Raw genomic sequence first — 57,671 nt, forward strand, 5'->3', positions numbered from 1 at the left:
GCGTAGGTGCCGGTCCGTTCCCGACGGAATTATTCGACAAGACCGGTGACCAGATTTGCACGCTGGGGCATGAGTTCGGGTCTGTGACTGGACGTAAGCGCCGTTGTGGTTGGATTGACTTGGTGGCATTGAAATACGCCATTATGGTAGACGGGGTTACCAAACTGATTATGATGAAGAGCGATGTGCTCGATTCTTTTGAAACCATTAAGGCTTGTGTAGCTTACAAGATGGATGGGGAAGAGATTGATTACTTCCCGTTCGATATCAACGAGACTATTGAACCGGTTTATGTAGAGCTACCCGGTTGGCAGACGGATATGACCAAGATGCAGAGTGAAGATGAGTTCCCGGAAGAATTCAATGCATATTTGTCATTCCTGGAAGAACAGCTTGGTGTGCCCATCAAGATTGTTTCCTTGGGACCGGACCGTGAGCAGACCATCGAACGATATACAGAGGAATAATAAAACAAACAGATAACCTTAGGCACGGATTACACGGATTTCGCGGCTTCATCTGAAGAACCGTGGGTGTCCGGATAATCCGTGCCTTTTTTATTTATTGCCATGAAAACACGTCTTTTGTCTTTTTTACTGCTATTGCTCCTTGTGCCCTCCGCACAGTCGCAGACTTATCAGCCGACGGAGGAAAATCTGAAATCCCGTCAGGAGTTTCGTGACAACCGATTCGGTATCTTCCTGCATTGGGGGATATACAGCATGCTGGCTACTGGAGAATGGACCATGACGAACAAGAACCTTAATTATAAGGAGTATGCCAAACTGGCGGGAGGCTTCTATCCTGCCAAGTTCGATGCCGCCAGATGGGTGTCAGCCATCAAAGCGTCCGGGGCAAAGTATATCTGCTTCACGTCCCGGCATCACGATGGCTTTTCCATGTTCCACACACGCTTTTCCGATTACAATATTGTGGATGCCACCCCTTTTAAGCGGGATATTCTGAAAGAATTGGCAGACGAGTGCCACAAGCAAGGTATCCGTCTGCATCTCTACTATTCGCACATTGACTGGTATCGCGAAGATGCTCCGTGGGGACGCACCGGACGTGGAACGGGACGGCCGAATCCGAAGGGCGACTGGAACAGCTACTATAAATTCATGAACAACCAGCTGACCGAGTTGCTCACTAATTATGGAAAAATAGGTGCCATCTGGTTTGATGGCTGGTGGGACCAGGACCAGAATCCGGATTTCGATTGGCAACTGCCCGGGCAATATGCCATGATACACCGCCTGCAACCGGCTTGCCTGGTTGGGAACAACCATCATCAAGCACCGTTTGTCGGCGAGGACATCCAGATATTCGAGCGCGATCTGCCGGGAGAGAACCGTGCCGGCCTTTCCGGGCAGGATATCAGCGCCTTGCCCCTTGAAACCTGCGAGACGATGAATGGAATGTGGGGATATAAGATTACGGACCAGGATTATAAATCCACCAAAACGCTGATACATTACCTGGTGAAGGCTGCGGGTAAAGATGCCAATCTGCTGATGAATATCGGTCCTCAGCCGGACGGTGAGCTGCCTGCTGTTGCATTGGAGCGTCTGGCAGAAGTAGGGGAATGGATGAAGGTATACGGTGAAACCATCTACGGAACCCGTGGCGGCTGCATTGCTCCGCATCCTTGGGGAGTCACTACACAAAGAGAAAATAAATTATACGTGCATATTCTCGAATTGCAGGATAAGGCTCTCTTCCTGCCGTTGGAAGGCAAGAAAGTGAGGAAGGCAGTGGGGTATGCCGACCGTCTTCCAGTGAAGTTCCGTAAGTGTGAAGGAGGGGTGATGCTTTACTTGCCGGAGGTTCCGACGGATATCGATAAAGTGATAGAGGTGGAGATTGAAAAATAAATTATAAATCAGAAATCTTTAATTCTTCCTAAAAGATAAAGGAAACGCTGGCATTGCTCACCGTTTCCTTTTATTTTTGGCAGACTATTTGTTATACAATAAGAAACGACTGATTTATTCACAATTTAAAGAAAGAAAATTATGGGAACAGGAATGATAGGAATGCAATGGATTATTTTTATCGGTATTGCCGTCGTCAGCTGGCTGGTACAGATGAATCTTCAGAACAAATTCAAGAAGTACTCTAAAATCCCTACCGGCAACGGAATGACGGGAGCAGACGTGGCCTTGAAGATGCTGCACGACAATGGCATCTACGATGTGACTGTGACGCATACTCCTGGACATCTGACCGACCATTATAATCCTGCCAATAAGACAGTAAACCTGAGTGAGAGTGTTTATAGCAGTAACAGCATCATGGCTGCTGCCGTTGCAGCCCACGAATGTGGCCACGCTGTGCAGCATGCGCGTGCATACGCTCCGTTGACAATGCGCAGCAAACTGGTGCCGGTAGTCTCTTTCGCCTCACAGTGGATGACGTGGCTGCTGCTGGCAGGTATTTTGATGCTGAACTCTTTCCCGCAACTGTTACTGGCGGGTATTATACTGTTTGCGTTGACTACTTTGTTCAGCTTCATCACCTTGCCGGTGGAAATCAATGCAAGTAAGCGTGCGCTGGTATGGCTTAGCAATTCCGGCATTACAAATTCATATAATCATGCACAAGCGGAAGATGCACTGCGTTCGGCTGCCTATACGTATGTAGTGGCTGCTCTCGGTTCGCTTGCTACCTTGATTTATTATATCATGATATTCTTGGGACGCAGAGATTAAGTATATGATGCAGACATAAAAACAGACCATCTGTTCCATACGGACAGATGGTCTGTTTGCTTTAGATGGATAGTCTGTTTATATCAAACAGCTCATCTGTTGTGTATTATTCAACCTTTTCTGTAAAGGTGTAAGTTCAAAGCTTGTTTTTGTCACTTTTATACTGCAGTAATGGCATAAAGATAAACATTCTCTTTTCTCAATCAATAAAATACTGTAACTTTGTCGTCCGATTTTTAAAATGATTGAACTGATTATGGCAGCAAAACCAAGTATTCCGAAAGGAACCCGTGACTTCTCGCCCGTAGAAATGGCGAAGCGTAACTATATATTCAATACGATTCGTGAAGTGTATCACCTCTATGGCTTCCAGCAGATAGAAACGCCCTCAATGGAAATGCTTTCTACCTTGATGGGGAAGTATGGTGAGGAAGGTGACAAGCTCTTGTTCAAAATACAGAATTCTGGTGATTATTTCTCCGGACTTACGGACGAAGAACTGTTGAGCCGTAATGCAGTGAAGCTTGCCAGTAAGTTCTGCGAGAAAGGTTTGCGCTATGACCTCACAGTACCTTTTGCCCGTTACGTGGTGATGCACCGCGATGAAATAACTTTCCCTTTCAAACGTTATCAGATACAACCCGTGTGGCGTGCCGACCGTCCGCAGAAAGGGCGTTATCGTGAATTCTATCAATGCGATGCCGACGTGGTAGGCAGCGATTCCTTGCTGAGCGAAGTGGAACTGATGCAGATTGTAGATACGGTATTTACTCGCTTCGGCATCCGTGTTTGTATCAAGATTAACAACCGCAAGATATTGAGTGGCATTGCCGAAATCATCGGTGAGTCTGACAAGATTGTGGATATTACTGTGGCCATCGATAAGTTGGATAAGATAGGTCTGGATAATGTCAATGCCGAGTTGAAAGAGAAAGGCATCAGTGACGAGGCTATCGCTAAACTGCAACCTATCATTTTGTTGAGCGGAAGTAATGAAGAGAAACTCGCAACTCTGAAGGAGGTCCTTGCTGCCAGCGAGACTGGACTGAAAGGTGTGGAGGAAAGTGAATTTATCCTTTCCACTTTGAAGAATCTCGGCTTAAAGAATGAAATCGAGTTGGACTTGACATTGGCTCGTGGCTTGAATTACTATACCGGCGCCATCTTCGAAGTAAAGGCGCTTGATGTGCAAATCGGCAGTATCACCGGTGGAGGACGTTACGACAATTTGACGGGTGTATTCGGCATGTCCGGTGTCAGTGGTGTAGGCATCTCGTTCGGTGCAGACCGCATCTTTGATGTGCTGAATCAGCTCGACCTTTATCCGAAAGAAGCAGTGAATGGTACTCAGCTGTTGTTTATCAACTTTGGTGAGAAAGAAGCTGCATTCTCCATGAATGTACTTGCCGGGGTTCGTGCGGCAGGTATTCGTGCCGAGATTTTTCCCGATGCAAGCAAGATGAAGAAGCAGATGGGGTATGCGAACTCTAAAGCCATTCCGTTTGTGGCTTTGGTAGGGGAGAATGAGATGAATGAGGGTAAGGTGACATTGAAAAACATGGAGACCGGTGAGCAGAAAATGGTCACTCCCCAAGAGTTGGTTAGCGAACTGAAATAATAAAAACTGAAATACATTTAAAAAGGAGCATAAAGTTGCTCCTTTTTTTGTATATTTATGGCACGAATATAAGTATTTGTAATAGTGGCGTAGGAGAAATGAAACATCCTGCATTTATCTTTGTACTGACAAAAAAGGAGGTTCTTATGGTTTCTGTTGAGCTTAAGCAAGAAAAACACAATGCCCTCGTCAGTTTCCTGATGATTGTCATAGCGGTATTGTTCCTGCTCTATATGGGCAGTTCATTAGTGCATTCTACAAAAGCGTTCTGGGAAAATTATTCCATAGAAGAGCTGCTGGAATAGAAGGAATTCAAGTCAAATCACTACCTTTGTCGGCAAAACATACTGCCGATGATACTTTATTTTACCGCAACCGGAAACTCACACTGGATTGCAGAATTGCTTGCAGAGGCTACGCATGATACTGCCGTCAGCATTGTTGATTGCCTTAAGCAAGGCCTGATACCCGCAGAGCTGTCAAAAGCTGACAGAGTGGGTATTGTTTTTCCGGTGCACTCATGGTATGCCCCCCGTGTCTTGATTGATTTTTTGTCGCAGCTCCGGTTGCCGGACTGCCGTTATCGTTATGCCGTGTGTACATGCGGGGACGATGTGGGAAAGGGAATGAACCGTCTGGCGGAGCATTTTCCGTTGGATGCTGCTTGGTCTGTTGCAATGCCTAATACCTACGTACCGATGTTCGACTTGGACGATGAGGCGCTTTGTCGTAAGAAGATAGAGAATGCACGGCTTGCCATTACTTCAATTGTGGAGGATGTCATTGCACGGAAGAAGGCTTGGAACGTGCATGAAGGCGGTGCTGCCTGGCTGAAAACGTATGTAGTGAATCCTTTGTTTGTACGTTTCATCATTGGTAGCAAGGGATTTCATGTAGATGAAGGCTGTATCTCTTGCGGAATATGCAGTAAATCTTGTCCGGTAGGTAATATCCGGTTGGTGGATGGGCGTCCGGTGTGGGGAAAGCACTGCATTCATTGTATGGCTTGTTTGCATTTTTGCCCCCGGAAAGTGATACAGTATGGAAAAGCGACACAGAAGAAGGGAAGATACCGGTTGGGAGATTATCTTTGTCGCTTTACCACTCCCACATAAATCAGCAGAATAACATTCATTACCAGTGCGTAGATAATGGCAGGTATTGCAATAATGTCATTGTTGAATACAAACGGGCTACTGGCAACGGCAATTGCCTGTGCGGCATTTTGCATACCGATTTCTATAATGAGTGTACGTTGTTCTTTTCGGTTGAGGTACATGGACTTCGATAGCAGTACGCCGCCTCCTATAGCCAGCAGGATAAGAACGGAGATGCAGATTCCTAGTTTGCCGAATTGGTCGGTGATGGTGGAATGGTGCTGTATGAAGAAGATAGTCGCCAGCAGGATAAGTGCGGGAAAAGCTATCTTCGACAATGTCTTATGAATCCTTTCTGCCATTTGCGGACGGTAACGCTTTGTGAGTATACCGGCTACAATGGGAAGGAGCATCAGGGCCAGGTTCTGTATGATGAGGCTGCCTATAGGGAGATGGACGTCTATGTTCAGATTGTTGTCTACATAGTGTGTGGCGGATTCCATAATCATGGGGATGGTGAATAATGTGATAATACTGCTGCATGCCGTCAGTGACACGGACAATGCTACGTCTCCTTTAGCTATCATGGAGAAGATGTTGGATGAACTGCCACCTGGCGAGCAGGCTATGAGCATGATGCCGATAAAAAACAAAGGTTCGAGCTGGAAGACATGTCCTAAAGCAAATGCCAGCGTCGGCAGTAGGATAATTTGACCTGCCAGTCCGGCAATGATGGGGCGGGGGCGTTTGCGGAACAGTTTAAAGTCTTCGGTTTGTAATGTCAGTCCCAGTTCAAACATCAATAAGGTAAGAATGGGGAGGACTATCCATATTGCATTCATAAGTCAAATCATTTTGGAGGCTGCAAAGATAGCAAATCTTGTTTATACTTTGTCATTTTGTCAGTCTTTGTCTGCCAAACAAACAGCTTGTCGGTTTGGCACGGTTTTCGTAAGTTGTTTATTGCTTGTTTAAAGCGAAATTACTATTATAATAAATGTATAACATATAAAACAAAAAGACTATGAACATTAAACCATTAGCAGACAGAGTGCTGATACTCCCTGCACCTGCAGAAGAAAAGACAATTGGCGGTATCATTATTCCTGATACAGCGAAAGAGAAACCTTTGAAAGGTGAAGTTATTGCAGTAGGCAACGGAACAAAAGACGAAGAAATGGTGTTGAAGGTTGGTGACACAGTGTTGTATGGCAAGTATGCTGGTACTGAACTGGAAGTTGAAGGAACCAAGTACCTCATCATGCGTCAAAGCGATGTGCTCGCTGTTTTGGGATAATTTTTAATTAGTAAACCGTTAAATAGTAAATAAAATTATGGCAAAAGAAATATTATTCAATATCGATGCCCGCGACCAATTGAAGAAAGGTATCGACACACTGGCAAATGCAGTGAAAGTAACCCTCGGCCCTAAAGGTCGTAACGTTATCATCGAAAAGAAATTCGGTGCTCCCCACATCACGAAAGATGGTGTAACGGTAGCTAAAGAAGTTGAGTTGGCAGACGCATATCAGAATACCGGCGCACAGCTGGTAAAGGAAGTTGCTTCCAAGACCGGTGATGATGCAGGTGATGGTACTACAACCGCTACTGTTTTGGCTCAGGCCATCGTCGCCGAAGGCTTGAAGAACGTGACTGCCGGTGCCAGCCCGATGGATATCAAACGCGGTATCGACAAGGCTGTTGCCAAAGTGGTTGATTCTATCAAAGGACAGGCAGAGAAAGTGGGTGACAATTATGACAAGATTGAACAAGTTGCTTCTGTTTCTGCCAACAATGACCCCGTTATCGGTAAGCTGATTGCAGACGCTATGCGCAAAGTTTCCAAAGACGGTGTCATCACTATCGAAGAGGCCAAGGGTACTGATACTACTATCGGTGTGGTTGAAGGTATGCAGTTCGACCGTGGCTACCTCTCTGCTTACTTCGTTACCAACACGGAGAAGATGGAGTGCGAAATGGAGAAACCGTACATCCTGATTTATGATAAAAAGATTTCCAACTTGAAAGACTTCCTGCCTATTCTTGAACCGGCAGTACAGACCGGTCGTCCTTTGCTGGTTATTGCAGAAGATGTGGATAGCGAAGCGCTGACAACTTTGGTTGTAAACCGTCTGCGTTCTCAGTTGAAGATTTGTGCAGTGAAGGCTCCGGGCTTCGGTGACCGTCGCAAGGAAATGTTGGAAGATATTGCAGTGCTGACCGGTGGTGTTGTCATCAGCGAGGAAAAAGGTCTGAAGCTGGAACAAGCTACTATCGAAATGTTGGGTACTGCCGACAAGGTAACTGTTTCCAAGGATAATACAACTATTGTAAACGGTGCCGGTGATAAAGAAAACATCAAGGAACGTTGCGAGCAAATCAAGGCTCAGATTGTATCTACGAAATCTGATTATGACAAGGAAAAACTGCAGGAACGTCTGGCCAAGTTGTCTGGCGGTGTAGCTGTTCTTTATGTAGGTGCTGCTTCTGAGGTTGAAATGAAGGAAAAGAAAGACCGTGTAGACGATGCGCTTCGTGCTACCCGTGCCGCTATCGAAGAAGGTATTGTTCCTGGTGGTGGTGTAGCCTATATCCGTGCATTGGATGCTCTGGAAGGCTTTAAGGGTGACAATGTAGATGAAACAACCGGTATTGACATCATCAAACGTGCTATTGAAGAACCGTTGCGCCAGATTGTTGCCAACGCTGGTAAAGAAGGTGCTGTTGTTGTACAGAAAGTGCGTGAAGGCAAGGCAGACTTTGGTTACAATGCCCGTACAGATGTTTATGAAAACCTGCATGCAGCTGGTGTGGTAGATCCTGCCAAGGTTACTCGTGTGGCTCTTGAGAATGCCGCTTCTATTGCAGGCATGTTCTTGACTACAGAATGTGTAATCGTAGAGAAGAAAGAGGATAAGCCCGAAATGCCGATGGGTGCTCCCGGAATGGGCGGCATGGGTGGAATGATGTAAGACTTTTCCCCTGATTGCTTAATCAAATAGAAGAGAGGTTGTGTCAAAATGCTGACACAGCCTTTTTTTATGCGCAAAGCCCAGACTTTCTCAAGCCCGGGCTTTGTTATTACCCAAAGTTTTCGTATCTTTAGGCATAAAGTTTTTCGTTATGGCAAAGTTACATTTTCGTCCTTACATTCCCAACCAAACTGTTCTTTTTCCACAAAGAATTGATGAAAACATAGCTGCGAACGACCCGGTCCGCATCGTGAATGCTGTTATTGACAACCTCAATCTTGAGAGTTTCAAGAAGCTTTATAAGGAAACGGGCCGTTGTCCTTATCATCCTAAAATGATGCTTAAGGTGATAATCTACGCCTACATGAATAATATCTATTCTTGCCGTAAAATAGAGAAGCACCTCCTTCGTGACATTCATTATATTTGGCTTGCCGGTAATGAGCATCCGGATTTTATCACGATCAACCGTTTTCGTAACCGTGTAAAGGAGGAAATAAATAATGTATTTACCCAGTTGATTTTTGTCCTTGCCGATAAAGGTTTCATCAGCCTTGATGTGGAGTATATTGACGGCACCAAGATTGAATCCAAAGCCAACAAATATACTTTTGTCTGGCGCAAGACAGTCGAACGGAACCGTACGAGACTAATGGATAAAATCCGTATTCTCTTGGAGCAGGTGGATGAAACCATTGCACAGGAGAACTCTATAAAAGACACATCCGTGGAGTTTACTTCCTGCAGGCTCTCTGACATAGTGGATGAACTTAAAGAAGCCCTGGAACGCCAGCCTGCAACAAAGGATAAGGAAGAAAAGAAAGCCCTGCGCAAAAAGAAGAAGCAGGTCAGGGAACTTGAAGGGTATCGTGACAAGCTGATAGAATATGACAATCACCTTGATACCCTTGGAGAACGTAACTCCTATTCCAAGACCGATCCTGGTGCCACATTCATGCGCATGAAAGAAGATGCCATGAAGAACGGGCAGACCAAACCCGGATATAATCTGCAAATAGGTACTGAAAACCAATTTATCACAGACTTCCGTCTGTTTCCCAACCCTACCGATACACTGACCCTCATACCTTTTTTCCACTCTTTCCAGTACCGCTATAACCGTTTACCGAATATCTGCGTGGCAGACTCCGGTTACGGTTCGGAAGAAAATTACCGGTTCATGCAGGAGAATGGGATAGAAACCTTCATCAAGTACAATTACTTCCATAAAGAACAGCGTCCCCGTTATACTCCCAACCCGTTCCATGCCGAAAGTCTCCATTACAATGCCCAAGAGGATTATTACGTTTGTCCTATGGGACAGCACATGAACCGTATAGGAACCAAACGTGACAAGACAGCGAGCGGATACATCACCGAAAGTGCCCGGTATAAAGCAAAAAGATGCGAAGGTTGCCCTTTGCGTGGCAGTTGTTTTAAAGCTCGGGGGAACCGTATTATAGAAGTCAACCACCGATTAAATCAATACAAACGGCAGGCACGGGAAAGGTTGCTCTCAGAAGAAGGTATCAAGCATAGAGGCAGGAGGTGTATAGAACCAGAAGCTGTGTTTGGACAAATGAAATACAACATGGCATACAGAAGATTCCGGCATGTGGGAGAAGACAAGGTTACAATGGACTTTGCTTTCTTTGCTATAGCCTTTAATATCAAAAAAATGTGTGCTAAACTGATAAAAGAAGGAAAGGGGCTCATTACAGTTGCCAAATATTTGTTTATGGGACTATTTATAACCCGATATAATTGGAATATAGCAACTTGCTGCCAAATGCATGAGGAAAAAGTAGCATAGCCAAAAGAAAATATAGCAGAACTTAAAATATAAAAGAGGTTGTGCCAACGTTTTGACACAACCTCTTTTTGTTTCATTTTCCTTCTTGATTATCAATAAAAAGAGTGTAATATTACAAAAGTGTTGCAAAAACGGTTCATTTTTATATCTTTTGTTCGTTTTTGTTGTTAGTTAAATAAAAAATCATATCTTTACCCTTTGTAAAGATAACCTAATCAACAAGAGCTATTAACCTTTTTAATTAAAGAGAAAAATGAACAAAAGCGAAATTGGACTAAATGCTGGGAAAGTTTGGCAGTTGCTTAGCGATTATACCAGATGGAGCTACGATTCTTTAAAGAGGAAGTCCAGACTGAAGGACAAGGAATTGGGAGCCGCATTGGGGTGGCTTGCCCGTGAGGACAAGATTGAAATTCATCAGGAAGAAGATGAACTTTATGTTTCACTAGGGGTAAATGTTTATATCGGATAAAGGGAACCGAGTGAATGGATTGATTGAGGGGCACAGATTTCATAGTGCGGAAGCATTTTCTGCCGGGGGGATGAAATCTGTGCTCCTTTGTTTTTTCATGTTGCAGAATATTCTTTCCTTTGCACATTCTTTTCAATGAACAAAAACAGAATGACTATGAGAAGTTTTGCTTCAGACAATAATTCAGGCGTACATCCGCTGGTAATGGAGGCGCTGAACCGGGCCAACCGTGACCATGCTATTGGTTATGGGGATGATCCTTGGACAGAGGAGGCTGTCCGTAAAATAAGGGAAGCGTTTACGCCGGATTGCGAACCGTTGTTCGTATTCAACGGTACGGGCAGTAATGCGGTGGCTTTGCAGCTGTGTACCCGCCCTTATAATTCCATTATTTGTGCAGAGACTGCACATATCTATGTCGATGAATGCGGTGCGCCTGCCCGCATGACAGGTTGTCAGATTCGTCCTATAGCTACCCCTGACGGCAAGCTGACGCCCGATTTAGTCCGTCCTTATTTGTGCCATTTCGGCGAACAGCATCATTCGCAGCCCGGAGCCATCTATATTTCGCAATGTTCGGAGCTGGGCACTGTCTATAAGCCAGACGAATTGCGGGCTTTGACGGATTTGGCCCATCGGCATGGCATGTATGTCCATATGGACGGAGCCCGTCTGGCAAATGCTTGTGCAGCCTTGAATCTTGGCTTTAGGGAACTGACAGTGGATTGCGGGATAGATATCCTCAGTTTCGGTGGTACGAAAAATGGACTGATGTTGGGAGAAAGCGTGGTTGTCTTTAACCCAGCCTTAAAGAAGGAAGCTTATTTTGTGCGCAAGCAGTCGGCACAGCTCGCATCCAAGCTCCGCTATCTGTCCTGCCAGTTCACTGCTTACCTGACGGACAGCCTTTGGCTGAAAAATGCCGCGCATGCCAATCGTATGGCAAAGATTCTTTACGACGGATTGAAGGAGTTGCCAGGTGTGCATTTTACGCAGAAGGTGGAAAGTAACCAGCTTTTCCTTACGATGCCCCGTCCGGTGATTGACGAGCTGTTGAAGGAGTATTTCTTCTACTTCTGGGATGAGGCCATCCACGAAATCCGTTTTGTAACCTCTTTTGATACTACGGAAGAAGATATCGAGCAATTGCTGCAATCGGTAAAAAGGCTTCTCTGAAATATATAAAAGCTCCTAACCTTCACAGGCTGGGAGCTTACTTCGAAACTTTCCCCTCTTGGGGGTAGGGGAAGGTTTACTGAAAACAAACCGATTGAATATTTACCTTAAATACCTTTGCACGATAACTTTTTTAACTAACCTTTTCAATAAATCCTTGTTAGAGTATGCTTATATACCGATAGCCTCGCGGACCGGTACAAAAGTATAGCCTTTTCGTTTCAGCGTCTTAATCATCTTGTCCAGATAGCCATTATAGAACTTGTCTGTGCGGCGGTCGTCCGTTCCGAAGTGTATCAGCATTAGGTGTCCGTTCAGACCTTCTTTCTTTTCCACCTCCATAATCTTGTCGTAGATGAATTTGCTGCTCCGGTACTTCTGTCCCATGTCCGGAGTGGTGTAGTCGGCATTGCTCATGGTACCAGGGGTATAGTTGATGACTTGAATACCCATATTCTTTGCCCAGGCGGATATTTCCTTGTTATAGTATTCGTAAGGAGGAATATAGACGGGAGCGTCTTTGTATTCGATACTTGCCTTACGGAGGGTCTCGTAGCTTCTCATCATATCGTTCTCAAACTCTTCGCGGGTGACCAGCAGAGAATCACGGTCTTCCCAAGGCATGTACAACAGATGTCCGTAACTGTGGCTGCCTACAAAATGCCCTTCGTCGAGCAGGCGTTTCACTACATCGGGATAGAGTTCATAGAACTCTCCGGTAAAGAAGAAGCCACCTTTGATGCCATGCTTCTTCAAGGTGCTGATGATGGCATCGGCACCGTCTGCTTTGTCGGCGGCAGTGAATACGAGGGTGATTTGCTTTTTTGAGGGATCGGTGCGGATAATGCCTCCGTCCACATATACATTCTTGTCATTTGGGATACCGGCTTGCTTCATTCCATCCTTCTGCATGGCAGAGAGGTAGTACGTGAGGCAGGCGGTTCCGTCCATGGTAGGCTCATTGGTGGAATAGTCGTGGATGGCGTCGTGATATACCATCAGGTCTGGCTGGAAGCGTTCGTAGTCTTGTCCGGGAGTTCCGGGAATTCCCGTCATATTGACACCGCGCAGGCTTTCGAAGATGGTACGATAGACAGGACCGTCCACCAGTCCGCCGGTAGTATTGCCCACGCCTGCATTCAGCAGTGAGGAGTGGGGTTGCGAGGGATAGTCTCCGTAAAGGGGAAGTTCCACAATCATGCTGGTTCCCCAAGGGTTACAGCCGAACAGCCAGTCGCGCAGGGAGGCTTCCATTTCGGCGTATGTGTCATCGCCGGTGGTTTCACGGTACAGCCGGCATTGGGTTAGCATGGCGGTAGTCAGATTGTTGGAACACCAGATGTAGGGTATACCGTGCAGGAAGGGGCTTTCTACCGCTTTCTCGTACGTGCGTTCAATGCCCGTACGCATGTTGCGGATGAATTCCTTGCTGATGCGGCTGTTGTCCACTTTGGCAAGATGGTAGTGCCCCATGTTCATGAACGGATACCATTGGTAGTGGCGTGCACTGTCGGCGCCCATCCAAGGAGTCACCGGTTCGCGACGTCCGTATTCAAGGGCTTGGGCCAGGTATTTGTTGTCGCCGGTGGCTTTGTACAGTTCCATGGCTCCCAGTTCCATATCGTCCACCCAGTTGTCCTCTTCGTAAATGTAGGGAGACAAGACAGAGGCAGTCTGGCATGCTCCCGGTTTCTTTACGCCTTCCTGATAGGCGGCATCGGCCTTGGCTTCGATTTCTGCTGCAAATTTAGGATAGTAGTCTTTCAGTATCTTGGCGCCTAAAGCGAAGCAGGAGGCAAACTTGCCGGCAGTGCTTGCCACTCCGGTCGTTGCATTCTTGAACTCTCCACGTACTTGCGGTTCGCCACTGCAAAAGTAAACGGGGCGTCCTTTACCCGGTCCGTAGCCGTAATCCACCAGGTCTTTGTTAGGTAGGCGCATTCCGGCATGGTCACGGTCATCGGCTATCTGGTTGTACAGCTCGCCCGGAGCAGGATTCATCCGGTTCAGCCAGTCCAGTCCCCACTTGATTTCGTCCACGATGTCGGGAATGCCGTTGGCTCCCGGATGTCCGGCTGCATCATAGGCGTCACCGAATGATTCCGGATTTTCCTGATAGGCAAACATCATCTGGTAGATGGCATTGGCGGAGGTGGTGGTGTATTGCAGATAGTCCGTAGCATCGTGCCAGCCTCCGCGGACGTCTATATGTTGTCCGGTTTTGGTGGGATGATAGACGATGTAGCCGTCGTGCACGTGGCAGCTGTCTTTCAGGAACGGATTATAGCCGCAGCGTTGCTGCCGCATGTAGTGCAGCAGGTAGTCTGCGGTACCGTTGTAGACTTGTGCATTGATGGGGAAACGGGGGGAGACCGCTTTGCCTGCTTTCAGATAATACGTGCCCGGTTCTGTGAAATCACTGAAGTTCAACCGGTAGGTACTTTTCATACCTCCCATCTTGCCGGTGGCTTTGGCTGTGTTGAAGGTACGCACCACCTTTCCGGTGAAAGCGTCAATCAATGAATAATTTCCTACGTTTGTTCCTTCCTCGCTCATGAATACAGCGACTTTGACGGATTGCGGCAAATAGCCGAGTTGGTTGATTCTGATCCATTCGCCTGCTTTGCCCGGCAGGGCTACGAGAGCGAATATTACCGTTAGGAGCCAATAATTACTTTTCATAATGGGGGTTTTTAATCTAAGGTTGGGGATTATATATAAAACAAATTTTCCTTATTACAAATAAAGTATTTTCTGTCAATTTTAGGAAGATTTAGGATGAATAATTAGACGATATTAGGTGTCGTTTACACTATTTTGGTGTTTTATAGACGTGAAATAAGTGTTTGGTTGAAACTAAATGTTTGTTTATCACGTAATTATTATGCTTGATGATGCTTTTTAATTTTCGTTTACCTATTTTAGTAATGCGTAAAACAAATTGGCGTGTTATTTGTTTTATAGTATTTAGACAATAAAACTAATAGACTATGGCTTATATTGATTACTATCAGGTCCTTGGAGTGGACAAAAAGGCATCTCAGGATGACATCAAGAAAGCGTTCCGCAAGCTGGCGCGCAAGTACCATCCTGACTTGAATCCGAACGATGCTACGGCCAAGGATAAGTTTCAGGCTATTAACGAGGCGAATGAGGTGCTGAGTGATCCTGAAAAGAGAAAGAAATATGATGAATATGGTGAACACTGGAAACATGCCGACGAGTTTGAGGCGCAGAAGCGGGCACAGCAGCAAGCCGGGGGCTTCGGGGGATTTGGCGGTTCCGGTTTTGGAGGTTCCGGTGCGGGATTTGGTACGGACGGAGGCGGTACGTATTGGTATTCTTCCGACGGTCAGGAATTTTCGGGCAGTAATGCCGGTGGTTTCTCAGACTTCTTCGAACAGATGTTCGGTCATCGTACGCGCGGCGGAGGCGGTGCCAATGCCGGTTTCCGCGGGCAGGATTATCATGCGGATTTGAACCTATCGCTTCGTGAGGCTGCGAAGACCCATAAACAGATATTGACGGTGAATGGTAAGCAAGTGCGTATTACCATTCCGGCCGGTGTGGCCAACGGACAGGTCATCAAACTGAAAGGCTATGGTGGCGAGGGTATCAACGGAGGTCCTGCTGGTGACTTGTACATCACGTTTGTGATTCCGGATGACTCGGTATTCAAGCGTTTGGGAGATGATTTGTATGTAGATGTGACCGTTGACCTTTATACAGCCCTGCTGGGTGGCGACCAGTTAGTGGATACTTTGGATGGTCAGGTGAAGCTGAAGGTGAAACCCGAAACCCAGAACGGGACTAAGGTACGTCTGAAGGGCAAGGGCTTTCCCGTATATAAGAAGGAGGGACAGTTTGGCGATCTCATCGTGACTTATTCCGTGAAGTTGCCGACGAATCTGACGGAACAGCAGAAAGAGATGTTCCGTAAAATTAAGGGTATGAACTAATGAAAGGAGAACGGAGTATGCAGAACGAATGGATTGTCATCAGCGAATATTGTGACAAGTGTCATATAGAGCCCACTTTTATTGATATGTTGTGCGAAAGTGGGCTGATAGATGTGGAGCAGGAAGGTGGAGAACGTTATCTTCCTTTCTCCGAGTTGCCGGATGTGGAACGGTACAGCCGTATGTACTACGACCTTTCTATCAATATGGAAGGGATTGATGCCATCCATCATCTGCTGGCAAGGATGGAAGAGATGCAGCGGGAGATACACTCGCTGCGCGGCAGGCTGAGGCTGCACGGAGAGTATTAATTTTCCTTTCGTCTCTTTGAGAGCTTTTGTCCCTTTAAGAAGGAGCAAGCAGGAAATTTTTCAGAAAAAACAAGCGGGCATCGGAGAGTTTAGCTACTCCGGTGCCCGCTATATTTGTCTTGTCAAGCAATGCGTTTATTTGCGGTAGCTTTCCAGCTCTTCTGCTTTGAACTTACGGATGAAGTTAAAGTGTTTTTCCACTTCGGCTTCTGCATAGTTCACATACACCAGAGCCGATTTGCCGAACAGTTCGGGAGCCTTTGTCGCATCCTGGATGATGAGATGCGACATGATACATACCGCAGCCATCTCATAGAGGCGACGTGCCACGAAGTCCAGCAATTCCTGATTCTGTGCCTCTTTCACCGCATTGGTGCAGGCTTCGAACTTGTTGGTCATCTCTTTGATGCGGTCCATCAACGGTTGCATTTCTTCGCTGCACGGCACTTGCTCGTAGTCGCGCAAGGTGGCAGAGTATGAGCCGTTTGTTACATAGCGGATAGCAGCTACGGTCTGCAACTGAGTAGTACCTTCGTAGATAGAAGTAATACGTGCATCACGATAGATACGTTGGCAAGCATACTCCAGCATGAAGCCCGAACCGCCGTGAATCTGAATACTGTCGTAAGCATTCTGATTGGCATATTCAGAGTTCATACCTTTGGCCAGCGGAGTGAAGGCGTCGGCAAGTTTGGCATACTTCTTTTGTTCCTGGCGTTCTTCCGGAGTCAGTTTACGTTCGCGGGCGATGTCGTCCAGCGCTTTGTAGATGTCCACGTAGCGGGAAGTCTGGTACAGCAAGGAACGTCCTGCATCCAACTTAGCTTTCATAATAGCCAGCATGTCATATACAGCAGGGAATTCGATGATGGCCTTGCCGAACTGCTTGCGGTCTTTGGCATAAGCCAGACCTTCGTTGTAGGCAGCTTGTGAAAGACCTACTGACTGTGCGGCAATACCCAGACGGGCACCGTTCATCAAAGCCATAACGTATTTAATCAAACCAAGCTTGCGGTCGCCGCAGAGCTCTGCCTTTGCATTCTTGTAAACCAGTTCGCAGGTGGGAGAGCCGTGGATACCCAGCTTGTTCTCGATGCGGCGCACGTCTACACCGCCTTCATTCTTGTCGTAGATGAACATGGACAAGCCACGTCCGTCTTTCGTTCCTTCTTCTGAACGTGCCAGTACGAGGTGGAGATTGGCATCACCGTTAGTGATGAAACGCTTCACACCGTTCAGGCGCCAGCAGTTGTTGGCCTCGTCATAGGTCGCTTTCAGCATTACGCTCTGTAAGTCGGAACCGGCATCCGGTTCTGTCAGGTCCATAGACATGGTTTCTCCGGCACAGACACGTGGTATAAAACGGCTGTGCTGGTCTTCGTTACCGAATTCGTAGAGCGTTTCGATGCAGTCTTGCAGTGACCAGATGTTACCGAAACCGGCATCGGCGGCGGCAACGATTTCCGCACACATGGTGTACGGAGTAATCGGGAAGTTCAAGCCACCGAAACGGCGCGGCATGGTCATACCGTTCAAGCCAGCTTTTACCATGGCGTCGAGGTTCTGCTTAGTGCCGCTGGCATATTCCACGCGGCCGTTGGCACAGTGGGGACCTTCTTCGTCCACGCCTTCGGCATTGGGAGCAATAATCTCTCCGGTAATCTCTCCGGTGATTTCAAGTACCTTGTCAAAAGAGTCCATAGCGTCCGCATAGTCCTGCGGAGCATAGTCATACTTGTCTTTGTCTTGGTAACCGCGTTCTTTCAGTTCGCAGATACGTTCCATCATCGAGTTGTTCAGATGATACTTCAATTCGGGAACTTCGGTATAAAAATTTGCCATAATTTCTTGGTTATTTAGGTATTCTGAAGTATAGGGGCATTGTGAATTTCACTCGCTTGGCCTCTCCGTCCTGATAGCCGGGCGACCAACGGTAGACGTCGGCAATGGCCTTGAAAGCACGTATGGCTTCTTTATCGATGTCATAGCGCACGGACTGGAGGATTTTTGGATAGGTCATCTTGCCTTCTTCGTCTACAACAAACTGCAGGATTACCCTTCCTTCTGCCTTTTGCTTCCAGGCGTCTTCCGGATATTTGGTAACATTGGCCACCAGTTTCATGAGGTTCTCTATTCCTCCGGGGAAGGATGGAAATACGAAATACGGCTGATGTGCCATTTCAGTTCCGTGCTTGTCGAACATCTTTCCATCGGTGCACTGATTCTCTGAATAGTGTTCCTTTCTACGAAGTTTTCCATCGGGATAGTATTGCAGGAGTGTTCCGTCAAGTTTCCCATCACTGTAGCTCCGGGCCAGATGTATGGCACCGTCGGGATAATACACCATGGTTTGCCCCTCCACGCGATTGTCTCTATATACTTCTGTCAGGCTGTCCTTGCCGTTTGCATAGAATGATGTATGCAAGCCTTCCCTTATCCTTTTGCGGGGATTGCTTTTGTATTCGGAGAAATGCCAGACATCCTTCTTTTGTCCTTCCAAAGCATACTCTTCCACCTTGATGCACTTTTTGTTTATCTTGGAAACAAGAGCATACCTGACTGCTTGGATGGAGTCGTCCGTCCATTGGTAATTCTTGTCCAACCAGAGTTTCTCTTGAGCGATAGCGGAAGATATACCTGAAAGAAGAACAAATATAAGAATCAGCCCTTTCATGATTACCTTTATTGTTATTTACTGTGTGATTTATAATATTTTATCATCTTCGGGATAACCTCTTCCACCGTACCGTTGATGACGTAGTCGGCAATCGTATTGATGGGAGCGTTCTCGTCATTGTTGATGGAGATGATAATACCACTTTCCTGCATACCGGCAATGTGCTGGATTTGTCCGCTGATGCCGCAAGCAATATACAGTTTGGGGCGGACAGTGACACCGGTCTGGCCAATCTGGCGGTCATGGTCGGCATAACCGGCATCGACGGCAGCACGGCTGGCGCCTACCTCAGCATGGAGTTCTTTGGCAAGCTCGAACAACATGTCAAAACCTTCCTTGCTTCCCATGCCGTAGCCTCCGGCAATCACGATGGGAGCGCCTTTCAGGTTATGTTTTGCCTTTTCTACGTGGCGGTCGATGACTTTTACCACATAGTCCGTCTCGGGCACGTACTTGGCAACGTCGTGGTTGATGACTTCGCCCTTATAGTCAGCGTCCAGTATCTCTTTCTTCATCACACCTTCGCGAACGGTTGCCATCTGCGGGCGGTGTTCGGGATTCACAATCGTGGCAACGATGTTACCGCCGAATGCGGGACGGATTTGATACAGTAGGTTCTCGTAGGTCTTACCTTCCTTCTTGTCTTCGTGGTTGCCGATTTCCAGTGAGGTACAGTCGGCGGTCAGTCCGCTGGTCAAAGCGGAAGAAACGCGCGGACCGAGGTCGCGACCGATAACGGTGGCGCCCATCAGACAGATTTGCGGCTTTTCTTCTTTGAACAAGTTGATGAGGACAGAGGAGTGGGGAAGGGAAGTATAGGGGAACAAGCCCGGAGCGTCGAATACGTGGAGTTTGTCTACTCCGTAGGGTAATACTTGCTTTTCAATGCCTGCCAGATTGCTTCCGGCAGCAACTGCCTCCAGTTGGCAGCCCAACTGATTGGCTAATTTACGACCTTTGGTCAAGAGTTCGAGACTGACGTCGGCAACTGTTGTGCCTTCTATCTCTAAATATACAAATACATTATTCATAATCTTATCCTATCGTATGGTTGGCTAACAGTTCAACAATCAAATCTTCCACATCCTTGTCGCTGCCCGTCAGCGTTTTGCTTTCTTTGGCTTGGAATGAGATGTTCTGAATGGTCTTCACCTTGGTAGGAGAGCCGCTCAGACCGCATTGTGCAAGGTCGCCGTTCACGTCGGCAACGCTCCATTCCGTGATGTTCAGATAGGGATATTTCTCGTAGAGGTCGGCGTAGGCAAGCTCAGCGCCTTCCTTGGTGATGGCAGCTTTTTCCTGGGCACCGAGGGCGCGTTTGTACTTCTGCACCAGTTTGGCATTGCGTGGGCGGCAGGGGGCGGCACTTCCGTTTACGGTGATGACGATGGGCAGGGGAGCCTCAACGGTTTCCACACCACCGTCGATATGACGTTTCACGGTAATCTTCTTGGCAGCTTTGTCCACGTTCAGAATCTCTTCTGCGTAGGTCACTTGCGTCAGTCCCAGTTTTTCGGCAACTTGCGGACCTACTTGGGCGGTATCACCGTCGATGGCCTGGCGTCCGCCGATGATGACGTCATAGTCGCCTATCTTCTTGATGGCTGTGGCAAGGGCATACGAAGTGGCAAGTGTATCGGCACCTGCAAAAGCGCGGTCAGTCAGCAGATAGCCGTTGTCGGCACCACGGTAAAGTCCTTCACGAATAACTTCGGCTGCACGTCCCGGTCCCATGGTCAGGATGGTAACGGTGGAGCCCGGATGTTCATCTTTCAGTCGGAGAGCCTGTTCAAGAGCGTTCAGATCCTCGGGGTTGAAGATGGCAGGGAGTGCCGCGCGGTTGATGGTTCCGTCGGCTTTCATGGCATCTTTCCCAACGTTGCGTGTGTCGGGAACTTGTTTTGCCAATACAACAATTTTCAAACTCATGCTATTAATTATTAGTATTAGTATTTCTTTGTATGTCAGTGCCGGGAATAGGAGTAGTAGAATCCTGCTACTGAAATTGGCCGGTTAACTCATTATCAGCCTGCAAATTTACGGAAAGAGTTGGGTTTGACAAGAAAATGGGGTGAAAAATGCACAAGTTGAGGGATTTTGCGCAAATATCAGTAGGCTCTATATCTGTAAAAAAGGTAATAAAACCGGTAATTTATCTACCTTTCCGTTCCCGTTTCCTCTGTACTTTTGCAGCGTCCGGATGAGGCCTGCACGACGGGCGGCATCGGATAAACAAGTATCGCTACTTAAATGCTATTATAGAATATGTATATTGAAAAAGTAAATTCCCCTGCTGACGTGAAAAAGTTATCAGTCAGCGAAATGAACGGATTGGGTGGAGAAATCCGCCAGGTGTTGTTAAACAAGTTGAGCTCCCACGGAGGACACGTAGGTCCCAACCTGGGAATGGTAGAAGCCACCATAGCCCTGCATTACGTGTTCGATTCACCAACGGACAAGATAGTTTATGACGTGTCCCATCAAAGTTATACCCATAAGATATTGACAGGCCGCCGGGCAGCGTTTATGAATGCAGACGAGTATGACGAAGTCTCCGGATATTCCGAACCGTCGGAAAGCGAGCACGACTTCTTCGTCATCGGGCATACCTCTACCTCCGTCAGTCTGGCAAGCGGGCTTGCCAAGGCGCGTGACTTGAAGGGGGAGACGGGTAATGTGATTGCCGTCATCGGCGATGGCTCGCTAAGTGGTGGCGAAGCCTTCGAAGGATTGAATGTAGGTGCCGAACTGGGCACGAACTTCATCGTCATTGTCAACGACAACCAGATGTCCATTGCCGAGAATCATGGCGGGCTATACCGCAATCTGCAACAGTTGCGCGAAACGGAGGGTCAGGCTCCCTGCAACTATTTTAAGGCAATGGGATATGATTATCTCTATGTGAAGGATGGCAATGACGTGGAGCAATTGATAGAGGCTTTCCGTGAAGTGAAGGACAAGAAGCATCCGGTTGTGGTACATATCAATACCTTGAAAGGTAAGGGATACAAATTGGCGGAAGAGCAGAAAGAACGTTTCCATTACAGTGTTCCGTTCGACCTTGAGACCGGCAATCTGACCGGTGAGCCTGGGAAGGGTGAAGACTATGCCGACCTTACCGCCGGTTATCTGTTGCAGGAGATGAAGAAAGACCCGACTGTGGTGGGTATCACCGCAGGTACACCTACGGTATTTGGCTTTACACCGGAGCGCCGCAAAGAGGCAGGGCGGCAGTTCATTGATATGGGCATTGCCGAAGAGCAGGCTGTTGCCATGGCTTCTGCCATTGCTGCCGGAGGTGGAAAACCGGTATTCGGGGTTTACAGCACCTTTATCCAGCGCGCCTACGACCAGTTGTCCCAGGATCTTTGCATCAACAATAATCCTGCACTGATTCTTGTCTTCTGGGGAAGCTTGTCGAGTATGAATGACGTTACCCATCTTTGTCTTTTCGATATTCCGGTTATCGGCAATATTCCGAATATGGTTTATCTGGCACCTACTTGCCGTGAGGAGTATATGGCAATGCTGGAGTGGGGCATCCGTCAGACGGAACATCCGGTTGCCATTCGCGTGCCGGCCAATGGGGTTGTCCGCAGGAATGTAGAACCAGAGAAGGATTACGGCAAGACGCTGAACCGTTATGAGGTGTCCCATCGTGGAGAGAAGGTCGCCATATTGGGACTGGGCTCTTTCTATCAGTTGGGCGAAGCTGTGGCTGCCCGGTTGAAGGAAGAGAAAGGAGTGGATGCCACGCTTGTCAATCCCCGCTACATCACGGGTGTGGACGAGGCTTTGCTCGATGACCTGAAGCTCGACCATACACTGGTCATTACTCTTGAGGACGGAGTGCTGGACGGTGGCTTTGGCGAGAAGATTGCCCGTTACTACGGTCCGTCGGATATGAAGGTACTGAACTATGGTGTGAAGAAAGAGTTTATCGACTGTTACGATGTGGAGGAACTGTTGAAGAAGAACCGGTTGACGGTTCCGCAGATTGTGGAAGATATCTGTAGGATTTGTTAAGAATTGAAAAGAGGTTGTGTCAAAACGTTGGCACAACCTCTTTTATATTTTAAGTTCTGCTATATTTTCTTTTGGCTATGCTACTTTTTCCTCATGCATTTGGCAGCAAGTTGCTATATTCCAATTATATCGGGTTATAAATAGTCCCATAAACAAATATTTGGCAACTGTAATGAGCCCCTTTCCTTCTTTTATCAGTTTAGCGCACATTTTTTTGATATTAAAGGCTATAGCAAAGAAAGCAAAGTCCATTGTAACCTTGTCTTCTCCCACATGCCGGAATCTTCTGTATGCCATGTTGTATTTCATTTGTCCAAACACAGCTTCTGGTTCTATACACCTCCTGCCTCTATGCTTGATACCTTCTTCTGAGAGCAACCTTTCCCGTGCCTGCCGTTTGTATTGATTTAATCGGTGGTTGACTTCTATAATACGGTTCCCCCGAGCTTTAAAACAACTGCCACGCAAAGGGCAACCTTCGCATCTTTTTGCTTTATACCGGGCACTTTCGGTGATGTATCCGCTCGCTGTCTTGTCACGTTTGGTTCCTATACGGTTCATGTGCTGTCCCATAGGACAAACGTAATAATCCTCTTGGGCATTGTAATGGAGACTTTCGGCATGGAACGGGTTGGGAGTATAACGGGGACGCTGTTCTTTATGGAAGTAATTGTACTTGATGAAGGCTTCTATCCCATTCTCCTGCATGAACCGGTAATTTTCTTCCGAACCGTAACCGGAGTCTGCCACGCAGATATTCGGTAAACGGTTATAGCGGTACTGGAAAGAGTGGAAAAAAGGTATGAGGGTCAGTGTATCGGTAGGGTTGGGAAACAGACGGAAGTCTGTGATAAATTGGTTTTCAGTACCTATTTGCAGATTATATCCGGGTTTGGTCTGCCCGTTCTTCATGGCATCTTCTTTCATGCGCATGAATGTGGCACCAGGATCGGTCTTGGAATAGGAGTTACGTTCTCCAAGGGTATCAAGGTGATTGTCATATTCTATCAGCTTGTCACGATACCCTTCAAGTTCCCTGACCTGCTTCTTCTTTTTGCGCAGGGCTTTCTTTTCTTCCTTATCCTTTGTTGCAGGCTGGCGTTCCAGGGCTTCTTTAAGTTCATCCACTATGTCAGAGAGCCTGCAGGAAGTAAACTCCACGGATGTGTCTTTTATAGAGTTCTCCTGTGCAATGGTTTCATCCACCTGCTCCAAGAGAATACGGATTTTATCCATTAGTCTCGTACGGTTCCGTTCGACTGTCTTGCGCCAGACAAAAGTATATTTGTTGGCTTTGGATTCAATCTTGGTGCCGTCAATATACTCCACATCAAGGCTGATGAAACCTTTATCGGCAAGGACAAAAATCAACTGGGTAAATACATTATTTATTTCCTCCTTTACACGGTTACGAAAACGGTTGATCGTGATAAAATCCGGATGCTCATTACCGGCAAGCCAAATATAATGAATGTCACGAAGGAGGTGCTTCTCTATTTTACGGCAAGAATAGATATTATTCATGTAGGCGTAGATTATCACCTTAAGCATCATTTTAGGATGATAAGGACAACGGCCCGTTTCCTTATAAAGCTTCTTGAAACTCTCAAGATTGAGGTTGTCAATAACAGCATTCACGATGCGGACCGGGTCGTTCGCAGCTATGTTTTCATCAATTCTTTGTGGAAAAAGAACGGTTTGGTTGGGAATGTAAGGACGAAAATGTAACTTTGCCATAACGAAAAACTTTATGCCTAAAGATACGAAAACTTTGGGTAATAACAAAGCCCGGGCTTGAGAAAGTCTGGGCTTTGCGCATAAAAAAAGGCTGTGTCAGCATTTTGACACAACCTCTCTTTTATTTATTTAATACCCAGTTTCTTGGCAATATCCTTAGGTAGTGCATCCTTGTGCACAATGATGTTCATTGTTTTATAGCGCACGAAAGCTTTGGAAGCATACCACAAACCTTTGTACTTTCCGGCTTCACCCCAAGAGTTCTTTACCATATAGTATTCGTTGCCTTCCTGGTCTTTGGCTATACCGTAAATCAGCATACCGTGGTCGTCAGTAGTTTCCCAGTTGTCGTATGCCAGCTGGCGCTCTTCTTGTGTGCACCACTTCTGCGGTTGAGGCTTGCTGTTCAGTTTCTTTTCTTCGGGTTTCATTTTCAGCCAGTGTGCCATGTCAGAACCGCTCAGTTCTTGCACCTTTTCTGCATCGGGCATTACGGCTATACCGTCGCGTGTGAAGCCTTGTTCGCTTACGTCACTACCCCATGCAATGGTGTAACCCTTATTGATAGCGTTGTCAAACACTTCCATCAACTCGTCGATAGGCAAGTTGTAGGAAGAAGCCCAACGCCAGTTGTCTTGTATTTCTAGGACGAACGGCTGGTAGAAGGGATGGTGGGTATAGGAAGTCAGTGAGATATAGTCATCTGCATTCAGTCCGGTAGATTCATAGAAAGACTTCGGAGTATATTCCTTGCCTTTGTAGGTGAACTTCTCGGGACGTTCGCCCAGATAAATATCGTGGATAGCGGTAATGGCTTTCTTCCAGAGCGGGTTCTTGTCTTGGCCTGTTTGCAGGCTGCGGTGTTTTCCCTTGGCAATGGCTACCACTACGGCATCAGATACGGCTGTCAATTCGGTGTGGTTGCTCAGCGTATCGCCATACATAACGCCCGGACGCATTTCCTCTTCGGGCACCAGACCGAAAGTTTTCATACCATAAATTACATCGTAGAACGAACCGCCTTGTGAGAACGAAACGTCACCATGTGTACGCACTGCCTTGTCGGCACGGTCCAGATAGGTGTTGTGTACGATAAACATTTCAGAAAAGTCGTATTCGCCTTTGCCCATGCGGAGCAGTTCGGATTCGATGAATGCCAATCCGGAATAGCACCAGCATGTACCGGCGCGGTTCTGGTTCTTAACAGAAGTGATCGGATTTTCTTTTACGGTCGTAAAGATGAAACCTTCCTCTTTCAGAGTGTCTTGTGCTATTGTGTTTAAACTTAATAAACCCAATGCAGCCATCAGTATTGATTTCTTCATCATAATTAAAATGTTATAGATTTATTGTTGCAACTGCAAATATAGGTAGAATATCGTAAACAAAAGCTATCTTTGAAGCGTTAATTCCGACACTTATGGAGAAAATAATACATATTGATGACCGTAGCGGTCTTGTTTTGGAGGGTGGCGGTATGCGCGGCGTCTTCACTTGCGGTGTGCTCGACAACTTTATGGATCGTGGCATTCGCTTTCCCTATACCATCGGCGTCAGTGCCGGAGCCTGCAACGGACTTTCCTATATGTCCGGTCAGCGCGGGCGTGCCAAGTACAGCAATATCGACTTGTTGGAAAAATACAATTACATCGGATTGAAGTATCTGTTGAAGAAGCGGAATATCATGGATTTCGACTTGTTGTTCCAGGAGTTTCCGGAACACATACTTCCCTACGACTACGAGGCATACTTTCATTGCCCCGAACGCTATGTGATGGTAACTACCAATTGCGAGACGGGCGAAGCGAACTATTTTGAGGAGAAGCGGAGTAAAGAGCGCGTCATTGATATTGTGCGTGCTTCGAGCAGTCTGCCGTTTGTCTGTCCCGTTACCTATGTGGACAACACCCCGATGCTGGATGGAGGTATTGTGGACAGTATCCCTTTGATGCGTGCCCGTCAGGATGGATTTACCAATAATGTGGTAGTATTGACGCGCAATCATGGATACCGTAAGGAAATTCAGGGAACGAAGGTTCCACCTTTTATATATAAGAAATATCCGCTATTGCGTGAAGCTATCAATCGCCGCAGCATTGTCTATAATCAACAGTTGGAGCAGGTGGAACGGATGGAAGCCGCCGGGGAAATTATTGTTATCCGTCCACAGAAGCCGGTAGTGGTAGACCGCATCGAGCGTGACATCAAGAAGCTGACGGAGCTTTATGAAGAAGGATACCGGTGTGCGGAACAGTTTGTTTTTCGTTTTTGATTCTGAGAGAGTATACTATGAGAGCTGGTACAATTAGCATCTGCTCCCATATTGTTTTCATTCTTTTCTATTAATTTGCTGCTAAAGCTAAAGTTTATTTAGCAAAAAACACGCGTAGAATACCTTTAGAAAGGGGATGTATCAAAAATACCACCTTTCGTAACATTTGTTATAGGTGCAAATTCTGGTTTCGCTTAATTTTGCTGACACAAAACTCAATTGCAGAATTGGTTTATTATTAACTTTAAATTGATAGATATGTTGAAAAGCATTAGTCTCAGGCTTTGCACACTAATTGTGCTTCTCTTTGCGGGCATCTCTTCCTTTGCCCAGCAAGTCCAGGTAAAAGGTACTGTCGTTGAAAAATCGAGTGGTGAATCCATTATCGGTGCTTCTGTCATGGAAGTAGGTTCCAACAGTAATGGAACAATTACGGATATTGACGGAAATTTCACTCTGTCTGTAGCTTCCGGTGCCACATTGTCTGTATCCTATATAGGATATAAAACCGTTACAGTAAAGGCACAGCCCATTTTACGCATTGAGTTGACGGAAGATTCCCAGTTGATTGATGAAGTAGTAGTGACCGGCTATATGTCCGAGAAGAAGGCCAGTTTGACTGGTTCGGTAGCTGTGGTCAAGATGAAGGATGTAGCAGATATTCCTACGGGAAATGTGTTGTCGAGCTTGCAGGGACGTGTTGCCGGTATGAACATTACGACTGACGGCACACCGGGCGGTGGAAATACTTCTACATTGGTCCGTGGTAAGTCATCTTTCCGAAATGATGCCAATTCCCCGCTTTATGTCATTGACGGTGTGATGACCCGTGAGAACATCTCGTCTATCCTTTCTTCCAATGATGTAGAATCCATTCAGGTATTGAAGGATGCCGCTTCCGCTTCTATTTATGGTGCACAGGCTGCCAATGGTGTGATTATCATTACTACCAAGCGTGCCAAGAAAGGGGAGACCCGTGTGGATTTTGATATGTCGTTGACTTTGCAGACCTATCAATGTGGTTTTGATATGTTGAATGCAGATGAGTGGGGCCAGGTTTATTGGTCGGCTTATAAGTATGCCAATAATGGAGCTACGCCAAGCAGCGAAATATATGGTAATGGTGCAACTCCCCAACTTCAAGACTATATCGGCCTGAATGGAGCTAAAGTACATGCCGTTGATACGGATTGGCGCGATGTGGTTTATCGCACTGCCTTGATGCAGAATTATAGTGCGACACTTTCAAAGGGCTCTGACAATGGTGCCTTCTCGTTAGCGTTGAACTATCTCGACCATGACGGTCTGGTAGAGAATACGAATTTCCAGCGTATCAATACCCGCATCAGTTCTAACTATCATTATCTTGACAATCGCTTGCGTATCGGCGAGAACGTTGCCATCAATCGTTGGACACAGACCCTCAGTCCGGCCGGTGTAGATGAGAATGCCATCAAACAGCATCCTGCCAAGACGGTTTATGATGAGAATGGCAATTATAACGATGCCATCAATGATGTTTTGGGTGATGCTCCCAATATGGCACGTTTGTTGGAGAATGAAAAACAGAACAAACATGATTACTGGCGTATCTTCGGTAATGCATTCCTTGAAATTGAACCGATTAAGAACCTGGTGCTGAAAACCAATTTCGGTATGAATTATTATGATGAAACCAACAAAACTTTTGAGCCGGCATGGGCACGCGATGAGGTCAATAAGCTGACTCAATCATCCAACAAAAGACTGGATTGGGTATGGACCAATACCGTGACTTATAGCAAAGCTTTTGGAAAGAACAATCTGACTGCACTTCTTGGTACAGAAGCCAAGAAGAACCATTCGGAATCCATGTTCGGTTATGGTACGGGACTGGCTGTAGAAGATGAAGATTATATTTATCTCGACGGTGTGACTGCCGGTAAGAATGTAGGTGCCGGTGCTTCCAATTATGGTATGGTGTCTTACTTTGGTAAAGTGAACTATGATTATGAAGGACGGTATTTGGCCTCTGTTACGGTGCGCCGTGATGCTTCTTCCCGCTTGGCAAAGGGTAATAATGTGGATTACTTCCCTTCAGTGTCGGCAGGCTGGCGCATTTCAAGTGAGAAGTTTATGGAAGCGACCAGGGATTGGTTGGCTGATTTGAAACTACGTGCTTCATGGGGTGTCAATGGTAACGATATTATTGATAATGAGGCTCCCTATACAAAATACTTGATTAGTCTGAAGGATGCAAGCTACAACATGAACGGTGATGGAACGACTTTGGCTCCCGGTGGTTACAAAGTGAGGTCTACCAATCCCGATTTGAAGTGGGAGAGTACAAGACAGCTCAATATCGGTGTGGACGCCGCTTTCCTGAACGGACGTCTGAGTGCTTCTCTCGATTATTTTGATAAGAAGACAAGTGATATGCTTGTGGAGAAACCGTATATCGCTGTCATTGGCGAGGGTGGTTACTGCTGGTATAATGGTGGTACGATGAACAATAAAGGTTTCGAGATGGCACTGACCTGGAATGATAAGGTAAAAGATTTCCAGTATAATGTAGCATTCAACCTTTCATATTACAAAAATGAAGTGACAGAGCTGACGGAAGAAATTTACTATACTTATGGTGGCGGTAATGGGGTTGACAAGACTTTGGTTGGCCAACCGTTCGGTTCATGGATGGGCTTCAAGACAGATGGAGTGTTCCGTACCCAGCAGGAGGTGGATGAGTATAAATCCAAATATAATGTACAGTTTGGCGCTCCCGGAGTAGGACGTATCAAATACGTGGATGCTGACGGTAACGGTACGATTGATACGAACGACCGTGTATGGTTGGGTTCTGACAATCCGAAAGTGATTGCAGGTCTGAATCTTGGGGCATCTTGGAAAGGCTTTGACCTCAGCATGTTCTTCAACGGTATGATTCGTGATGCCTATAACAACTCCAAATATTATACGGATTTATTCCAATGCTGGACCGGTAATCACTCTACCCGCCTGCTCGATGCCATGCATGCTTACGAGAACTTTGAAAAGACGGGTGTTTACAATAGCAGTGTACCTGCTTTGACCACTCTTAACAGCAACAATGAGCACGAAGTATCTGAGTTCTATATTGAAAATGGTTCGTATATCAAGCTGAAAAGTCTGACATTGGGTTACACGCTTCCTAAAGCAGTTCTCGACAAGATGAAGATGCGTCATGCGCGCATTTATTTCCAGGCTCAGAATTTGTTTACGATTACCGGTTATACAGGTGCCGACCCTGAAGGTCTGGGTTATCCTTATCCGTTGCCCCGTACGTTCTCTTTGGGATTATCATTTGGTTTCTAAACTTTAAAACTATACTATCATGAAATTGAAACATTTATATATGCTTGGCGTAGTAGCGCTGATGACTGCAAGCTGTAATGAAGACCGTTTCCTGGATTTGAAGCCCCAGGGTAGCTTGAATGAAGATATTATGACTTCTACAGAAGGTGCCGACCTTTTGGTGAATGCCGCGTATGCAGCTTTGGGTGGTCCCGAAGGACAGAGCTGGAGTGTATGGTGTCATCCTACTTCCAATTGGACCTATGGTGAGGTACGTTCGGATAATGCCTATAAAGGCGGTGGTGGTGTTGGTGACCTTAATGAAGTGCACCGTATGGAGACATTTGATATGGATGCAACCAATGGATTTCTGGACAGCAAGTGGTACCATCTATATTGCAGTGTACAGCGTTGTAACTCTGCATTGCGCGTTCTGAATGCTGCAACAGATGAGCAGGTGAACGGACGTGTATCCCGTATTGCGGAGATGAAAGTGCTTCGTGCCCATTATTACTTTGAATTGAGCCGCCTTTTCAACAAGATACCTTATTTTGATGAGAACGTTGAGATTTCCCAATATCCGGATATTCCGAACAATGAGTTTACCCGTGACGAGATTCTGAGTATGCTGGCCAAGGAGATGCTTGATGCCGCCGAACTGCTTCCTGCATCACAGTCGGAGGTAGGGCGTATTCATAAATATATAGCACTGGCCTATGCGGCTAAAATCAAGCTGTACCAAGCGTATCAGCAAGATGAGACTACGCATGCCGTAACTTCCATCAATAAAGAGCTGCTGAGGGAAGTCGTTTCGCTTTGCGACCAAGTGACTGCCAGCAACCGTTACGGTTTGCTTGACGATTTCCAGGGATTGGATTTAGTAGCTAATGAAAACGGTAAAGAGTCTGTTTTTGCCATTCAATATTCCATGAATGACGGTACCGAAAGTGCCGGCCGCATCAATTGGAGCAATCTGTTGAATTCTCCGGGTGGAGGCAGCCCTTACGGAGGTGACGGTTTCTTCCTGCCCAGCCAAGACCTGATTAATGCTTATCAGACAGATGCAAACGGTCTGCCCGATTTTAATTATCAGTCAAAGTCTGATTATAGTTGGGCGGTATTGAACAATGGGGTTTATACTTTACAAAACACGACTCCCAATGTAGACCCGCGTCTCGATTTTGTTGTGGGCCGTCCTACTATAACTTGGAAAACTTACCCGGACAAACCATGTGAAGGATGGGTGCGTGATAAGGAAACTTATGGCTATAATTGCGCGAAGCGCTTCTGGGTTTCTCCGGAAAGTAGTGATATGTTTAATGGCTGGCCTTGGGGGGCTTCACAGTTGAACTGGCAGATTATACGTTACGCGGATATTCTTCTTTGGAAAGCTGAGGCTCTTATTGAACTCAATGAAGGCAATGGACTCGAAACTGCCCGTGATTTGATTAATCAGATACGCAATCGTGCCCGGAACAGCGCCTATGTAAAGGATTTCAACGACCATTCCAACTATGCGGCCAACTACCTTGTCAATCCTTATCCTGCTGATGTCTGGAATCAGGATTATGCCCGTCAGGCCCTCCGTTGGGAAACACGTCTGGAGAAGGCTTTGGAAGGTGAACGTTTCTTCGACCTGGTCCGTTGGGGCATAGTGGAAACAACCATGAACAAGTACATCGCTGCGGAGTCAGACAATCGCATTTATTATGCCAATGCGCACTTTACGGGTGGAAAGGATGAGTATTATCCGGTTCCGAACAATCAATACGGATTTTCTGGAGGCAAGTATGTACAGAATCCCGGTTATGCTCCGTTCAACTAATTATATTTTGAAATAAAAACGGAAGGGAGGGGAAACAAACGTTTCCCCCTCTTCCTTTAAACAATCTTTTATTATGAAACACTTTGCCTATTCTATATTGGGCTGTCTATTGCTTTCTTTGAATGCAGCTTTTGCTCAAAAAACATGGTCGTTTGATGGGCAGGACCCCTTACTCTCCAGTGACGGCAAGTCATTGTTGAATTTGTACACTATAAAGGAAATACCGGAATTTGTTACCGGAGTCGAAGGTAAAGCCCTTCGTACAGACGGGTATTCCACTTGGATGGATACAACCACGGAAGGAGATGTTTCGTCGTTGTCCGGATGGTTTGCTCTGGAATCTTATCCGACGGATACTGCTGCCTTTATGGGAATCAGAGACATGGCAGGAACATCTGTAGCGGTATGTGTAGACCGTTATGGTGAGCTGCTGTTGGGAATGGGGCAGAATGGCTCATACTCTTACTGTTCATTAAAGACAAAAGTCGACCGTTTCAAGTGGCTGCATGTAGTCCTTGATTTGAATAATGAATCGGTTTGCCTGAATGGGCAGAGGATGAGTGTAGAGGTATGGCCCCGGAACTTGCAAGATGGTGAAATGATGCTTCGGGTAGGTAAGGATTTCAGGGAAAAGAAGGTTTGGATGTACGATGTTACGGCTATAAACGGGTTGATTGACGGGATAAGCCTCACTCCCTTTTCCGATGATTCGTCTGCATGGAGAGACGAGATTGCCTTAGGATTGAAGAAGACTCCGGTTTTGGCTATTCCGGAAACCCGTTTTGCGAAGGACTTCAACCGTCCCCGCTATCATCTGTTACCGGCTGCCAACTGGACGAATGAGACGCATGGTTTACTTCTTTATAAAGGTAAATATCATATATTCAATCAGAAGAATGCTTCTGCAATCTTCCTGGGACAGATAAATTGGGGACATTTCAGCAGTCCCGATATGCTTCATTGGACGGAGGAAAAGCCGGCTTTGACTCCTGATGCTGCTTATGACAAGAATGGAATATGGTCCGGGCATGCTGTTATCAATGATGACGGTATCCCCCAGCTGATATACACAGCCGGTGGAGACAAGATGGGAGTGGGTATTGCTTTTCCAAAAGATACTGCGTTGATAGAATGGGAGAAATATGCGGGTAATCCGGTTATTGCCGAGAAGCCTGCCGGATATACCCGTACGGACATGCGTGACCAGTATGTCTGGAAAGAGGGTGATGTCTGGTATATGATTATCGGTTTCGGCATTGAGCAGACCGATACACCCCACGGGGCTTTGCTGCTTTATAAATCGGCGGACTTGAAGAGATGGGATTTTGTACATTTGCTGTTTGAGGGCAATCCGGAAGTGGATGACTCCGGTATTTTCTGGGAAATGCCGGTCTTTAAGAAGATGGGCGGCAAGTATGTTCTTTTGGTGAATAGGGTTCCTCATAAAGGCATACCTGCGCGTTGCCAGTATTGGATAGGAGATTTCAAGAATGAAAAGTTTATACCGGACAACCCAGTCCCTCAAAATCTGGAGGTCATCAACCGCTTGCTGTCCCCCTCTGTTGTTGAGACTCCGGAAGGGGATGTTGCTGCCATTGCCATTATACCCGATGAAATAGGAGGGGAGGCCACTTATGAACAAGGATGGGCACATCTCTACAGTATGCCCAGAAGATGGCAGCTGAAAGATGGGAAACTATGCCAAATACCCCATCCCGTGATGAAACAATTGCGTGAACAACCGACGGTTTATTCCAGAAAGGCATTGACTGCTGCGAAACCGCGCATTGTGAGCAGAAGGGAACATCAGCTTGAAGTCAAGGCGACTTTTTATCCCGGTGACGCAAAACGGTTTGGATTTACATTGTGTAAGAATCCGGATAATAGCGAATATAGCCTGATTTATTATGATGTGGAAAAGGAGGAACTTATTGTGGACCAGACGCATTCTTCCTTGCGTGCACACATTCCTTTGAAGCTCCGCAGGGATCGGTATCGGTTGGATACAACCAAGCCGGTGGAGATTCGTCTGTTTATAGACGGTTCTGTGGTGGAAGGATTTATTAATGATGAGGATGCATTCACCACAAGAATCTTTCCTCTGAAAGAAAACAGTACGCTATTGGAACTATTCTCTGACGGAAATACAACGGAAGTTGCTGCCGAAGTTTGGAGACTGAAAGATGCAAGGGTAAAGATGAACTTTTAATGAAAATACAGAAAATGAAGATACCGACTATATTGGGTGCACTTTTAGTGGCAGGAACATTGTCTGCCGGTGCACAAATGAATTCAGACAGTTTATACAAAGAGCCTTATCGTCCTCAGTATCATTTCAGTCCGGAGAAGGGATGGATTGGTGACCCCTCGGGATTCATGTACTATCAGGGTAAATATCATATGTACTGGTGGGGCAAAGTCGAATCTACAGATTTGGTACATTACCAACAGATAACCCCTTATGCCATGACCGGAGCGGATGACAATATCAGTTACTTCACCGGTTCTGCAGTCATAGACAAGAACAACACTGCCGGTTTCGGCAAGGGTGCTTATGTGGCGGCTTACACCGTTTTTGAGAAGGACTCCAAGAAACAAGCGCAGGGCATCTCTTTCAGTCATGACGGAAAGACATTTCATTATTACGAAGGTAACCCGGTTCTGGACCTTTGGAGTATGGAATTCAGGGACCCTACCGTCTTCTGGCACGAGCCGACTCAAAAATGGGTGATGGTTGTAGCCAAGGCCCTGGAGAAGAAAATCAAGTTTTATACCTCTCCTGATTTGAAGAACTGGACTTGGACCAGTGATTTCGGCCCTGCCGGTGACAGTGAAAAGTCTTGGGAGTGCCCGGATTTATTCCAGTTGTCGGTTGACGGGGATTCTGACAAGAAAAGGTGGGTGATGGTCGTATCTGTAAACTGGGCGCAAGAACAATACTTTATAGGAGACTTCGACGGCACTTCTTTTAAGCTGATGGATAACCATCCTGCAGAGCCTCTATATGTGGACAAAGGGCTGGACTTTTATGCATCCCGTACATTTCAGGATTTTGACGGAACGTTGGATTCCAAAATTTCGATGGGCTGGGTTGCAACCTGGGACTATGCACCGGTAGCTCCATCGAAGTATGGGAAGGGCTTTTGGTCCATTCCCCGCAACCTGGAACTGAAGACATACAAGGAAGGCGTGAGGCTGGTGCAGAAGCCGGTGGAACAGTTGCAAACACTTCGCTATAAGCCTGCATCGGTGAAACGTGCTTTATCGGTGGGGACACAGAGGTTACCCGGCTTTGTTCCCGATGAGAATGTCTACGAACTCGATGCTTCGTTTTCTACTGACGTATCCAACACCTTTGGCTTGAATTTGTGTGTGGGTGAAGGGCGCAAAGTGGTGGTCAGCTATGATACGGATTCACATAATCTGGTGATTGACCGTACCCATTGCTCCGATGTGCAGATTCCTAAATTCAGCCGTATGGCATATGCCAGGGTGGAACCGGTAGATAATAAGATACATTTGCATATATTTGTAGACAAATCGAGTATTGAAATCTTTGCCAATGACGGGAAGGATGTATTCACATTATTAACCTATCCGGGCGAGGCTCAAACCGGTATCGAACTTTTTGCGCAGAAGAAGGGGACGAAGATGGAGTTGGATGCCTGGATGCTTAAATCAATATGGAGATGAGGAATTTATTGTTTGCATTGCTGCTTTTGCCTTTGATGGCTTCTTGTGTGAAGGATGCGGCACAAGTGACTTTGGACTCTTTGTTGGACGAAATGATATCCGTAGAAGAATCCGCACGTTATCCGCTGGTGCCATACCGTTGCCTGCAAGTCAGCAGTTATGACCGTTCCTCCGTGTCTCCCGATTCGTCGGGATGGTTTGCCAACAATGATGGTTATGGCATTGTCCGCATGGATACGGTTGATGGAAGAGTGGAACGTGTGATGTTCGATGAAAAGGGGCCTGGGGCCATTACCCGTATCTGGATAACCACAGTTGACAAGCGTGGGACTTGGAGATTTTACTTTGATGGGGAAAGTACTCCCGGATGGATAATTCCTGCCTATGATTTGATGCGCTTCGGAGTACCCGGATTGGGTAGGGGACTGTTGCAGCCCCACACTAGCTATACTCCGGACGGGAAAGGCGGAAATACTCTGTTTCTGCCCATCCCTTTTGCCCGGAGCTGTAAAATTACATTTGAAGACGAACCGGGCATTGCGCCTACTCCCAAATACTATCACATCAATTATCGAAAGTATCCCGAAGGAACTTCTGTGGAAACCTTTTCTGCGGAATCCGTAGCCCGCGCCGGCAAAAGGATTTCTGAGGTAGATGATGCCTTGCTGCATCCTGCATCCCATTCCGGTTTGCAGATGGACAAGAAGCGGCAGGTGCTCCAGCCGGGTGATTCTTTGTGGATTGACCTGCCGCAAGGGGAAAATGCGGTTTATGAAATCAGTTTTCAGCTTGCGAATGCAGATTCTACGGCTTATGTCCAACTGATGCGCAATCTTATATTCAAGGCTGATTTTGATGGCCGGTCTACAGTTTGGGTTCCTCTTTCGGATTATTCGGGAGGGGGTATGGGAGCTCCGGCTGTTGATAGCTGGTTCTTGTCTGCCGACGGACAAGGCAAGGTGGTGAGCCGCTGGCTGATGCCCTACAAGACAGAAGGCAGATTATTGTTACAGAACATCTCCGCACACACTGCAGACGTGAGTATGGAAGTGGGAACGGCACCTTTGCCGTGGGGAGAGCGTTCCCTCTATTTCCATGCTTCCTGGCGCCAGCAGACTGGGCTTCCGCTTTATGAGCGTCCGGATGATGATGCAAATTGCCGGGAATGGAATTTTGCCACATTGACCGGACGGGGCATATACAAAGGGGATGTCCTGACTCTGTATAACCACTCGCGTGCCTGGTACGGAGAAGGGGATGAAAAAATTTGGGTGGATGAGGATTCCTTTCCGTCTCATTTCGGTACCGGAACAGAAGATTACTACAATAGTTCATGGGCTCCGGTCGTAATATTCCAAACGCCTTTTGGTGGTGCTCCCCGTGCCGACCAGGCGAGTTCTCACGGTTATAACACCTTCTTCCGTACCCGGAATCTGGATGGCATTCCGTTTTCTTCGCTTCTTCGTTTCGATATTGAGCTGTTGAGTTGGGTGAGTGGGACAGTGGATTATGCAACTACTGTTTATTGGTATGGAGATGCGGTTGCCAAAGCTGTCGGAACGTCCGGAAGGGAGGAGGCAATAAAGGAATTGCTGCCTATTCCTGCCGATTTGTCTAAATATCGTAGGAAGAACAGCATTGAGTTTGAAGATAAGGTGCCGGTTGCCGCTTCTCCGTCCATTCGTTTAGACAAGCAGAGCATGCTTGGCTTTGTTGATGGCCAATGGAGTGGTGGAACCCAACTTCTTTGCATCGGTGGAAAGCCGGGGGACTTTGTGGAGTTCGAGTTTGACCGGCTGGAGAACCGCTCTTATAAAATTGCCGTTTATGCGACTAAAGCAGCGGATTATGGTATTGTCTCTTTCTTTGTGAACGGAAAGGACACGCAGGTCTGCCTTGACGGATATGATGCAAAAGTTACACTTTGCGGTCCCGTCGTTTTGGGCTCCTTTACCCCGGTTGATGGAAAGATAACATTGAGGGCTGTCATATCGGGAACTAATCCACAGACCGTGGGAGAACGCTGTCTGGTAGGCTTGGATTGTATTATTTTAGACTGAATGTAACATTTGTAGTATGCTTTGAAACAAAAAAGATAGTCTCCTGCTGCTTGGTGGCGTATCTTTGCATGGTAGAAAAACATAATTAATTTAATACCAACAGAAACATGATTCATTTAAAAGACTTTTGGCGGACAATCAGAAGAACGCTTACCGTATTTATATTAGGAACTACCGTGGCTGTCTTCACATGCCAGGCCATAAATCCTCCTTTCGTGATTAAACATCTGGGTGACGGACAGAGTATCGTCCAAATTGACGAGCAGAAGAAGTTTTTGCTGCTGCCGGTGGAAGAGGCTTCTCCGGAGGCAAAATTGTATATGATAGCGGACAATGATGTTGTACGCAGTATGAACGTGCGATTGGCAGTCAATAAGGTTGACTATTTTGTTCCGGTCGATTTGACCGGCTTCGATAATAAACATCTCTCTTTCAACTTCCAGCTTATTCCGGATTCGGCCTTATGCTGGGAAGAAATGAAACTGTCGGATGAATTCGATGTTTCGAACCGGGAGAAATTCCGTCCGGTGTATCATTTCAGCCCGGCTTACGGTTGGATGAATGATCCTAACGGAATGTTCTACAAAGACGGGGTCTACCATTTGTTCTACCAGCATAATCCCTACGGCTCCATGTGGGGGAACATGCATTGGGGACATGCCACCAGTACGGACCTCGTCACTTGGGAACATCACGGAGATGCTATTTCGCCCGATGCGCTGGGAACAATTTTCAGTGGCTCTTGTGTTGTCGACAAGGATAATACGGCCGGGTTCGGTGCCGGTGCCGTCATTGCTTTCTATACATCGGCAAGCGACCGCCAAGTGCAGAGCATGGCCTATAGCCTTGACAACGGAAAGACCTTCAAGAAGTATGCGCGAAATCCCATCCTGACTTCCACGCAGCGCGACTTCCGTGACCCTAAAGTCATCTGGCACGAAGATACCAAGAAATGGATCATGGTTCTTGCCGTAGGGCAGGAAATGGAGATATACTCTTCTGCCGACCTGAAGAACTGGACGCTGGAGAGCAAATTCGGTGAAGGACAAGGTGCTCACGGCGGAGTCTGGGAGTGTCCCGACCTGCTTGAACTGCCGGTTGAAGGTACGGAACTGAAGAAGTGGGTACTCGTCTGTAACCTCAATCCGGGTGGACCGTTCGGTGGCTCTGCCACACAATATTTCGTGGGGACATTTGACGGAAAGAGATTCGTGAACGAGTCTCCCGCAGTGACGAAATGGATGGACTGGGGAAAAGACCATTATGCAACTGTCACTTGGAGCAATGCTCCTGCAGGACGTGCCATTGCATTGGCATGGATGAGCAACTGGCAATATGCCAACGATGTGCCCACCCGCCAATACCGTAGTGCCAACTCCGTGCCGCGCGACCTTTCGCTCTATACCTCGGAGGGTGAAACCTATGTAAAGGTAACCCCGTCTCCCGAATTGCTGAAACTGAGGGATAAAGGCAGCAAGAAGCGTGCTTTCAAGGTAGACCGCACGTATAATCTGGACAAACTGCTGAATGACAATTCCGGAACGTATGAAATCGAAATGACCATCAAGAACAAGGATGCGGATGTGATAGGATTCCAGCTCTTTAACTCGAAAGGCGAGGAGGTGGAGATGTACTATAATCTGGCGGAAAAGACGTTCACCATGGACCGTACCAAGAGTGGCGAGGTGACGTTCAGCAAGGACTTCCCTGCAGTGACCGTGGCTCCTGTCGAGGGTGGCAATGAAATGAAAATCCGCTTGTTCGTAGACAAGTCGAGCATTGAAGCGTTTGGCAACGACGGACGTTTTGCCATGACAAATCTTGTATTCCCGTCGGAACCTTACAACCGCATCAGTTTCTATGCTAAAGGTGGAAGCTGCAATGTCACCTCGTTTACTGTGTACAAACTCGGATTAAAATAACAGATAATAATCTTCAGCATGGAAAATACTAAGAATTCTTCTTTGGCAAAGCTCTTTCCGGTCATGCTTTGCTTCTTCGCCATGGGCTTTGTGGATTTGGTGGGCATCGCCTCCAACTACGTGAAGGCCGACTTGAACCTGACCGACTCGCAAGCCAACATATTCCCGTCTCTGGTGTTCTTCTGGTTCCTCATCTTCTCCGTACCTACGGGTATGCTGATGAACCGCATCGGACGCAAGAAGACGGTGCTTCTCAGCCTTGTCATCACGTTTGCCTCTTTGCTTCTCCCGGTTTTCGGAGACGGCTACGTGCTGATGCTGCTCTCGTTCTCATTGCTGGGCATCGGCAATGCGCTGATGCAAACGTCGCTCAACCCGCTGCTTTCCAATATCGTAAGCGGCGAGCGGCTGGCAAGTTCGCTCACCTTCGGACAGTTTGTAAAAGCCATTGCTTCGTTTCTGGCTCCATACATCGCCATGTGGGGAGCTACGCAGGCCATTCCGTCTCTGGGCATGGGCTGGAGGGTGCTGTTCCCGGTCTATATGGTCATTGCGGTGATTGCCATTCTCTGGCTGAGCGGTACTTCCATCCGCGAGGAAAAGGAAGAGGGACGCCCTTCCACCTTCGGGGAGTGCCTCGCTCTGCTGGGCAAGCCGTTTATCTTTCTCTGCTTCCTGGGCATCATGTGCCATGTGGGCATTGATGTAGGTACGAATACCACAGCGCCCAAAATCCTGATGGAGCGTCTGGGCATGACGCTGGCCGATGCCGGCTTTGCCACCAGCCTTTACTTCATCTTCCGCACGGCGGGTTGCTTTCTCGGCGCCTTCATCCTTCAGAAGATGGCTCCCCGAACCTTCTTCGGCATCAGCGTGTTATGTATGTTGGCTGCGATGGTAGGGTTGTTCGTTTTCCATGAAAAGGCAATGATATACATCTGCATTGCCCTTATCGGTTTCGGCAATTCGAACATCTTTCCGGTTATCTTCTCCCAAGCGTTGCTTGCTATGCCACAAAAGAAGAACGAGGTTTCCGGCTTGATGATTATGGGGCTCTTCGGCGGTACGGTATTTCCGATAGCAATGGGCTTGGCAAGTGATGCTGTAGGACAAAGCGGTGCCGTGGCTGTAATGACGGTGGGGGTAGTGTACTTGTTCTTCTATATGCTGCGTATGAAGCGGTAATCTTTGTTCGCAGGCTGCGGACACATATCCCAAGGCTGCGGATATCTGTCCCAAGGTTGCGGATGTCTATCCCAAGCCTTGGGATAGAGATAATCCTTAGTTCTTAGAGACTTTTTAATAGATAATTGGCAACTTTTCATTCTATAGTTAGGAACTTTTTTATTAGGTTTGCAGCGGGTAGGACATTGAGTTTGCCGTGAATAAAATATATCATTCATTAAACAATATAATATTATGAATAAGATAATAGTAGGTATGGGCGAGGCTCTGTGGGACTGCCTCCCCGAAGGAAAGAAGATAGGCGGTGCTCCGGCAAACTTTGCTTACCATGCATCGCAGTTTGGTTTCGACAGCCGTGTGGTCAGTGCCGTAGGTGCCGATGCGGATGGGGACGAGATTCTGGATGTGTTCGCCCGGAAGGGGCTGCGCACGCAGATTGAGCGCGTGCCTTACCCCACGGGAACGGTGCAGGTGACGCTCGATGCCGTGGGCGTGCCGTGCTATGAGATAAAAGAAGGCGTGGCCTGGGACAACATTCCCTTTACCGACGAACTGAAGCGTCTGGCACTGAACACGCGTGCCGTATGTTTCGGCTCTTTGGCGCAACGCAGTGAAACAAGCCGCATCACCATCAACCGTTTTCTCGACACGATGCCCGATGCGGAGGGGCAACTGAAGATATTCGACATCAATCTCCGCCAAGGGTTCTATACCAAAGAGATACTCTGCGAATCCATGCGCCGCTGCAACATCCTCAAGATAAACGATGAGGAGCTGGTGACCATCAGCCGTATTTTCGGCTACCCGGGCATCGACTTGCAGGACAAATGCTGGATTCTGCTGGCCAAGTATAACCTGAAGATGCTTATCTTGACTTGCGGAACGAACGGCAGCTATGTGTTCACTCCGGGAGTGGTTTCCTTCCAGGAGACGCCCAAGGTACCGGTGGCGGACACCGTTGGAGCCGGTGACTCGTTCACGGCAGCCTTCACCGCTGCCATTCTCAGCGGGAAGCAGGTGCCCGATGCCCATAAACTGGCGGTGGAAGTCTCTGCCTATGTATGTACCCAGAGCGGTGCCATGCCGGAATTGCCGGTGGCCTTGAAAGAAAGGCTGGCATAGATTTTTCTTATTCTTTTCACATTTTTCGTTATCTTTGCTCATCTGCAATCTTAAATCAGAGGAAAGTGAAGATGAGACAGCATAACCTTCGGATTTTATTCTTTCTGCTCGTGCTTTGGGGAGTGGCGGTTGCCTGCTCCCGGCGCGAGGCACGTTTCCGTATCGGCGTTTCCCAATGTAGCGAGGATGAATGGCGGCGCCAGATGAACAGTGAGATACTCCGTGAAGCCCATTTCTACGAGGATGTGGAGGTGGACATCCGTACTGCCGTCGACGATAATGACCGTCAGGCAAAAGATATTCGTGAACTGATAGCCGAAGGGGTGGACCTGCTGATTGTGGCCCCTAATGAAGCCACTCCGATAACTCCGGTTGTGGAGGAGGCATACAACCGGGGCATTCCGGTGATTGTAGTGGACCGTAAAATCCTTTCGGACAAATACACGGCCTACGTCGGTGCAGACAACTACGAGATAGGGAAAGCTGTGGGAGAGTATGTGGCCAATGTGCTGCATGGGCAGGGAGATGTGGTGGAAATCTCCGGTTTGGTGGGTTCCACACCTGCCGTAGACCGTCATCAAGGATTTGTGAAGGCTATATCCGATTATCCTGGTATCCGGTTGCTGGCCGCTGAAGACGGTGCCTGGTTGCAACTCAAGGCCGGAGAGAAAATGGATACCCTGCTGAGCCGCTTTCCGCATATCAACCTGGTGTATGCGCAGAATGACCGTATGGCGGCCGGAGCCTATGCTGCCGCTGCCCGCAAGGGGCGGGAGAAGGAAATGCGGTTTATCGGCATAGACGCCCTGCCCGGCAAAGACTACGGAGTGGAGAAAGTGCTTGCCGGCGAACTGGATGCCACGTTTATATATCCTACCGGTGGCGACCGCGTGATGCAGATTGCCATGGATATCCTGAACAAGCGTGATTTCCCCCGTGAAACTATCCTGGGCACTTCCGTCGTCGACCGCGACAATGCTCTCATCATGAAGATGCAGACCGCCCACATCGGCACCCTGGATGGAAAGATAGAAACCCTGAACGGAAAGATAAACCAGTATTTGGCCAGTTATGCCACGCAGCAGGTTGTCTTGTACGGCAGTCTGTCTGCCCTATTGTTGCTGGTCGGCTTGTTGGTGGCTGTCTACCTCTCCTTGCGTGCCAAGAACCGGTTGAACCGTGAGCTGTCCATGCAGAAAAAGAAACTGGAGGAACAGAAAACCCAGTTGATACAGCAGAAGGAACTGTTGGAAGTGCAGAAGTCGCAGTTGGAACAGCTTTCCCATGAACTGGAGGAGGCTACGCATGCCAAGCTGGTGTTCTTCACGAATATTTCACACGATTTCCGTACTCCGCTGACGCTGATAGCCGATCCCATAGAGCAGCTTCTTGCCAACCGCACCCTCGACGGACAGCCGCGCCAGCTCCTCGAGCTGATGAAAAAGAATGTACATATCCTGCTTCGCCTGGTCAACCAGATACTTGATTTCCGGAAGGTGGAGAACGGGCGCATGGAGCTCCATCTCGAACCTTTTGATTTGCTCGACAGCTTCCGGGGCTGGAACGACTCTTTCCGCATGGCGTTGCTGAAGAAACATATTGCTTTCAGCTTTGAGGCATCTCCCGATACGGACTTCCGGATGATGGCGGATGCGGAGAAGATGGAGCGCATTTACTTCAATCTCTTCTCCAATGCCGTGAAGTATACGCCGGAGAACGGGAAAATCACCGTACGGTTGTTAAAGTCGGAACAGAACTACAGTCTGTCCGTCTTCAATTCCGGCAGCTACATTTCTTCGACCGATGTGGAAGCCATCTTCGAGCGCTTCTATCAAGTGGACGGGCATCAAGCCGGTACCGGTATCGGACTGGCGCTGGTACGTGCCTTTGTAGAGATGCATGGCGGTAACATTACGGCACGCAGTGACGAGAAAGGCACTACTTTCATCGTTACTTTCCCGCAGCAGGATGTTTCGCAGTACCATCCCACCATAGTGACGTTGCCTGCCGAAGAGAAGGACGTGTCGTCCACCCTGATAGATACGGAAGTGAAGGCATGCGAAGAGGTGGTTGAGGCTGATTGTCCTACTGTGCTGGTAATTGACGATAATGCGGATATTCGCAACTATGTGAAGTCACTTCTGTCGAACGAGTTCCGTGTATTGGATGCTGCGGACGGGACAGAGGGTATCCGGCTGGCCATGAAGTATGTGCCGGATGTGATTATCTCCGATGTAATGATGCCCGGTATGGATGGTGTGGAATGCTGCCGCCGCTTGAAGGGGGAGTTGCAGACATGCCATATCCCGGTGATTCTGCTGACGGCCTGCTCGCTGGACGAACAGCGTATCCAGGGCTATGATGGCGGTGCCGATTCTTATATTTCCAAACCATTCAATTCGCAGTTGCTCTTGTCTCGTGTCCGCAATCTCATTGCAAACCGCCGTCAGTTGAGGCAGTTCTTCGGAGATAACCAGACTATTGAGAAGGAAACCATCAGTGATTTGGATAAGGGTTTTGTCTCCCGCTTCAAATCGCTTGTCGAGGAGAGGATGAAAGATGCGGAACTCAATGTGGAGGATTTGGGACGGAATATGGGTATGAGCCGTGTGCAGCTTTACCGTAAGCTGAAATCGCTGACCAACTATTCGCCGAATGAGCTGCTGCGCCAGATGAGGTTGAAAAAGGCTGCCTCACTGCTTGCCTCCTCTGATATGACAGTAGCGGAGATTGCTTATGAAGTGGGCTTTTCGTCACCTTCCTATTTCACAAAATGCTATAAGGAACAGTTTGGGGAGAGTCCTACCGAGTTTCTGAAAAGAAGGGGATAACTATTGCCTATCCCCTTGTTCTTAATACACGTTTGTTTACTTCTGTTTGATGATACCGGAACTTATTTCAGTATTTGGGGCAGGTTTTCTCTTCCCCAGAAGTAGTAAACACAGATTCCAATCCAGCTTGTGAGCAGGATGATGATTGCGACCAAGAGCTTCTTTACTCCGTCTACCGGCCATCTCATGATTTCGAGTACAGCCTTGACTGCAAGGACCACCCCAATAACCCAAATAATAAATCCGATCATAACTTTTTGATATTTAATGTTTTTATTTAAAACAAATAGAGGCTGCATCCAGTTCGGGAACAGCCTCTATTTTCTATTTAGTAATTAAGGAATTACTCTGTAACTTCAGCGCCCCAGTTTTCTTTGGAAAGACGCTTGTAGCTGTTGTAGCGCCATTTAGCGTTTTCTTCGGCGGCCTTGAACAGCTCTTCGGCTTCCTGCGGATATTGCTTCATTACGGATGCGTAACGAACTTCACCCTTCAGGAAGTCTTGGAATCCGCTCCAATCCGGTTCCTTGCTATCCAGCGTGAACGGATTCTTGCCTTCGGCTTCCAAAGCCGGGTTGTAACGCCACAAGTGCCAGTAACCGCACTTAACGGCCTTTTCCTCTTCTGCCTGGCTCTTGCCCATGCCTGCCTTCAGACCGTGATTGATACACGGAGCGTAAGCGATGATGAGTGACGGGCCGGGATATGCTTCTGCCTCGCGGATAGCCTTCAAGGTTTGAGCCTGGTCGGCACCCATAGCGATTTGAGCAACATATACATAACCGTAAGTAGTAGCCATCAGACCGAGGTCTTTCTTACGTACGCGTTTACCGGCAGCGGCAAACTTGGCGATGGCGCCTACCGGAGTAGCCTTGGAAGACTGACCACCTGTATTGGAGTAAACCTCAGTATCCAGTACGAGGATGTTGACGTCCTTACCGCTTGCAATTACATGGTCGAGACCACCGTAACCGATGTCGTAAGAGGCACCGTCACCACCGATAATCCACTGGCTGCGTTTAACCAGGTATTGAGACAGACCGGCGATAGTCTTGCAGCTGTCGCATTTGTCTTTGGCTGCTTCTACCATCGGGATGATCTTTTCGGCCAGTTCCTTGGTCTTGTCTGCATCGTACATGTTTTCAATCCAAGCCTGGAATACTTCTTTGTATTCAGCCGGAGTTCCTTCTGCTGCGATGGCATCTTCCATAGCCTTCACGATACGTGCGCGCATCTTTTCGTTGGCAAGCTCCATACCCAAACCGAATTCGCAGAAGTCCTCGAACAATGAGTTTGCCCAAGCAGGACCGTGACCCTTTTCGTTCTTAGTATAAGGAGTAGAAGGTACTGAACCGGAGTAGATGGAAGAACATCCTGTTGCGTTGGCTACCATTTCGCGGTCACCGAACAACTGGGAAATCAGTTTAACGTACGGAGTTTCACCACAACCGGAGCAAGCGCCTGAGAACTCGAACAACGGAGTAGCGAACTGGGAGTTCTTCACGTTGGCCTTGATGTCAACCAAGTGTTGTTTGCTTTTCACGTTTTCAGCACAGTAGGTCCAGTTAGCAGCTTCCGGCAATTGGCTTTCGAGGTGTTTCATAGTCAGAGCCTTGCCACCCTTCTTCGGGTTGCCCGGACAAACATCGGCACAGTTGCCGCAACCCAGACAGTCGAGAACGTCTACTTGAATACGGAATGTCATACCGTCGAATGCTTTACCTACAGCCTTCAGTTGAGTGAAGTTGGCACCCTTCTGCTCTTCAGCATCGAGTACGAACGGACGGATGGAAGCGTGAGGACAAACGTATGCACACTTGTTACACTGGATACAGTTTTCAGCGTTCCATTCGGGAACGAATGCAGCTACACCACGTTTCTCATATTTGGCAGTACCTTGTTCCCAAGTACCGTCTTCAATACCCTTGAATGCAGATACCGGCAATAAGTCACCGTCTTGTGCGTTGATAGGACGAACCACTTCGTTGATGAATGCAGGATCGTTGTTTTCAGCCTTGGCGTCGTCTGCCAAATTGGCCCAAGCCGGGTCAACGGTCAGTTGCTTGTATTCGCCGCCACGGTCAACTGCTGCGTAGTTCTTGTTGACAACGTCTTCACCCTTCTTGCCGTAAGACTTAACGATGAACTTCTTCATCTGTTCTACAGCCAGGTCAACCGGAATAACGCCGGTGATACGGAAGAATGCGGATTGCAGGATGGTGTTGGTACGGTTGCCCAAACCGATTTCTTGTGCAATCTGAGTAGCATTGATATAGTAAACAGTGATATTGTTCTGTGCAAAGTACTTCTTCACCTTGTTAGGCAGGTTCTTGGCCAGCTCTTCGCCTTCCCAGATGGTGTTCAGCAAGAAAGAGCCGTTCTTACGCAAGCCGCGGGTTACGTCGTACATGTGCAGGTAAGCCTGAACGTGGCAAGCCACGAAGTTAGGCGTGTTTACCAGGTATGTAGAGCGGATAGGAGTATCACCGAAACGCAGGTGTGAGCAGGTGAAACCGCCTGATTTCTTGGAGTCGTAAGAGAAATAAGCCTGGCAGTGCTTGTCGGTATTGTCACCGATAATCTTCACAGAGTTCTTGTTGGCACCTACTGTACCGTCAGCGCCCAAACCGTAGAATTTGGCTTCGAACATGCCTTCGCCGCCCAATGCGATTTCTTCTTCCTGGGGCAGAGAAGTGAAGGTAACGTCATCTACGATACCGATAGTGAAGTGGTTCTTCGGCATCGGCATAGCCAGGTTCTTGTAAACGGCGAGGATTTGCGCGGGAGTAGTGTCCTTGGATCCCAAACCGTAACGGCCGCCTACGATAACCGGAGCATTCTCTGCACCGTAGAAGCAGTCTTTTACGTCGAGGTACAACGGTTCGCCGTTAGCACCCGGTTCTTTCGTACGGTCCAGTACGGCAATCTTCTTGGCTGTCTTGGGAACGGCGGCAAGGAAGTGCTTGGCAGAGAACGGACGATACAAGTGGACGGCAACCAAACCTACCTTTTCGCCATTGGCAACGAGGTGGTCGATAGCTTCGCGGGCAGCTTCTGTTACAGAACCCATGGCGATGATAACGCGTTCTGCATCTTCTGCACCATAGTAATCGAACAAACCGTACTTGCGGCCTGTGATTTTGGAAATCTCGTTCATGTATTCCTCAACGATAGCCGGAACTGCTTCATAGTAGTTGTTGCAAGATTCACGGTGTTGGAAGAAGTGGTCAGGATTTTCGGCCATACCACGGGCAACCGGGTTCATCGGGTTCAATGCACGTGCGCGGAATTCAGCCAAAGCTTCCTGGTCGATAAGCGGAGCGAGGTCTTCGTTCTCCAGCATTTCAATCTTCTGGATTTCGTGAGAAGTACGGAAACCGTCGAAGAAGTTGACAAACGGAACACGGCTCTTGATAGTAGCCAAGTGAGCTACACCGGCCAAGTCCATAACTTCCTGTACAGAGCCTTCGGCCAACATGGCAAAACCGGTCTGACGGGTAGACATTACGTCCTGGTGGTCACCGAAGATACACAGTGCATGGCTTGCCAATGTACGTGCTGATACGTGGAATACACAAGGCAGGAATTCACCGGCAATCTTGTACATGTTAGGGATCATCAGCAACAGACCTTGTGAAGCTGTGTAAGTGGTAGTCAGCGCACCAGCTTGCAGAGAGCCGTGAACGGCACCTGCAGCACCGCCTTCTGACTGCATTTCCTGTACCAATACTGTTTCGCCGAAGATGTTCTTGCGACCTGCGGCAGCCCATTCGTCTACGTATTCAGCCATCGTAGAAGAGGGGGTGATGGGGTAGATGGCAGCTACTTCGGAGAACATATACGAGATATGTGCAGCAGCCTGGTTACCATCACAAGTAATGAATTTCTTCTGTTTAGTCATAACTAAATTGAATTATTTATTTAAGTGAAAAAATCTCTCTCTTAATACAAGAAACCGAATAACCAGAGAGGTATTTGGTTGCCTCGGCCTATTTCCGCCTTATGCAGTACATAAGTAACTCCCGGATTATTCTTTATCTTTGTTCCTTCCGGACAAATCTTGAAAGGCATCACCTCATCTACCATGAATGAGATGTTCTTGTCGCCCTTGTTCACTTTGTGGTCCTTCCACATTGTGTTGGCAAAGAAAGTGTCCAATACGTCTTGTTCTTCCACCTTGACGGGATAGATGGAATACATCAGATTTGAATTGTGCATCATTATCTTCGACGGCTTCTTGGGGAATTCTTCTCCCTTAGGATAGACCATATTGATGAGCCGTGCGTCTGCCAGATATTTGATGTAATTCATTACTGTGGCGCGGGAGGTCTGTATGTCGTTTGCCAGTTGGCTGACATTCGGCGCTTTCGGCCCGTCCACGGCCAACAAATATAGTAATTTCTTTATCTTCGAAAGGTATTTCAGCTCAATTTGTTTGATAAGCAGGATGTCTACTTCCACCATCATGTTCATCGTCTTGAGCAGATTCTCCGAAAAGTTACGCTTTTCAAGGAAGAATGGGTAGAAGCCGTGGTGCATATAGTCTTGCATGTAGTCCAATGGACGTACTTTGGAGAGGATGCCTTTGGCTATCTGTTCGTGGTTGCTCAGAATTTCTTCCAGCGGATAGGCATGGAACTTCATGCCCGTCTGCAAGTTCAGGTATTCGCGAAAGGAGAAGCCGCGCAGGTTGTAGCTTTTCACAATGTCGCGCAACTCCAGATTCTCTTCTTTCAGGCGCATTACGGAGGAACCGGTGAATACGATTTTCAAGTTGGGGAAACGGTCGTAGCATATGCGCAGCTCCTTGCTCCACTCCGGGTATTTGAATACTTGGTCTATCAACAGCACTTTTCCTCCGCGGCGCTGGAATTCGGCGGCGAACTCCACGATGCCATGTCCGGAGAAGTAGAAGTTGTTCATGTTGATGAAGAGGCAGGAGCGGTCTGTGCCGAATTTCTCTTTGGCATATTGCAGCAAGAAAGTAGTCTTACCTACGCCTCTTGTGCCTTTGATACCGATAAGACGGTCATTCCAGTCTATTTCGTCCATTAGGTCGCGGCGTACGGGGGCATTGGTATGCTCTACGAGATAAGCGTGTGTACGGTAAAATGCTTCCATGCTTTAAATTCGGTTTATCGGGCGACAAATATACGGCTTTTTTATAGATTTGCAAAGTAGAGATGGCAAAATATTATATAACTTTGCACTCTCATACAAAACGTGAGTAATTGGTTAACATTTGAAAGATGAAACTTTATGTGTTCAATCCTGATGCAGATATGGCATTGGGAAATAATGAAGAAAATTATATGGCGCCCGCTACCATCCGCCGTATGGCTGAAGACCTGGCTTTGTTACCGATTTGGTATGCCCGGCCGGGTAGTGGGGTACTGGCCCCTTCCGCCTATAATGCAGATTATCTGAAACAGATGCAACAGTTGTTCCGGCTGGATGTACATTTGGTGACAGAGCCGGAGCTGCCCGATTATGCTGATGTGCGGGTAATGCCTTGGGGATGGAATCCCGCTATCCGTAAACGGATGTTGAAAGGCGGTGTTCTGGAAAGGAATCTTCCTACGCCGGATGCTTTGGATAAATATCGTATGAAGGCTGCCCGTAGTAACGCTTTGGCTTTTCGTGCACTTTTCTATTCCAATAAAATAGATTATACTTGTGGTGACGGTTGTTGCTTGGTGGAGGCTGATGGTGGAACTACGGCTATCTCTCTGGATATTATTGGTCGTTACAAAGAGGGATGTGTGTTTAAATCACTTTGGTCGGGAAGTGGGAAGGGATTGTGTTGGTGCCGTCATGGCTTTACGAAAAATGTTTCCGATTGGTGTAGTAGGGCGCTGAAAGAAAATGGAGGTTTTGTGATGGAGCCTATATTTGATAAGGTGGAAGATTTTGCCATGGAATTTTATTCGGATGGCCGGGGAAAGCTTCTTTTTGTCGGCTATTCCCGTTTTGTTACGGATGACAAGGGGGCTTATCGTGGTAATATCCTTACTTCAGATGGGCAAGTGGAGGAATGGATTCAGCAATATGTGCCCTTTGAAGCATTTGTGCGCATACGCAATATGATGCAGAAGGCATTGGAAACGGGTTATGCTACATCTTATACGGGTTTTTTGGGTGTGGACATGATGGTCTGCCGTCAGAAGGAAGGGCATCCGTATGCCATCAACCCCCATGTCGAAATAAATCTACGGATGAATATGGGAATCGTTTCCCATGTGCTTAGTGATCATTTCATTGTCCCCGGTGGGGAGGGACGTTTCTCCATCGATTGCTTTCCGACCCATGAAGCTTTGATGGAGCGGCATGAGCAGGATGCGCAAAGTTATCCGCTGGTGGTGAAGGACGGCAGGGTTGTTTCCGGCTATCTGCCTCTGGTTCCGGTCACTCCGAAGAGCCGTTACCGGGCTTTTGTCTGTGTCACTGCTGCTGAATAGCTTCGCTTTCGTTTCCGCAACGGTCTATGGCTGTCACGGCAAAATATTTTCGGGCAGTCCACGGGCGGATGGGGGCATAGGTATATTCCGTGCCTTGTACTCGTTGTGCCAGGATATTCTCCGGATTGGAGGTATCTACGGGATAGGTGTCCGAACCGTAGATTACATACATCGGAGCATTCCGCTTGTCATTATCCGTGGCGGGTTGCCAGCTTAGTTTCCAATAGCCGTTTTCCGGTGTTTCCACCGTGAGTCCGGCGGGAGGTGTAGGAGCTACATTGTCTATCCACGGCATGGCGGGTTGCAGGGCCGGGGCGGTATAGAAGTCTTCTTCCAGCGCATCATAAAGCCCTTGCGTATTGTCCATCAGATACTTCACGCGGTAGTGTGCCTCGCCCGCTAGACCGTGGGCGCGGATAAAGTGCATCTGCCGTTCAATCTCGTCCAGCGTCCAGTTCCCTTCGCTGGGGTCGAGGAAGTAGATGCCCAGACCGGGAATGATTTGGCGTCCGTTACTTTGTTCCTGCCAGTCAAGGGCAAAGGGATAGAAATGATTGCCACGGAAATAGAGCATCGGATAAATCTGGTCCTGGATGCCCTCGCCCAGCCAACCCTGCACGTCCTGATAGACGGTGTGGAAGGCATTCCAGCCACGGGAAGGGTAGCGGGAAGTGTCTTTGTATTTTCCTACCGGACAGGTGCTGACTTTTACCCAGGGTTTCATGGCTTTTACACCTTTATATATATAGCGCACTATTTCCGTCAGGTTGTCTCTGCGCCATTGGGCAAGGCTGCGTCCTTTGCTGTATTTGCGGTAGTCGTAGCTGTCGGGAAAACGGGGGGCGTTTTCCGGATAGCGCAGGTAGTCGAAGTGTACCCCGTCTACATCGTAGCGTTCCACCACTTCGCGGACAAGGCTCATCAGGTACTCTTTGGTTTGCGGATGTCCGGGATTCAAGAAGTATTCGCGTTTGTAGGGTACGCAGATGGCGCGTTTCTTTTTGGTGACGGACTCTTTACCGAGGGCGGCCACATGCTTGCGGTTGCCCAGAGGAATGGTCACCATCCAGGCATGGCACTCCATGCCGCGCTTGTGGCATTCGGCTATGGCAAAAGCCAGCGGGTCGTAGCCGGGGTCGCCGCCTACCTTTCCGGTCAGTATGGAGTTGTAGGGCTCGATGGCCGATTTGTAGAGGACATCTCCCCGTGTACGGGTCTGGAACAGTACGGTGTTGAAGTTGGCGGCTTTCAGTCTGTCCAATATTTCAATCAGTTCGGCCTGCTGCTTGCGGATGCTTTCGGGCGAAGTGGCGCGTGTCTGCGGCCAGTCCAGCCCATAGACGGCGGTTATCCAGGCGGCACGTACTTCATGTTTGGGCGGTTGTGCGGCAAGCGGCAGCAAGATGGCTATATATAGTAAAATGGAAATAATTCGTTTCATTTTTCTCTTTTCTTCTTTATTTCTATCATTTTTCTCGGCGAAGATAAGCAAAACACCCGATTATTTTGTGCTGTTTACTTGGAAACTGTTACATTTGCATAGATTAAAGATATTAACACGCCATGATTACATTTACGCTTTGCCTGCTGGCGTTGATAGCCGGCTATTTTATCTATGGACGCTTTATAGAACGCGTCTTCGGTCCCGATGACCGCAAAACACCTGCCCTTACAAGAGCCGATGGTGTGGATTACATTCCACTGCCTACTTGGAAGATTTTCATGATACAGTTTCTTAATATAGCCGGACTGGGACCTATCTTCGGCGCCATCATGGGAGCCAAGTTCGGCACGGCATCCTATCTGTGGATTGTACTTGGCAGTATCTTTGCCGGTGCAGTGCACGACTATCTTGCCGGTATGCTCTCCTTGCGGCATGACGGGGAAAGCCTGCCGGAAATCATCGGACGTTATTTGGGGTTGACCACTAAGCAGGTGATGCGTGGCTTTACCGTTGTCCTGATGATATTGGTGGGAGCTGTCTTTGTGGCAGGCCCTGCCGGACTGCTTGCCAAGCTGACCCCCGACAGCTTGGATACCACTTTCTGGATTATTGTAGTATTTGCTTATTATATTCTGGCTACCTTGTTGCCAGTAGATAAGATTATCGGCAAGATATATCCGTTGTTTGCCATAGCCTTGCTGTTTATGGCTGTCGGTATTTTGGTGATGCTCTATGTCAACCATCCCGAGTTGCCTGAAATATGGAACGGCTTGCAGAATACACATCCCAATGCGGCTTTGTTGCCTATCTTCCCTATTATGTTTGTCAGTATAGCTTGTGGTGCAATCAGTGGCTTTCATGCTACTCAAAGCCCTCTCATGGCACGCTGCATGACAAGTGAACGCCACGGACGTCCCGTCTTCTACGGAGCCATGATAACCGAAGGCATTGTAGCTTTGATTTGGGCTGCCGCCGCCACTTACTTTTTCCATCAGAATGGCATGGAAGAGACGAATGCCTCCATTATTGTAGATGCCATTACAAAAGACTGGCTGGGCGCCGTAGGTGGAGTATTGGCTATTCTGGGTGTCATTGCCGCCCCTATTACCAGTGGTGATACGGCTTTCCGTTCGGCACGTCTTATCGTGGCTGATTTCTTGGGAATGGAACAAAAATCCATGCGTAGTCGTTTATATATCTGCATACCGATGTTCCTGGTGGCCATCGGGTTGTTGCTTTACAGCCTGCGCGACAAGGATGGCTTTGATATGATTTGGCGCTATTTTGCTTGGGCCAACCAGACTTTGTCTGTTTTCACCTTGTGGGCAATTACCGTTTATCTGGTGCGTGAGAAAAAAGGGCATTATTTTTATATCACCTATTTTCCCGCATTGTTCATGACGGCTGTATGCACCACTTATATTTGCATTGCTCCCGAAGGACTCGGACTTCAGCCGCAGTATGCGCTGCCGATAGCTCTTTTGGCTGCTGTATTGGCCGGCTTCTGGTTTAATATCTGGTATTTCAAGACGACTAAAAAACTTTGGTAATGAAAAAAATAAAGAAATCTACCGGGCTTACGTTGGCCCTGCTTATTTACGTTTCTGCTACTGCCGCTTATTTCCTTCCCCGCAATACGGAAATCAGCGATACTGAGAAGTATGTCACTGTAGCTGCCTCGTATCTCATTGTATTTGTGTTGTGGCTGGTACTTCGTAAGAAGGAGGCGCTACAACGCAAACGATTCGAAGAAGACAATAAACAACATTGATTATTCACTCAAAAAACAGAACAAGATGAAAAAACTGGCATTATTCGTTTGCTTGCTTGTTGTCACAGTGGCAGCTCAGGCACAGTTTGAAAAAGGTAAGTGGATTTTGAATCCGTCCATCACCGGTTTGGAATTCTCTCATGACACGGGAACCGACAAGACAAGTTTCGGGCTTGAAGCCAAAGGAGGTGCTTTCCTGCTCGACAATGTGGCTTTGCTGGTGCATGCCGGAGCTGCTTGGAATTCCGGAGGGTCTGACCTCGATGTCTATACGTTGGGTGTAGGCGGACGTTATTATTTCGACAAGATTGGCGTGTATCTGGGTGCCGATGTCAATGTAGACCGTTGGGACTGGGGACATGATTTGGATGATACCAAGTTCTCTTTCGGTCTGGAAGCCGGTTATGCTTTTTTCCTGACGCGTACGGTGACCATCGAACCTGCCGCTTACTGGAATATTAACGACGACCGTTCTAAATTCGGCCTGAAGGTAGGTTTCGGATTCTATTTCTAATCTCATTTTGCTACTCCTCCACAGAGTTTGTTTTTGCAAAACATCTGTCATGCTATCACGCGAGGGGGGTATTCGCCTGACTACAAATGGCTTGTCGCGTGATAGATGGGTGTGATAGATAAATATTCTTACAAGTATCTATCACGCCCATTTTCGTTCCCATTCCGATTGTACTGCATACGTCTTTCATTGATGCTATTATCTTAGTTATCAGCTCTTTCTTACTGCAAAGTCCTGCCAACTTTTTGCAATGCCACTGCAAAGGTGTTGCAGCGTCACTGCAAAGGTGTTGCAGCATCACTGCAAAGGTGTTGCAGTATCACTGCAAAAGGAATGCAGTAACTTTGCAGTGGCGATACAGTGCCGATTTAGCCGTTATCTTTCCTTTTCTCATGCCGCTATTGCATGTATTCCTTCTATAGTCTTACGAAATTAGGAGTTTTCTTTTTGATTGTGATTGCAGGAATGAGTATATTTGTATCTGATGCTATGAACTTGAAATACAAAATGCCATGAACAGAGTTTGTTTTCTCCTATTGCTTTGCTGCTTGTCATCTTGCCGAATGAATAAAACGGAACGTGTGGAAACGCTTGAAGATTCCGTAGGTACAGTAAGGATAGGCCAATGGATGGGAGAAAAAATAGTGAGCGATAGCCTCAAGATAGGGATTGCGGATGATGGTGACTGCTTGCAAAGGCAATTGCTTGCCATTCACGAAGAACTAGGAAAAAGATTGAATAATACACCATATATACACATTCAGAGGAATGTGACCGGATATGGGGTGGGGTTGCATTGCATCGATATAGATTTGATGGTGAATACTCCCGAGCGGCGGAAAGAGTTCCGGGAGAAAATAATGGACTCCCCCGTTTTCTGTTTTCATGGTGTAGAAGTCCCCGTCATCAACGAGAGAGTAGGCAGGAATCATATTCGTGGCATCCATATCCGTCCCGAATATCCGGTCTTTTCAACGAAAGCGACTCAGGCGACATTCATCCTCAGCAATCACAGCGGCGGAGATTTGACCTGCGGCGAGCATTACTACCTGACGTTCGAAGACGAAAAAGGTACCTGGCGGGAATTGCAGATAAACGCTGCCTTTTGGGACATCGCCTATGTGCTGCGGGATGGGGAGGAAAGGGTTATGAAAGCCTCCCTTTATCCGGATGTGCATCCCAACAAGCCGGGACGCTACCGTTACTTTTATGAGATAACCATCAGGAGGAAACCTGTCTTGATGATGGCTGAGTTTAGACTGACGGACAATGAGGAAGAATGGAGAACGGCGGAAAAGACATCTCTTCCTCCTTATGTCTCGGATGCAGGGAAGGGCGGGAGCCCACAATTGATAACGGAAGAGCCAATGGAAGAACCGGTCTATAAAGTAGTGGAAGTGATGCCCGAGTTTCCGGGAGGCATGAAAGCCTTGATGGATTTTATTCAAAAGAATGTCCGTTATCCGGAAGAAGCCCATAAGAATGGCATTCAGGGGAGAGTTATTGTCAGCGTGGTGATTGACGAGAATGGTCGTGTGGTGGACCCCGTTATTATGCGCAGCAGGTATCCTGCCTTGGATGAGGAAGCATTACGGATTGTAGGATTGATGCCACAATGGAAGCCGGGGATGCAGCAAGGTAAAGCCGTGAAGGTGGAATTTACTTTTCCGGTTACTTTTAAATTGGAGTAGTGGCACCCGGTAAGATTAAGCACAAAGACACGGAGGCATGGAGTTTTATTCTTTTTCCTTGAATTTAATATCTCTGTGTCTCCGTGCCTCTGTGTTCTATTTAAGGAAGAGAGGGGTGTAATTTCTCTTGCAAGAACTGCCCCGTATAGCTTGCCGCACACTTCGCCACTTCCTCCGGTGTACCGGTAGCTACGATGTTTCCTCCTTTGTCCCCTCCTTCGGGTCCCAGGTCTATCACATGGTCCGCACATTTCACCACATCCAGATTATGTTCGATGATGACAATGCTGTGCCCGCGGCGTATCAGGGCATCGAAGGCTTCGAGCAGTTTCTTGATGTCATGGAAGTGTAGTCCGGTAGTCGGTTCATCGAAGATGAACATGGTCGGGTCCGCTTTCTCCTGGCTGAGGTAGAAGGCGAGTTTCACGCGCTGGTTCTCTCCACCGGAGAGGGTGGAGGAGGCTTGCCCCAGTTTGATATATCCCAAACCTACATCCTGCAAGGGTTGCAGCTTCTTCACAATCTTTTTCTGTCCGTGTTGCGTAAAGAATTCGATGGCTTGGTTTACGGTCATCTCCAGTACGTCGTAGATATTCATGTTGTGGAACTTCACTTCCAGCGTGTCCGCCTTGAAGCGTTTGCCGTGGCAGGATTCGCATTCCAGTACAAGGTCTGCCATGAATTGCATCTCCACAGTGATGGTGCCTTCACCCTTGCACTCCTCGCAACGGCCACCTTCGCTGTTGAAGCTGAAGTATCCGGCACTGTATCCCATCTGCTTGGCAAGTGGCTGGTCTGCCCATAGTTTACGGATTTCGTCGTAGGCCTTGATGTAGGTCACGGGATTGCTTCGCGATGACTTCCCGATAGGATTCTGGTCTACAAACTCTACATTGCGCAGGTTCTGCAAATCTCCTCCGATGGAGGTGAACTCGCCCGGGCGTTCGCTGCATTCGTCCAGCTCGCGTTTCAGGGCGCGGTAGAAGATGTCGCGCACCAGCGTAC

General features: G+C 47.7%; 42 protein-coding genes (2 of these 42 only partly in view). 29 read left to right on the plus strand and 13 right to left on the minus strand.

Annotated elements, in window-relative coordinates:
- The 6 genes from H1A11_RS01820 to H1A11_RS01845 all read left to right on the plus strand — a co-directional run.
- Positions 1–467, plus strand: partial view of an adenylosuccinate synthase gene (locus tag H1A11_RS01820; RefSeq protein ID WP_174646252.1) — the final stretch only. Its footprint begins 805 nt before the window's first position; only the last 467 of its 1,272 coding nucleotides appear in the window; the start codon falls outside the window, past its left edge; its stop codon occupies positions 465–467.
- Positions 468–569: 102 nt separating this feature from the next.
- Entirely contained in the window at positions 570–1,874 is a 1,305-nt protein-coding gene (locus tag H1A11_RS01825) for an alpha-L-fucosidase (protein WP_117974543.1), read from the plus strand.
- Between the two features lie 141 nt (positions 1,875–2,015).
- Entirely contained in the window at positions 2,016–2,711 is a 696-nt protein-coding gene (locus H1A11_RS01830; protein ID WP_016273159.1) for a zinc metallopeptidase, read from the plus strand.
- Between the two features lie 256 nt (positions 2,712–2,967).
- The gene (hisS, locus tag H1A11_RS01835; protein ID WP_117601592.1) at positions 2,968–4,329 is read left to right on the plus strand and encodes a histidine--tRNA ligase; all 1,362 of its coding nucleotides are present in this window, start codon (positions 2,968–2,970) and stop codon (positions 4,327–4,329) included.
- Between the two features lie 146 nt (positions 4,330–4,475).
- Positions 4,476–4,634 (plus strand): hypothetical protein, encoded by a 159-nt coding sequence (locus tag H1A11_RS01840; RefSeq protein ID WP_165491391.1) that lies wholly within the window; start codon positions 4,476–4,478, stop codon positions 4,632–4,634.
- A 48-nt stretch (positions 4,635–4,682) separates the two neighbouring features.
- On the plus strand, positions 4,683–5,444 hold the full coding sequence (locus H1A11_RS01845) for an EFR1 family ferrodoxin (RefSeq protein WP_117601579.1): 762 nt from the start codon (positions 4,683–4,685) through the stop codon (positions 5,442–5,444).
- Here the strand turns inward: H1A11_RS01845 and H1A11_RS01850 are convergent.
- A complete protein-coding gene (locus tag H1A11_RS01850) occupies positions 5,414–6,268 on the minus strand; it encodes a bile acid:sodium symporter family protein (RefSeq protein ID WP_131225918.1) in 855 nt (284 codons plus the stop codon). The two genes, H1A11_RS01845 and H1A11_RS01850, sit on opposite strands and share 31 nt — an antisense overlap.
- Before the next feature lie 182 nt (positions 6,269–6,450).
- Here H1A11_RS01850 and H1A11_RS01855 point away from each other — a divergent pair, with 182 nt between their 5' ends.
- From H1A11_RS01855 to H1A11_RS01875, 5 genes are all read left to right on the plus strand, one after another.
- Positions 6,451–6,723: a co-chaperone GroES gene (locus H1A11_RS01855; RefSeq protein WP_004290132.1), complete on the plus strand. Its 273-nt coding sequence runs from the start codon at positions 6,451–6,453 to the stop codon at positions 6,721–6,723.
- A gap of 37 nt (positions 6,724–6,760) precedes the next feature.
- The gene (gene groL, locus H1A11_RS01860; RefSeq protein WP_016273163.1) at positions 6,761–8,398 is read left to right on the plus strand and encodes a chaperonin GroEL; all 1,638 of its coding nucleotides are present in this window, start codon (positions 6,761–6,763) and stop codon (positions 8,396–8,398) included.
- 151 nt (positions 8,399–8,549) lie between these two features.
- Positions 8,550–10,211: an IS1182 family transposase gene (locus H1A11_RS01865; protein ID WP_181757606.1), complete on the plus strand. Its 1,662-nt coding sequence runs from the start codon at positions 8,550–8,552 to the stop codon at positions 10,209–10,211.
- 253 nt (positions 10,212–10,464) lie between these two features.
- Positions 10,465–10,683: a winged helix-turn-helix domain-containing protein gene (locus H1A11_RS01870; protein WP_117601577.1), complete on the plus strand. Its 219-nt coding sequence runs from the start codon at positions 10,465–10,467 to the stop codon at positions 10,681–10,683.
- 156 nt (positions 10,684–10,839) lie between these two features.
- Positions 10,840–11,859 carry a low specificity L-threonine aldolase gene (locus H1A11_RS01875; protein WP_138344720.1) on the plus strand — a complete coding sequence of 340 codons (1,020 nt, stop codon included), beginning with the start codon at positions 10,840–10,842 and terminating at the stop codon, positions 11,857–11,859.
- Positions 11,860–12,030: 171 nt separating this feature from the next.
- Here H1A11_RS01875 and H1A11_RS01880 read toward each other — a convergent pair whose 3' ends face one another.
- Positions 12,031–14,541 carry a glycoside hydrolase family 9 protein gene (locus tag H1A11_RS01880; RefSeq protein ID WP_117601575.1) on the minus strand — a complete coding sequence of 837 codons (2,511 nt, stop codon included), beginning with the start codon at positions 14,539–14,541 and terminating at the stop codon, positions 12,031–12,033.
- 308 nt (positions 14,542–14,849) lie between these two features.
- Between H1A11_RS01880 and H1A11_RS01885 the strand changes: the two genes are divergently transcribed.
- A complete protein-coding gene (locus tag H1A11_RS01885; protein WP_117601574.1) occupies positions 14,850–15,818 on the plus strand; it encodes a DnaJ C-terminal domain-containing protein in 969 nt (322 codons plus the stop codon).
- 17 nt (positions 15,819–15,835) lie between these two features.
- Positions 15,836–16,129: a chaperone modulator CbpM gene (locus H1A11_RS01890; RefSeq protein WP_009036538.1), complete on the plus strand. Its 294-nt coding sequence runs from the start codon at positions 15,836–15,838 to the stop codon at positions 16,127–16,129.
- 135 nt (positions 16,130–16,264) lie between these two features.
- Here the strand turns inward: H1A11_RS01890 and H1A11_RS01895 are convergent, their stop codons facing one another.
- The 4 genes from H1A11_RS01895 to H1A11_RS01910 are packed head-to-tail and all read right to left on the minus strand — an operon-like array spanning position 16,265 to position 20,735.
- The gene (locus H1A11_RS01895) at positions 16,265–17,971 is read right to left on the minus strand and encodes an acyl-CoA dehydrogenase family protein (protein WP_005826256.1); all 1,707 of its coding nucleotides are present in this window, start codon (positions 17,969–17,971) and stop codon (positions 16,265–16,267) included.
- 10 nt (positions 17,972–17,981) lie between these two features.
- Positions 17,982–18,803 (minus strand): energy transducer TonB, encoded by an 822-nt coding sequence (locus H1A11_RS01900; protein WP_181757640.1) that lies wholly within the window; start codon positions 18,801–18,803, stop codon positions 17,982–17,984.
- 14 nt (positions 18,804–18,817) lie between these two features.
- Positions 18,818–19,837 (minus strand): electron transfer flavoprotein subunit alpha/FixB family protein, encoded by a 1,020-nt coding sequence (locus H1A11_RS01905; protein WP_117601571.1) that lies wholly within the window; start codon positions 19,835–19,837, stop codon positions 18,818–18,820.
- Positions 19,838–19,841: 4 nt separating this feature from the next.
- On the minus strand, positions 19,842–20,735 hold the full coding sequence (locus tag H1A11_RS01910) for an electron transfer flavoprotein subunit beta/FixA family protein (RefSeq protein WP_117601570.1): 894 nt from the start codon (positions 20,733–20,735) through the stop codon (positions 19,842–19,844).
- A gap of 336 nt (positions 20,736–21,071) precedes the next feature.
- Between H1A11_RS01910 and H1A11_RS01915 the strand changes: the two genes are divergently transcribed.
- Positions 21,072–22,832 carry a 1-deoxy-D-xylulose-5-phosphate synthase gene (locus tag H1A11_RS01915; protein ID WP_181757641.1) on the plus strand — a complete coding sequence of 587 codons (1,761 nt, stop codon included), beginning with the start codon at positions 21,072–21,074 and terminating at the stop codon, positions 22,830–22,832.
- A gap of 75 nt (positions 22,833–22,907) precedes the next feature.
- Here H1A11_RS01915 and H1A11_RS01920 read toward each other — a convergent pair whose 3' ends face one another.
- Both H1A11_RS01920 and H1A11_RS01925 read right to left on the minus strand, forming a co-directional pair.
- Positions 22,908–24,569: an IS1182 family transposase gene (locus H1A11_RS01920; protein WP_061411457.1), complete on the minus strand. Its 1,662-nt coding sequence runs from the start codon at positions 24,567–24,569 to the stop codon at positions 22,908–22,910.
- A 125-nt stretch (positions 24,570–24,694) separates the two neighbouring features.
- Positions 24,695–25,894: an aminopeptidase C gene (locus H1A11_RS01925; protein WP_181758067.1), complete on the minus strand. Its 1,200-nt coding sequence runs from the start codon at positions 25,892–25,894 to the stop codon at positions 24,695–24,697.
- Positions 25,895–25,989: 95 nt separating this feature from the next.
- Between H1A11_RS01925 and H1A11_RS01930 the strand changes: the two genes are divergently transcribed.
- The 10 genes from H1A11_RS01930 to H1A11_RS01975 all read left to right on the plus strand — a co-directional run bounded on the left by H1A11_RS01930 (position 25,990) and on the right by H1A11_RS01975 (position 44,788).
- A complete protein-coding gene (locus tag H1A11_RS01930; protein ID WP_061411208.1) occupies positions 25,990–26,841 on the plus strand; it encodes a patatin family protein in 852 nt (283 codons plus the stop codon).
- 258 nt (positions 26,842–27,099) lie between these two features.
- Positions 27,100–30,171, plus strand: coding sequence for a TonB-dependent receptor (locus tag H1A11_RS01935; protein WP_181757642.1), 3,072 nt, complete (start codon positions 27,100–27,102; stop codon positions 30,169–30,171).
- Positions 30,172–30,190: 19 nt separating this feature from the next.
- Positions 30,191–31,975 carry a RagB/SusD family nutrient uptake outer membrane protein gene (locus tag H1A11_RS01940; protein ID WP_138344726.1) on the plus strand — a complete coding sequence of 595 codons (1,785 nt, stop codon included), beginning with the start codon at positions 30,191–30,193 and terminating at the stop codon, positions 31,973–31,975.
- A 73-nt stretch (positions 31,976–32,048) separates the two neighbouring features.
- Positions 32,049–34,184 (plus strand): glycoside hydrolase family 32 protein, encoded by a 2,136-nt coding sequence (locus tag H1A11_RS01945; RefSeq protein ID WP_181757643.1) that lies wholly within the window; start codon positions 32,049–32,051, stop codon positions 34,182–34,184.
- Positions 34,184–35,668: a glycoside hydrolase family 32 protein gene (locus H1A11_RS01950; RefSeq protein ID WP_181757644.1), complete on the plus strand. Its 1,485-nt coding sequence runs from the start codon at positions 34,184–34,186 to the stop codon at positions 35,666–35,668. Before H1A11_RS01945 ends, H1A11_RS01950 begins: the two co-directional genes overlap by 1 nt.
- Before the next feature lie 35 nt (positions 35,669–35,703).
- Positions 35,704–37,728 carry a glycoside hydrolase family 172 protein gene (locus tag H1A11_RS01955; RefSeq protein WP_255461558.1) on the plus strand — a complete coding sequence of 675 codons (2,025 nt, stop codon included), beginning with the start codon at positions 35,704–35,706 and terminating at the stop codon, positions 37,726–37,728.
- A gap of 107 nt (positions 37,729–37,835) precedes the next feature.
- Positions 37,836–39,650: a GH32 C-terminal domain-containing protein gene (locus H1A11_RS01960; RefSeq protein WP_181757646.1), complete on the plus strand. Its 1,815-nt coding sequence runs from the start codon at positions 37,836–37,838 to the stop codon at positions 39,648–39,650.
- Positions 39,651–39,668: 18 nt separating this feature from the next.
- The gene (locus tag H1A11_RS01965; protein ID WP_035449592.1) at positions 39,669–40,835 is read left to right on the plus strand and encodes an MFS transporter; all 1,167 of its coding nucleotides are present in this window, start codon (positions 39,669–39,671) and stop codon (positions 40,833–40,835) included.
- Positions 40,836–41,069: 234 nt separating this feature from the next.
- A complete protein-coding gene (locus H1A11_RS01970; protein WP_005826288.1) occupies positions 41,070–41,957 on the plus strand; it encodes a carbohydrate kinase in 888 nt (295 codons plus the stop codon).
- Between the two features lie 71 nt (positions 41,958–42,028).
- A complete protein-coding gene (locus H1A11_RS01975; RefSeq protein WP_181757647.1) occupies positions 42,029–44,788 on the plus strand; it encodes a substrate-binding domain-containing protein in 2,760 nt (919 codons plus the stop codon).
- Between the two features lie 62 nt (positions 44,789–44,850).
- On the opposite strand, the gene H1A11_RS01980 is transcribed toward H1A11_RS01975, so the two are convergent.
- From H1A11_RS01980 to H1A11_RS01990, 3 genes are all read right to left on the minus strand, one after another.
- The gene (locus tag H1A11_RS01980; RefSeq protein WP_117601458.1) at positions 44,851–45,039 is read right to left on the minus strand and encodes a hypothetical protein; all 189 of its coding nucleotides are present in this window, start codon (positions 45,037–45,039) and stop codon (positions 44,851–44,853) included.
- 92 nt (positions 45,040–45,131) lie between these two features.
- The gene (nifJ, locus tag H1A11_RS01985) at positions 45,132–48,689 is read right to left on the minus strand and encodes a pyruvate:ferredoxin (flavodoxin) oxidoreductase (RefSeq protein ID WP_117601443.1); all 3,558 of its coding nucleotides are present in this window, start codon (positions 48,687–48,689) and stop codon (positions 45,132–45,134) included.
- Between the two features lie 41 nt (positions 48,690–48,730).
- Positions 48,731–49,909, minus strand: coding sequence for an ATP-binding protein (locus H1A11_RS01990; protein WP_117965112.1), 1,179 nt, complete (start codon positions 49,907–49,909; stop codon positions 48,731–48,733).
- A 128-nt stretch (positions 49,910–50,037) separates the two neighbouring features.
- Between H1A11_RS01990 and H1A11_RS01995 the strand changes: the two genes are divergently transcribed.
- On the plus strand, positions 50,038–51,246 hold the full coding sequence (locus tag H1A11_RS01995; protein WP_117601445.1) for a hypothetical protein: 1,209 nt from the start codon (positions 50,038–50,040) through the stop codon (positions 51,244–51,246).
- On the opposite strand, the gene H1A11_RS02000 is transcribed toward H1A11_RS01995, so the two are convergent.
- Positions 51,230–52,687 carry a glycoside hydrolase family 10 protein gene (locus H1A11_RS02000; protein ID WP_227186475.1) on the minus strand — a complete coding sequence of 486 codons (1,458 nt, stop codon included), beginning with the start codon at positions 52,685–52,687 and terminating at the stop codon, positions 51,230–51,232. The genes H1A11_RS01995 and H1A11_RS02000 overlap by 17 nt on opposite strands.
- 122 nt (positions 52,688–52,809) lie before the next feature.
- Between H1A11_RS02000 and H1A11_RS02005 the strand changes: the two genes are divergently transcribed.
- The 4 genes from H1A11_RS02005 (at position 52,810) to H1A11_RS02020 (ending at position 56,666) form a co-directional block, all read left to right on the plus strand.
- Complete coding sequence (locus tag H1A11_RS02005) at positions 52,810–54,240, plus strand: carbon starvation protein A (protein ID WP_117601447.1); 1,431 nt, start codon at positions 52,810–52,812, stop codon at positions 54,238–54,240.
- A complete protein-coding gene (locus H1A11_RS02010) occupies positions 54,240–54,461 on the plus strand; it encodes a hypothetical protein (protein ID WP_005826297.1) in 222 nt (73 codons plus the stop codon). Before H1A11_RS02005 ends, H1A11_RS02010 begins: the two co-directional genes overlap by 1 nt.
- Positions 54,462–54,486: 25 nt before the next feature.
- Positions 54,487–54,975, plus strand: a complete 489-nt coding sequence (locus H1A11_RS02015; protein WP_117601448.1) for an outer membrane beta-barrel protein — start codon at positions 54,487–54,489, stop codon at positions 54,973–54,975.
- Between the two features lie 512 nt (positions 54,976–55,487).
- Positions 55,488–56,666: an energy transducer TonB gene (locus H1A11_RS02020; protein WP_119961627.1), complete on the plus strand. Its 1,179-nt coding sequence runs from the start codon at positions 55,488–55,490 to the stop codon at positions 56,664–56,666.
- A 100-nt stretch (positions 56,667–56,766) separates the two neighbouring features.
- Here the strand turns inward: H1A11_RS02020 and uvrA are convergent, their stop codons facing one another.
- Positions 56,767–57,671 carry the final stretch of an excinuclease ABC subunit UvrA gene (gene uvrA / locus H1A11_RS02025; protein WP_181757648.1) on the minus strand. 1,879 nt of this gene lie beyond the right edge of the window, so the window shows 905 of its 2,784 coding nt (coding positions 1,880–2,784); the start codon falls outside the window, past its right edge — the gene reads right to left on this strand; it ends in the stop codon at positions 56,767–56,769.

The organism is Bacteroides sp. CACC 737, assembly GCF_013874375.1.
Taxonomy (GTDB): domain Bacteria; phylum Bacteroidota; class Bacteroidia; order Bacteroidales; family Bacteroidaceae; genus Bacteroides; species Bacteroides uniformis.

Coding starts and splice junctions, on each gene's coding strand:
- nifJ (WP_117601443.1), bottom strand. CDS start 48,689: ATGACTAAACAGAAGAAATTCATTACTTGTGATGGTAACCAGGCTGCT.
- H1A11_RS01940 (WP_138344726.1), top strand. CDS start 30,191: ATGAAATTGAAACATTTATATATGCTTGGCGTAGTAGCGCTGATGACT.
- H1A11_RS01875 (WP_138344720.1), top strand. CDS start 10,840: ATGAGAAGTTTTGCTTCAGACAATAATTCAGGCGTACATCCGCTGGTA.
- H1A11_RS01830 (WP_016273159.1), top strand. CDS start 2,016: ATGGGAACAGGAATGATAGGAATGCAATGGATTATTTTTATCGGTATT.
- H1A11_RS02005 (WP_117601447.1), top strand. CDS start 52,810: ATGATTACATTTACGCTTTGCCTGCTGGCGTTGATAGCCGGCTATTTT.
- H1A11_RS01910 (WP_117601570.1), bottom strand. CDS start 20,735: ATGAGTTTGAAAATTGTTGTATTGGCAAAACAAGTTCCCGACACACGC.
- H1A11_RS01955 (WP_255461558.1), top strand. CDS start 35,704: ATGGCTTCTTGTGTGAAGGATGCGGCACAAGTGACTTTGGACTCTTTG.
- H1A11_RS01995 (WP_117601445.1), top strand. CDS start 50,038: ATGAAACTTTATGTGTTCAATCCTGATGCAGATATGGCATTGGGAAAT.
- H1A11_RS01890 (WP_009036538.1), top strand. CDS start 15,836: ATGCAGAACGAATGGATTGTCATCAGCGAATATTGTGACAAGTGTCAT.
- H1A11_RS01895 (WP_005826256.1), bottom strand. CDS start 17,971: ATGGCAAATTTTTATACCGAAGTTCCCGAATTGAAGTATCATCTGAAC.
- H1A11_RS01935 (WP_181757642.1), top strand. CDS start 27,100: ATGTTGAAAAGCATTAGTCTCAGGCTTTGCACACTAATTGTGCTTCTC.
- H1A11_RS02020 (WP_119961627.1), top strand. CDS start 55,488: ATGAACAGAGTTTGTTTTCTCCTATTGCTTTGCTGCTTGTCATCTTGC.
- H1A11_RS01825 (WP_117974543.1), top strand. CDS start 570: ATGAAAACACGTCTTTTGTCTTTTTTACTGCTATTGCTCCTTGTGCCC.
- H1A11_RS01865 (WP_181757606.1), top strand. CDS start 8,550: ATGGCAAAGTTACATTTTCGTCCTTACATTCCCAACCAAACTGTTCTT.
- H1A11_RS01900 (WP_181757640.1), bottom strand. CDS start 18,803: ATGAAAGGGCTGATTCTTATATTTGTTCTTCTTTCAGGTATATCTTCC.
- H1A11_RS01945 (WP_181757643.1), top strand. CDS start 32,049: ATGAAACACTTTGCCTATTCTATATTGGGCTGTCTATTGCTTTCTTTG.
- H1A11_RS01975 (WP_181757647.1), top strand. CDS start 42,029: ATGAGACAGCATAACCTTCGGATTTTATTCTTTCTGCTCGTGCTTTGG.
- H1A11_RS01915 (WP_181757641.1), top strand. CDS start 21,072: ATGTATATTGAAAAAGTAAATTCCCCTGCTGACGTGAAAAAGTTATCA.
- H1A11_RS01840 (WP_165491391.1), top strand. CDS start 4,476: ATGGTTTCTGTTGAGCTTAAGCAAGAAAAACACAATGCCCTCGTCAGT.
- H1A11_RS01885 (WP_117601574.1), top strand. CDS start 14,850: ATGGCTTATATTGATTACTATCAGGTCCTTGGAGTGGACAAAAAGGCA.
- H1A11_RS01870 (WP_117601577.1), top strand. CDS start 10,465: ATGAACAAAAGCGAAATTGGACTAAATGCTGGGAAAGTTTGGCAGTTG.
- H1A11_RS02010 (WP_005826297.1), top strand. CDS start 54,240: ATGAAAAAAATAAAGAAATCTACCGGGCTTACGTTGGCCCTGCTTATT.
- H1A11_RS01970 (WP_005826288.1), top strand. CDS start 41,070: ATGAATAAGATAATAGTAGGTATGGGCGAGGCTCTGTGGGACTGCCTC.
- H1A11_RS01960 (WP_181757646.1), top strand. CDS start 37,836: ATGATTCATTTAAAAGACTTTTGGCGGACAATCAGAAGAACGCTTACC.
- H1A11_RS01930 (WP_061411208.1), top strand. CDS start 25,990: ATGGAGAAAATAATACATATTGATGACCGTAGCGGTCTTGTTTTGGAG.
- H1A11_RS01855 (WP_004290132.1), top strand. CDS start 6,451: ATGAACATTAAACCATTAGCAGACAGAGTGCTGATACTCCCTGCACCT.
- H1A11_RS01845 (WP_117601579.1), top strand. CDS start 4,683: ATGATACTTTATTTTACCGCAACCGGAAACTCACACTGGATTGCAGAA.
- H1A11_RS01980 (WP_117601458.1), bottom strand. CDS start 45,039: ATGATCGGATTTATTATTTGGGTTATTGGGGTGGTCCTTGCAGTCAAG.
- H1A11_RS01850 (WP_131225918.1), bottom strand. CDS start 6,268: ATGAATGCAATATGGATAGTCCTCCCCATTCTTACCTTATTGATGTTT.
- H1A11_RS01920 (WP_061411457.1), bottom strand. CDS start 24,569: ATGGCAAAGTTACATTTTCGTCCTTACATTCCCAACCAAACCGTTCTT.
- H1A11_RS01925 (WP_181758067.1), bottom strand. CDS start 25,894: ATGAAGAAATCAATACTGATGGCTGCATTGGGTTTATTAAGTTTAAAC.
- H1A11_RS02015 (WP_117601448.1), top strand. CDS start 54,487: ATGAAAAAACTGGCATTATTCGTTTGCTTGCTTGTTGTCACAGTGGCA.
- H1A11_RS01905 (WP_117601571.1), bottom strand. CDS start 19,837: ATGAATAATGTATTTGTATATTTAGAGATAGAAGGCACAACAGTTGCC.
- groL (WP_016273163.1), top strand. CDS start 6,761: ATGGCAAAAGAAATATTATTCAATATCGATGCCCGCGACCAATTGAAG.
- H1A11_RS01880 (WP_117601575.1), bottom strand. CDS start 14,541: ATGAAAAGTAATTATTGGCTCCTAACGGTAATATTCGCTCTCGTAGCC.
- H1A11_RS02000 (WP_227186475.1), bottom strand. CDS start 52,687: ATGAAACGAATTATTTCCATTTTACTATATATAGCCATCTTGCTGCCG.
- H1A11_RS01990 (WP_117965112.1), bottom strand. CDS start 49,909: ATGGAAGCATTTTACCGTACACACGCTTATCTCGTAGAGCATACCAAT.
- H1A11_RS01950 (WP_181757644.1), top strand. CDS start 34,184: ATGAAAATACAGAAAATGAAGATACCGACTATATTGGGTGCACTTTTA.
- H1A11_RS01965 (WP_035449592.1), top strand. CDS start 39,669: ATGGAAAATACTAAGAATTCTTCTTTGGCAAAGCTCTTTCCGGTCATG.
- hisS (WP_117601592.1), top strand. CDS start 2,968: ATGGCAGCAAAACCAAGTATTCCGAAAGGAACCCGTGACTTCTCGCCC.